This window comes from Tsukamurella ocularis (genome assembly GCF_024807615.1).
Lineage (GTDB): Bacteria > Actinomycetota > Actinomycetes > Mycobacteriales > Mycobacteriaceae > Tsukamurella > Tsukamurella ocularis.
Genome location: NZ_JANUCJ010000001.1, coordinates 275,398 through 330,801 on the forward strand (window position 1 = coordinate 275,398; position 55,404 = coordinate 330,801).

The 55,404-nt window shown below is 70.6% G+C and carries 53 protein-coding genes and 1 tRNA gene (2 of these 54 cut by a window edge); 21 read left to right on the forward strand and 33 right to left on the reverse strand.

The features are described from left to right. The 3 genes from HNP44_RS01455 to HNP44_RS01465 all read left to right on the forward strand — a co-directional run. Positions 1–548, forward strand: partial view of a lipocalin family protein gene (locus HNP44_RS01455; protein WP_259144093.1) — the 3' portion only. Its footprint begins 49 nt before the window's first position; 548 of the gene's 597 nt are visible here — the last part of the coding sequence; the start codon falls outside the window, past its left edge; it ends in the stop codon at positions 546–548. Positions 549–634: 86 nt separating this feature from the next. Further along, the gene (sigK, locus tag HNP44_RS01460) at positions 635–1,201 is read left to right on the forward strand and encodes an ECF RNA polymerase sigma factor SigK (protein WP_259144095.1); all 567 of its coding nucleotides are present in this window, start codon (positions 635–637) and stop codon (positions 1,199–1,201) included. Continuing rightward, positions 1,198–1,953, forward strand: coding sequence for an anti-sigma factor (locus tag HNP44_RS01465; RefSeq protein WP_259144096.1), 756 nt, complete (start codon positions 1,198–1,200; stop codon positions 1,951–1,953). Before sigK ends, HNP44_RS01465 begins: the two co-directional genes overlap by 4 nt. Positions 1,954–1,963: 10 nt before the next feature. Here the strand turns inward: HNP44_RS01465 and HNP44_RS01470 are convergent, their stop codons facing one another. Continuing rightward, on the reverse strand, positions 1,964–2,791 hold the full coding sequence (locus HNP44_RS01470) for an SAM-dependent methyltransferase (RefSeq protein ID WP_259172157.1): 828 nt from the start codon (positions 2,789–2,791) through the stop codon (positions 1,964–1,966). 66 nt (positions 2,792–2,857) lie between these two features. On the opposite strand from HNP44_RS01470, the gene HNP44_RS01475 reads away from it, so the two are divergent. After that, positions 2,858–4,177, forward strand: a complete 1,320-nt coding sequence (locus tag HNP44_RS01475; RefSeq protein WP_259144098.1) for a sensor domain-containing diguanylate cyclase — start codon at positions 2,858–2,860, stop codon at positions 4,175–4,177. Here HNP44_RS01475 and HNP44_RS01480 read toward each other — a convergent pair. From HNP44_RS01480 to HNP44_RS01500, 5 genes are all read right to left on the reverse strand, one after another. After that, positions 4,147–5,544, reverse strand: a complete 1,398-nt coding sequence (locus tag HNP44_RS01480) for an amino acid permease (RefSeq protein WP_259144099.1) — start codon at positions 5,542–5,544, stop codon at positions 4,147–4,149. The genes HNP44_RS01475 and HNP44_RS01480 overlap by 31 nt on opposite strands. Then, positions 5,544–7,811 carry a phosphoribosylformylglycinamidine synthase subunit PurL gene (purL, locus tag HNP44_RS01485; RefSeq protein WP_259144100.1) on the reverse strand — a complete coding sequence of 756 codons (2,268 nt, stop codon included), beginning with the start codon at positions 7,809–7,811 and terminating at the stop codon, positions 5,544–5,546. The genes HNP44_RS01480 and purL overlap by 1 nt, the downstream gene beginning before the upstream one ends. Before the next feature lie 22 nt (positions 7,812–7,833). Beyond that, the gene (gene cysC, locus HNP44_RS01490; protein ID WP_259144101.1) at positions 7,834–9,666 is read right to left on the reverse strand and encodes an adenylyl-sulfate kinase; all 1,833 of its coding nucleotides are present in this window, start codon (positions 9,664–9,666) and stop codon (positions 7,834–7,836) included. Beyond that, positions 9,666–10,580 (reverse strand): sulfate adenylyltransferase subunit CysD, encoded by a 915-nt coding sequence (gene cysD, locus HNP44_RS01495; protein WP_374758715.1) that lies wholly within the window; start codon positions 10,578–10,580, stop codon positions 9,666–9,668. Before cysD ends, cysC begins: the two co-directional genes overlap by 1 nt. Positions 10,581–10,663: 83 nt before the next feature. Continuing rightward, positions 10,664–11,581, reverse strand: a complete 918-nt coding sequence (locus HNP44_RS01500) for an IclR family transcriptional regulator (protein WP_259144103.1) — start codon at positions 11,579–11,581, stop codon at positions 10,664–10,666. Between the two features lie 93 nt (positions 11,582–11,674). Between HNP44_RS01500 and HNP44_RS01505 the strand changes: the two genes are divergently transcribed. Genes HNP44_RS01505 through HNP44_RS01515 form a run of 3 tightly spaced genes read left to right on the forward strand, consistent with a single transcriptional unit; the run spans position 11,675 to position 14,770 of the window. Next, positions 11,675–12,841, forward strand: a complete 1,167-nt coding sequence (locus tag HNP44_RS01505) for a hypothetical protein (RefSeq protein ID WP_259144104.1) — start codon at positions 11,675–11,677, stop codon at positions 12,839–12,841. After that, entirely contained in the window at positions 12,841–13,620 is a 780-nt protein-coding gene (locus tag HNP44_RS01510) for an SDR family oxidoreductase (protein ID WP_259144105.1), read from the forward strand. The genes HNP44_RS01505 and HNP44_RS01510 overlap by 1 nt, the downstream gene beginning before the upstream one ends. Further along, complete coding sequence (locus tag HNP44_RS01515) at positions 13,613–14,770, forward strand: sulfotransferase family protein (RefSeq protein ID WP_259144106.1); 1,158 nt, start codon at positions 13,613–13,615, stop codon at positions 14,768–14,770. Before HNP44_RS01510 ends, HNP44_RS01515 begins: the two co-directional genes overlap by 8 nt. Positions 14,771–14,849: 79 nt before the next feature. On the opposite strand, the gene HNP44_RS01520 is transcribed toward HNP44_RS01515, so the two are convergent. Further along, positions 14,850–16,196 carry a cation:dicarboxylate symporter family transporter gene (locus tag HNP44_RS01520; RefSeq protein ID WP_259144107.1) on the reverse strand — a complete coding sequence of 449 codons (1,347 nt, stop codon included), beginning with the start codon at positions 16,194–16,196 and terminating at the stop codon, positions 14,850–14,852. 97 nt (positions 16,197–16,293) lie between these two features. On the opposite strand from HNP44_RS01520, the gene HNP44_RS01525 reads away from it, so the two are divergent. After that, positions 16,294–17,850 (forward strand): sensor histidine kinase, encoded by a 1,557-nt coding sequence (locus HNP44_RS01525; protein ID WP_374758738.1) that lies wholly within the window; start codon positions 16,294–16,296, stop codon positions 17,848–17,850. Beyond that, a complete protein-coding gene (locus tag HNP44_RS01530) occupies positions 17,847–18,533 on the forward strand; it encodes a response regulator (RefSeq protein ID WP_259144111.1) in 687 nt (228 codons plus the stop codon). The genes HNP44_RS01525 and HNP44_RS01530 overlap by 4 nt, the downstream gene beginning before the upstream one ends. On the opposite strand, the gene HNP44_RS01535 is transcribed toward HNP44_RS01530, so the two are convergent. The 5 genes from HNP44_RS01535 to HNP44_RS01555 form a co-directional block, all read right to left on the reverse strand. Continuing rightward, the gene (locus HNP44_RS01535) at positions 18,534–20,075 is read right to left on the reverse strand and encodes an ABC transporter substrate-binding protein (protein WP_259144113.1); all 1,542 of its coding nucleotides are present in this window, start codon (positions 20,073–20,075) and stop codon (positions 18,534–18,536) included. It abuts the gene before it with no gap. Then, positions 20,072–21,625: an ATP-binding cassette domain-containing protein gene (locus HNP44_RS01540; RefSeq protein WP_259144115.1), complete on the reverse strand. Its 1,554-nt coding sequence runs from the start codon at positions 21,623–21,625 to the stop codon at positions 20,072–20,074. Before HNP44_RS01540 ends, HNP44_RS01535 begins: the two co-directional genes overlap by 4 nt. Then, entirely contained in the window at positions 21,622–22,413 is a 792-nt protein-coding gene (locus tag HNP44_RS01545; protein ID WP_259144117.1) for an ABC transporter permease, read from the reverse strand. The genes HNP44_RS01540 and HNP44_RS01545 overlap by 4 nt, the downstream gene beginning before the upstream one ends. Continuing rightward, the gene (locus HNP44_RS01550; protein ID WP_259144119.1) at positions 22,410–23,363 is read right to left on the reverse strand and encodes an ABC transporter permease; all 954 of its coding nucleotides are present in this window, start codon (positions 23,361–23,363) and stop codon (positions 22,410–22,412) included. Before HNP44_RS01550 ends, HNP44_RS01545 begins: the two co-directional genes overlap by 4 nt. Before the next feature lie 73 nt (positions 23,364–23,436). Next, positions 23,437–25,314 (reverse strand): SDR family oxidoreductase, encoded by a 1,878-nt coding sequence (locus tag HNP44_RS01555; protein ID WP_259144120.1) that lies wholly within the window; start codon positions 25,312–25,314, stop codon positions 23,437–23,439. Positions 25,315–25,430: 116 nt separating this feature from the next. On the opposite strand from HNP44_RS01555, the gene dinB reads away from it, so the two are divergent. After that, entirely contained in the window at positions 25,431–26,642 is a 1,212-nt protein-coding gene (dinB, locus tag HNP44_RS01560; RefSeq protein WP_259144122.1) for a DNA polymerase IV, read from the forward strand. An 18-nt stretch (positions 26,643–26,660) separates the two neighbouring features. Here the strand turns inward: dinB and HNP44_RS01565 are convergent, their stop codons facing one another. From HNP44_RS01565 to purS, 4 genes are all read right to left on the reverse strand, one after another. Then, positions 26,661–28,133 carry an amino acid permease gene (locus tag HNP44_RS01565; protein WP_259144124.1) on the reverse strand — a complete coding sequence of 491 codons (1,473 nt, stop codon included), beginning with the start codon at positions 28,131–28,133 and terminating at the stop codon, positions 26,661–26,663. A gap of 162 nt (positions 28,134–28,295) precedes the next feature. Beyond that, positions 28,296–29,573 carry a M18 family aminopeptidase gene (locus HNP44_RS01570; protein ID WP_374758739.1) on the reverse strand — a complete coding sequence of 426 codons (1,278 nt, stop codon included), beginning with the start codon at positions 29,571–29,573 and terminating at the stop codon, positions 28,296–28,298. Then, positions 29,570–30,244: a phosphoribosylformylglycinamidine synthase subunit PurQ gene (purQ, locus tag HNP44_RS01575; RefSeq protein ID WP_259144126.1), complete on the reverse strand. Its 675-nt coding sequence runs from the start codon at positions 30,242–30,244 to the stop codon at positions 29,570–29,572. The genes HNP44_RS01570 and purQ overlap by 4 nt, the downstream gene beginning before the upstream one ends. Beyond that, positions 30,241–30,480 (reverse strand): phosphoribosylformylglycinamidine synthase subunit PurS, encoded by a 240-nt coding sequence (purS, locus tag HNP44_RS01580; RefSeq protein ID WP_259144127.1) that lies wholly within the window; start codon positions 30,478–30,480, stop codon positions 30,241–30,243. Before purS ends, purQ begins: the two co-directional genes overlap by 4 nt. Before the next feature lie 82 nt (positions 30,481–30,562). On the opposite strand from purS, the gene HNP44_RS01585 reads away from it, so the two are divergent. Continuing rightward, on the forward strand, positions 30,563–31,207 hold the full coding sequence (locus HNP44_RS01585) for an MBL fold metallo-hydrolase (protein WP_259144128.1): 645 nt from the start codon (positions 30,563–30,565) through the stop codon (positions 31,205–31,207). 13 nt (positions 31,208–31,220) lie between these two features. On the opposite strand, the gene HNP44_RS01590 is transcribed toward HNP44_RS01585, so the two are convergent. From HNP44_RS01590 to HNP44_RS01600, 3 genes are all read right to left on the reverse strand, one after another. After that, the gene (locus HNP44_RS01590) at positions 31,221–32,024 is read right to left on the reverse strand and encodes a class I SAM-dependent methyltransferase (protein ID WP_259144129.1); all 804 of its coding nucleotides are present in this window, start codon (positions 32,022–32,024) and stop codon (positions 31,221–31,223) included. A 41-nt stretch (positions 32,025–32,065) separates the two neighbouring features. Then, positions 32,066–32,764 (reverse strand): DUF2334 domain-containing protein, encoded by a 699-nt coding sequence (locus tag HNP44_RS01595; RefSeq protein WP_259144130.1) that lies wholly within the window; start codon positions 32,762–32,764, stop codon positions 32,066–32,068. 68 nt (positions 32,765–32,832) lie between these two features. Then, on the reverse strand, positions 32,833–33,324 hold the full coding sequence (locus HNP44_RS01600; protein ID WP_259144131.1) for a glutathione peroxidase: 492 nt from the start codon (positions 33,322–33,324) through the stop codon (positions 32,833–32,835). Positions 33,325–33,406: 82 nt separating this feature from the next. On the opposite strand from HNP44_RS01600, the gene HNP44_RS01605 reads away from it, so the two are divergent. Next, positions 33,407–33,901, forward strand: a complete 495-nt coding sequence (locus HNP44_RS01605) for a MarR family winged helix-turn-helix transcriptional regulator (RefSeq protein WP_259144133.1) — start codon at positions 33,407–33,409, stop codon at positions 33,899–33,901. Further along, a complete protein-coding gene (locus HNP44_RS01610; RefSeq protein WP_259144135.1) occupies positions 33,898–35,505 on the forward strand; it encodes a DHA2 family efflux MFS transporter permease subunit in 1,608 nt (535 codons plus the stop codon). The genes HNP44_RS01605 and HNP44_RS01610 overlap by 4 nt, the downstream gene beginning before the upstream one ends. A gap of 74 nt (positions 35,506–35,579) precedes the next feature. On the opposite strand, the gene HNP44_RS01615 is transcribed toward HNP44_RS01610, so the two are convergent. From HNP44_RS01615 to HNP44_RS01625, 3 genes are all read right to left on the reverse strand, one after another. Beyond that, positions 35,580–36,194, reverse strand: coding sequence for a class I SAM-dependent methyltransferase (locus tag HNP44_RS01615; RefSeq protein WP_259144137.1), 615 nt, complete (start codon positions 36,192–36,194; stop codon positions 35,580–35,582). A gap of 246 nt (positions 36,195–36,440) precedes the next feature. Beyond that, positions 36,441–38,528: a S9 family peptidase gene (locus tag HNP44_RS01620; RefSeq protein ID WP_259144138.1), complete on the reverse strand. Its 2,088-nt coding sequence runs from the start codon at positions 38,526–38,528 to the stop codon at positions 36,441–36,443. Beyond that, positions 38,525–39,415, reverse strand: coding sequence for a phosphoribosylaminoimidazolesuccinocarboxamide synthase (locus tag HNP44_RS01625; protein ID WP_259144140.1), 891 nt, complete (start codon positions 39,413–39,415; stop codon positions 38,525–38,527). The genes HNP44_RS01620 and HNP44_RS01625 overlap by 4 nt, the downstream gene beginning before the upstream one ends. 244 nt (positions 39,416–39,659) lie before the next feature. On the opposite strand from HNP44_RS01625, the gene HNP44_RS01630 reads away from it, so the two are divergent. Continuing rightward, positions 39,660–40,448, forward strand: a complete 789-nt coding sequence (locus HNP44_RS01630) for a DUF559 domain-containing protein (protein ID WP_259144141.1) — start codon at positions 39,660–39,662, stop codon at positions 40,446–40,448. A 56-nt stretch (positions 40,449–40,504) separates the two neighbouring features. Here the strand turns inward: HNP44_RS01630 and purB are convergent, their stop codons facing one another. From purB to purD, 3 genes are all read right to left on the reverse strand, one after another. Further along, positions 40,505–41,932 carry an adenylosuccinate lyase gene (purB, locus tag HNP44_RS01635; protein WP_259144142.1) on the reverse strand — a complete coding sequence of 476 codons (1,428 nt, stop codon included), beginning with the start codon at positions 41,930–41,932 and terminating at the stop codon, positions 40,505–40,507. A gap of 34 nt (positions 41,933–41,966) precedes the next feature. After that, positions 41,967–42,569: a TetR/AcrR family transcriptional regulator gene (locus tag HNP44_RS01640; RefSeq protein ID WP_259144143.1), complete on the reverse strand. Its 603-nt coding sequence runs from the start codon at positions 42,567–42,569 to the stop codon at positions 41,967–41,969. 87 nt (positions 42,570–42,656) lie between these two features. Continuing rightward, positions 42,657–43,895 (reverse strand): phosphoribosylamine--glycine ligase, encoded by a 1,239-nt coding sequence (gene purD, locus HNP44_RS01645; protein ID WP_259172159.1) that lies wholly within the window; start codon positions 43,893–43,895, stop codon positions 42,657–42,659. Positions 43,896–43,934: 39 nt separating this feature from the next. On the opposite strand from purD, the gene HNP44_RS01650 reads away from it, so the two are divergent. Continuing rightward, positions 43,935–44,336 carry an HIT family protein gene (locus HNP44_RS01650; RefSeq protein WP_259144145.1) on the forward strand — a complete coding sequence of 134 codons (402 nt, stop codon included), beginning with the start codon at positions 43,935–43,937 and terminating at the stop codon, positions 44,334–44,336. A gap of 13 nt (positions 44,337–44,349) precedes the next feature. On the opposite strand, the gene HNP44_RS01655 is transcribed toward HNP44_RS01650, so the two are convergent. From HNP44_RS01655 to HNP44_RS01670, 4 genes are all read right to left on the reverse strand, one after another. Continuing rightward, positions 44,350–45,765 carry a sensor histidine kinase gene (locus HNP44_RS01655; protein ID WP_259144146.1) on the reverse strand — a complete coding sequence of 472 codons (1,416 nt, stop codon included), beginning with the start codon at positions 45,763–45,765 and terminating at the stop codon, positions 44,350–44,352. Positions 45,766–45,771: 6 nt separating this feature from the next. Further along, a complete protein-coding gene (locus tag HNP44_RS01660; protein WP_259144272.1) occupies positions 45,772–46,455 on the reverse strand; it encodes a response regulator transcription factor in 684 nt (227 codons plus the stop codon). A 108-nt stretch (positions 46,456–46,563) separates the two neighbouring features. Beyond that, positions 46,564–46,887 carry a GNAT family N-acetyltransferase gene (locus HNP44_RS01665; RefSeq protein WP_259144147.1) on the reverse strand — a complete coding sequence of 108 codons (324 nt, stop codon included), beginning with the start codon at positions 46,885–46,887 and terminating at the stop codon, positions 46,564–46,566. Beyond that, positions 46,884–47,888, reverse strand: coding sequence for a pirin family protein (locus tag HNP44_RS01670; protein WP_259144148.1), 1,005 nt, complete (start codon positions 47,886–47,888; stop codon positions 46,884–46,886). The genes HNP44_RS01665 and HNP44_RS01670 overlap by 4 nt, the downstream gene beginning before the upstream one ends. A gap of 18 nt (positions 47,889–47,906) precedes the next feature. Here HNP44_RS01670 and HNP44_RS01675 point away from each other — a divergent pair, with 18 nt between their 5' ends. From HNP44_RS01675 to HNP44_RS01685, 3 genes are all read left to right on the forward strand, one after another. After that, positions 47,907–48,371, forward strand: a complete 465-nt coding sequence (locus HNP44_RS01675; protein WP_259144150.1) for a carboxymuconolactone decarboxylase family protein — start codon at positions 47,907–47,909, stop codon at positions 48,369–48,371. Positions 48,372–48,645: 274 nt separating this feature from the next. Further along, on the forward strand, positions 48,646–49,458 hold the full coding sequence (locus HNP44_RS01680; protein WP_259144151.1) for a hypothetical protein: 813 nt from the start codon (positions 48,646–48,648) through the stop codon (positions 49,456–49,458). A 55-nt stretch (positions 49,459–49,513) separates the two neighbouring features. Beyond that, complete coding sequence (locus HNP44_RS01685; RefSeq protein WP_259144153.1) at positions 49,514–50,353, forward strand: alpha/beta fold hydrolase; 840 nt, start codon at positions 49,514–49,516, stop codon at positions 50,351–50,353. Between the two features lie 39 nt (positions 50,354–50,392). On the opposite strand, the gene HNP44_RS01690 is transcribed toward HNP44_RS01685, so the two are convergent. Together HNP44_RS01690 and HNP44_RS01695 are read right to left on the reverse strand one after the other, a co-directional pair. Next, on the reverse strand, positions 50,393–50,881 hold the full coding sequence (locus HNP44_RS01690; RefSeq protein ID WP_259144155.1) for a GNAT family N-acetyltransferase: 489 nt from the start codon (positions 50,879–50,881) through the stop codon (positions 50,393–50,395). Between the two features lie 9 nt (positions 50,882–50,890). After that, positions 50,891–51,139 carry a VOC family protein gene (locus HNP44_RS01695; RefSeq protein ID WP_259144157.1) on the reverse strand — a complete coding sequence of 83 codons (249 nt, stop codon included), beginning with the start codon at positions 51,137–51,139 and terminating at the stop codon, positions 50,891–50,893. A 177-nt stretch (positions 51,140–51,316) separates the two neighbouring features. On the opposite strand from HNP44_RS01695, the gene HNP44_RS01700 reads away from it, so the two are divergent. After that, entirely contained in the window at positions 51,317–52,576 is a 1,260-nt protein-coding gene (locus tag HNP44_RS01700) for an SLC13 family permease (protein ID WP_259144159.1), read from the forward strand. A 36-nt stretch (positions 52,577–52,612) separates the two neighbouring features. Here the strand turns inward: HNP44_RS01700 and HNP44_RS01705 are convergent, their stop codons facing one another. Continuing rightward, positions 52,613–53,491, reverse strand: a complete 879-nt coding sequence (locus HNP44_RS01705; protein ID WP_259144160.1) for a crotonase/enoyl-CoA hydratase family protein — start codon at positions 53,489–53,491, stop codon at positions 52,613–52,615. A 41-nt stretch (positions 53,492–53,532) separates the two neighbouring features. Here HNP44_RS01705 and HNP44_RS01710 point away from each other — a divergent pair. Together HNP44_RS01710 and HNP44_RS01715 are read left to right on the forward strand one after the other, a co-directional pair. Beyond that, positions 53,533–53,604 (forward strand) — tRNA-Thr (locus HNP44_RS01710). 17 nt (positions 53,605–53,621) lie between these two features. Then, the gene (locus tag HNP44_RS01715) at positions 53,622–53,789 is read left to right on the forward strand and encodes a hypothetical protein (RefSeq protein ID WP_259144161.1); all 168 of its coding nucleotides are present in this window, start codon (positions 53,622–53,624) and stop codon (positions 53,787–53,789) included. An 86-nt stretch (positions 53,790–53,875) separates the two neighbouring features. Here the strand turns inward: HNP44_RS01715 and HNP44_RS01720 are convergent, their stop codons facing one another. Beyond that, positions 53,876–55,404 carry the 3' portion of an aldehyde dehydrogenase family protein gene (locus HNP44_RS01720; RefSeq protein WP_259144162.1) on the reverse strand. 178 nt of this gene lie beyond the right edge of the window, so the window shows 1,529 of its 1,707 coding nt (coding positions 179–1,707); its start codon lies beyond the right edge, outside the window — the gene reads right to left on this strand; its stop codon occupies positions 53,876–53,878.

A 55,404-nucleotide genomic window follows, 5' to 3' on the forward strand; every position in this document is an offset into this window, starting at 1 on the left:
CCGTCGCGACAGCCGTCGCAAGTCCCGCCGCCGCGGCGCCCCTCGGCCCCGTGGCGAAGGTCGACGTGGCCCGCTACGTCGGGACCTGGCACCAGCTGGCCGCGATCCCCGCGCCGTTCAGCGCGCAGTGCGCGCGCGACACCACGGCGACGTACCGGATCGTCGATGCGACCAACATTTCAGTCCACAACACGTGCACCACGTGGACCGGGTCGACCTCCTCCATCCGAGGCAACGCCCGCGTCACCGATACCCGGACCACGGCGCAGCTCCACGTCTCCTTCCCCGGCGTGCCGACCCAGGACGCCCTCGACGGCCCGCCCAACTACGTGGTCGCGGCGCTGGCTCCGGACTACTCCTGGGCCTTCGTCGGCGATCCGGCGCGCCGCAGCGCCTTCGTCCTGTCGCGGACGGCGGCCGTGCCGCCGGCCCGGTGGGCACAGGTGCGCGCCACCGCGGAGCGGCTCGGGTACAACGCGTGCACGATCCTGAGCACGCCGACCACCGGGGGACTCGGGCGGATAGCGCCGCTGTGTGCGCTCCCCTGACGATGTCCCGTCCCGCGGTCGGGGGCGGCATCCGGTCCGGTGTGCCGGGACCCGGTAACGTACCGCGGGACGAAGGAGACTCCCGCATGACTCGCGCGCGAACCGAGGCCGACCACCTGCTCGAACGCACCGCCGCCGGCGACGTCGGGGCCTTCCGCGAACTGTACGAGCGTACCGGTCGCCTGGTCTTCGGCACGGCGCTGCGGGTGATCGGGGACCGCGGTTACGGCGAGGAGGTCGCGCAGGAGGTGTACCTCGAGGCGTGGCGCAAGGCCGCCGATTTCGACGCCGCCCGCGGCTCGGCCGAGTCCTGGCTCGTGACCATCGCGCACCGGCGGTCCGTCGACCGGGTCCGCGCCGAACGCGCCCGCGGGGAACGCGAGAACAGCTTCGCCCATTCCAGTTTCCAGCGCCCGCACGACGTGGTGGCGGAGACCAGCGAGCAGCGGGAGGACTCCGGCGCCGTGGTCGACTGCCTCGACACGCTGAGCGAACCGCAGCGCGACGCCCTCACCATGGCCTACTACGGCGGCCATACCTATCGCGAGGTCTCGGAGCGGCTGGACGCCCCGCTCGCCACGGTGAAGAGCCGCATCCGCGACGGCATCGCGCGCCTGCGCCGGTGCCTCGAGCCCTTCGGAGTGCTGTCATGAGCGACGTGTCGACAGGCAACGGGAGCGGGGACGCGCTCCTCGACGATGCAGAGGTATACGCCCTGCACGCCCTCGACGCCGACGAGCGGTCGGGCGTCGAGGCAGCGCGCGAGGCGGCGGCCGCCGACGTGCGCGAAGAGTTCGACGCTCGGGTCGACGCTGTGCGCGAGACCATGGCGGCGCAGGCCGCCCAACACGGTATCGAGCCGCCCGCGGAGGTCTTCGAGCGCGTCCTGGCCCATGTGGTCGACGATCCGGGGGTCACGCCGATCCGCCGGAACCGCCGACCCTCGCGGACCGCGCTGCGGGCGGTCGCCGCGGCGGCCGTCGTCGTGGTCGCCGTCACGGCCGGCGTCGTCCTCGGTCGGTCCGTCCTCGCCGGGCAGGACGGGCGGGCACCGTCGGAAACCGAGATCGTGCTCGCCGCCCCCGATGCACGGACCACGCAGGCGCGCGTCGGCGACGCGACGATCTCGTTCATCTACTCGCGGGAGCGCAACGCGGGCGTCGTCCTGATGAACGACGTGCCTCCGCCGGAGGACGGCACCGTCTACCAGATGTGGCTGATGGATCCGGGCGGCGGCGCCCGCTCCCGCGGCACGATGACGCAGGCCGACGTGCGGCCGACGACGACGGCCGCGGTCACGTCGATCGACGGCGCCACCACGTTCGGGATCTCGATCGAGGGGCCGGGCGGGGCGGCCACCCCGTCGGACCGGATCGTGACGACCCTGCCGATCACGCCACGCTGAGCACGATCACTCAGACGACCCGTCCGACACCGACGTAGCCGTAGTCGCAGCGCATCTGCGCCTCGGTGAGCGGGAACTCGGGGCGCCAACGGCCGGTGCGCACGAATCCCGGCTCGAGGATCTCCGTGCCGACGAGCCAGGAGAGCAACTCCTCACGCGAGCGCGCGTGCAGCGGCGAGCCGGTCCGCTCGTAACTGCGGCGCACCCAGTTCAGCTCTGCCCTGATCTCCGGATGCGAGGAATCGTCGGAGAAGTGCGCGAGAGCGATCATGCTGCCCGGTACCAGCAGCTCGAGGTACCGGCGGACGATGCTGCCGGGATCCTCGTCGTCGGCGACGAAGACGAGCCCACCGGCGAGGAGCAGGCCGACGGGTCGGTCGAAGTCGATGAGTCCCCGTGTCACCGGGTGATCCAGCACCGCGTCGACGTCTCGGAAGTCGAGCTTGATCACCGCAGCACCCGGATCGTCATCGATCAGTTGCCGTCCCAGCTCATAACTGATCGGCTCGCTATCGACGAAGACCATTCGCGCTGCGGGGCGGTTGATCCGCGCGAGGAGGTGCATCCCACCGCCCGCGGTGGTGCCCGATCCCAGGTCGAGGAACTGGTCGACGCCCGCACTCGCCATTGTCTGCACCGCACGACGCCCGAACGTCCTCGTCATCCGCGCGCTCAGAGCCCAGTGCGGGGCGTCGACCGCCATCGCCTCGCCCACTTCCCGGTCGACGGGAAGATAGCTGGCACCGCCGAGGAAATAGTCATACAGCCGCGCCACGTTCGGCCGTTCCATGTCGAACGAGGGGGTAGCGGGCGTACTCGCGGGTGTGGTGTTCATCATCGCAAGTCGAACCTATCGAATCGCCCTTCCCGCGTACACTCGAATCGACGAAGAGCAAGGAGGAACATGACGGAATCCTTGTCACCGCTGGGCTTCCTAGCGCGAGGCGAGTCCGTCGTCGCTCTGCTCGTCGACAAGTTCCTCGTATCGATCGTGGACGAGGTCTACCTGCCGATTCCCGCGGCGCTGGTCCGCGCCGAGTTGCTGACGGTGTTCCAATCCATGATCGCCGCCCTCAATGCGGACGACTTCGATCCGACGGTCGGATCCGAATTCGGCAGGCTACTGGTCTCGCTGCAGATCACCGTCCCTGCGGGAGCTGCGGCGGGCGGACGTGCCATCGCGGACCTACCGGATGCGTTGGTCCGCGCCCCGACGGCAGAGATCCGCCGCCGGTCCGCACTGATCCTCGCGGAATACACCGGAGGCTACGCCGGGGCCCTCACCCACCGGATCATCGACAGGCAGGCCGTGGTCCACCGGGCGGCGCAGCTCGCCCGGCAGTCGGCCGAGGAGGGCGAGCGGCAGGCGCAGGCGCGGCTGCGCGTGATGTTCGAGCACGCCCGCTCCCCCATCTTCGTCGCCGACGAGCAGGGCCGCATCCTCGAGGCGAGCTCGGCGATGACCCGGATGATGGAGGCCAATCCGACGCTCCTCGGCACGTCGGGCGACGACGTGCGGCCGCTCCTCGCCGACGACCCCGACGACGTGCAGCAGGCCCTGCAGGAGCTGACCGAGGCGAACGACGAGAGCGTCACGCGGTTCCTCGAGCACCGGCGGCTGCGCTTCTCGGGCGACACGAGCGTCGGCCGCTGGGCATTGAGCCGTGTTCCGGCGGCGGGAGACCGGCCCGCGTTTCTCGTGGGCGTCGGGCACGACGTCACCGAGCTGCGGGCCACCCACGCTGAACTCAGCCATCTGGCCCACCACGACGCGCTGACGGGGCTGCCGAACCGGCGTCGGCTGCGTGAGGATCTCACGGAAGCGCCTGCCGGCAGCGTCGGCTTCTGCCTGGTCGACCTCGACGGCTTCAAGGCGATCAACGACCGACTCGGGCATGCCGTGGGCGACCAACTGCTCGGGGCGATCGCGGCGCGGATCCGCACCGCACTGACGGGCGTCGGCACCCTCTACCGTGTGGGCGGCGATGAGTTCGCTGTCCTCGTCTCCCCACCCTTCAAGCCCGGCGACGCGGCGCAGCTCATACACCGGTCACTATCGACGCCCGTCGAACTGCCCGCCGCCGACGGCGCCGACGCGCACGTGGTGCGGATCGGCGCGAGCATCGGCACCACCACGACCGCGGAAGCAGGCACCTCGGTGGAGGCGCTCATCGTCGCGGCGGACGCGGGCCTCTACCGCTCCAAGGACGCTCGACGGGCCTGACCGCGCGCGTGCGCCGTCCCGGCGATCCAGAGCAGCGCGACGATCGCGGACGTCGAGAGCACCTGGTATCGGACGTCGTCGTTGGCGATCGCGAGGACCACGATGCCCAACAGCACCAGCAGGACGGCCCACGAGAGGTACGGATAGCCCCACATCTTCAGCGGCAGGCGGGTCCTGTCGCGCTCGGCGCGGCGGCGCAGAACGATCTGCGAGGCGATGGTGGCGAGCCAGGTGACGATGAGCGTCGACCCGACGACGGCGAGCAGCCGGTCCAGCACCTCGGAGCCCCAGATGTACGTCGCCGGAACGGAGAGGAAGCCGATGACCGAGCTCGCGAGCACCGCGAGGACGGGCACCCCCGAGGGGTTCGCGCGCCCGAAGGCGGCCGGCGCCATACTCCGCTCGGCGAGGGAGTAGAGCATCCGCGAGCTGCCGTACAGGTTCGCGTTGAGCGAGCTGAGCAGGGCGACCACGATGACCACGCCGAGCGTGGTCCCCACCGCGGGCAGTCCCGCGGCTTTGAGCACGGCGACGAAGGGTTCCTTCGCGACGGCCGGGTCGTCCCAGGGCAGCGCGAGCAGGATCACGGCGACGCTGCCGACGTAGAAGACGAGGATCCGCCAGACCGTGGCGCGGATGGCCCGCCCGACGGTGCGCTCGGGGTCCCGGGTCTCGGCCGCGGCGACGGCGACGATCTCGATGCCGCCGAAGGCGAAGGCCACCACGAGCAGGGCGGCGACGACACCGCTGATGCCGTGCGGCGCGAAGTCGGTGAGGTTGCCCAGCCCGGGCGACGGCGCCGACGTCCAGCCGAGCAAGTAGCCGACGCCGATGACCAGGAAGAGCGCCACGAAGACGACCTTGATCAGCGAGAACCAGAACTCGAACTCGCCGAAGCCGCGGACCCCTGCCAGGTTCAACGCGGTCAGCGCGACCATGAAGACGAGCGCCCACGCCCACACCGGCGGCCCGCCGGGCAGAAGCCCGTTGAGGATCGCGGCGGCGGCAACGGCCTCCGCGGCCACTACCAGGCACAGCTGCACCCACCAGAGCCAGCCGACGGCGAAGCCGGCGCCCGGCCCCAGCGCGCGGCCGGCGTAGTAGGAGAAGGCGCCCGGGTTCGGGTCGGCGGCGACCATCTCGCCGAGCATCCGCATGACGGCGATGACGACGAGCCCCGCCACCGCGTAGGCGATGAGCACCGCCGGACCGGCCAGGGCGATCCCCTTGCCGGCGCCGACGAACAGCCCGGCGCCGATCGCGGAGCCGAGGCTCATCATGATCAGGTGCCGGGCGCGGAGCCCGGCGTGCAGGCCGGGATCAGTCGACGCGGCCGCTGCGGTGTTCTCGCCCGACGGTGCCGCCATCAGGCGAACAGTGCGGGCAGCGTGCCCTCGTGCGCGGCGCGCAGGTCGGCCAGCGTCACGCTGAACCGGCCCTGGACCTCGACGGAGTCGCTGCCCTGGTCGACCACGCCGATGCGGACGGCCGGGAGCTCGCGGGCGGCGCACATGGCGGCGAACCGGGTCTCCTCGGTGCGCGGCACGGCGACGAGGACGCGGCCCGTCGACTCGGAGAACAGCTGCACGAAGGCGTCGGAGCCCTCGGGCAGCAGCAGGCGGCAGCCCGTCTCGCCGGCCAGAGCGGCCTCGGCGACGGCCTGCCACAGGCCGCCCTCGGAGAGGTCGTGCGCGGCGGAGACGAGTCCGTCGCGCGAGGCGGCGGTGAGCACGTCGGCGAGCAGCTTCTCGCGGCCCAGGTCCACGCGGGGCGGCACGCCGCCGAGGTGGTCGTGCTCGACCTGTGCCCAGATGGAGCCGTCGAACTCGTCGTGGGTGTCGCCCAGCAGGTACAGCGTCTCGCCGGGCTCGGTGCCGAGCCCCGTCGGGATGCGGCGCCGCACGTCGTCGATCACGCCCAGCACGCCGATCACCGGAGTCGGGAGGATCGCGGTGCTGCCGGTCTGGTTGTAGAAGCTGACGTTGCCGCCGGTCACGGGGATGCCGAGCTCGACGCAGCCGTCGGCGATGCCGTGCACCGCCTGCTGGAACTGCCACATCACGCCCGGGTCCTCCGGCGAGCCGAAGTTCAGGCAGTCGGTGACGGCCTTCGGGGTGGCGCCGGTGACCGCGACGTTGCGGTAGGCCTCGGCGAGCGCGAGCCGGCCGCCCTCGTACGGGTCGAGGTAGGTGTAGCGGCCCGAGGCGTCGGTCGACAGCGCGATACCGCGTTGGGTGCTCTCGTCGATCCGGATGACGCCGCCGTCGGCGTGCTCGGCGAGCACGGTGTTGCCGCGGACGTACCGGTCGTACTGCTCGGTGATGAACTTGCGCGAGCACAGCGCGGGCGAGGCGAGCAGCGTGAGCGCGGTGGCGCGCAGCTCGTCGTCGGAGGCGGGGCGGCGCAGGCCCGACGTGGTGTCGGCGATGAGCGCGTCCATGAACGCGGGCCGCTCGACGGGCCGGGTGTAGACGGGCCCGTCGTGGGCGATCGTCCGCGCGGGGGCGTCGACGACGGTCTCGCCGTGCCAGTCGATGACCAGATGCTCGCCGTCGGTGACCTCGCCGATCACGGTGGCGAGTACGTCCCACTTGGCGCAGACCGCCATGAAGGCGTCGACGTTCTCCGGGGTCACCACGGCGCACATGCGCTCCTGGGACTCGGAGGAGAGGATCTCCGCGGCGCTCATGCCCTGGGCGCGGCAGGCCACCTGATCGAGGTCGACGTACATGCCGCCGTCGCCCGCTGCCGCCAGCTCGGAGGTGGCACAGGACAGGCCGGCGCCGCCGAGGTCCTGGATGCCCACCACGAGCTTCTCGCGGTACAGGTCCAGGCAGCACTCGATGAGCACCTTCTCCATGAACGGGTCGCCCACCTGCACCGACGGCAGCTTCTTGGGCTTCTCGTCCGCGTCGAAGCTCTCGGAGGCGAGCACGGAGACGCCGCCGATGCCGTCGAGGCCGGTGCGGGCGCCGAACAGGATGATCTTGTTGCCCTTGCCGGAGGCGAAGGCCAGGTGCAGGTCCTCGGTGCGCAGCACGCCGGCGCACAGCGCGTTGACCAGCGGGTTACCCGCGTAGGAGGCGTCGAAGACGGTCTCGCCGCCCACGTTCGGCAGGCCCAGGGAGTTGCCGTAGCCGCCGACGCCCCGCACGACGCCGTCGAGCACGCGCCGGGTGTCGGGGGCGTCGGCCGGGCCGAAGCGCAGCTGGTCCATCACGGCGATCGGGCGGGCGCCCATGGCCATGATGTCGCGCACGATGCCGCCCACGCCGGTGGCCGCGCCCTGGTAGGGCTCCACGTAGGACGGGTGGTTGTGCGACTCGACCTTGAAGGTCACCGCCCAGCCGTCGCCGATGTCCACGACGCCCGCGTTCTCGCCGATGCCCGCGAGCATCGTGGAGCGCATCTCGTCGGTGGTGGTCTCGCCGAAGTACCGCAGGTGCACCTTGGAGCTCTTGTAGGAGCAGTGCTCGGACCACATCACCGAGTACATGGCGAGCTCGGCGTCGGTGGGTCGGCGGCCCAGGATCTCGCGGATGCGCTGGTACTCGTCGTCCTTGAGTCCGAGCTCGCGGTACGGCTGGTCGACATCGGGCGTGGAGGCGGCGTGGGAGACCGTGTCTACGTGCACCAGCCCAGTTTAGACGGGTGATTCACGGCCGAAGTTTCAGCCAGCGGTCCAGCACCACCAGCGCCTGTTCCGCGGGCTCCCCGTCCTCGGGCCGCAGCACCAACTCCGGCCGTTCCGGCGCCTCGTAGGGCGCGCTGATCCCGGTGAACTCGGGGATCTCGCCGGCCCTCGCCTTCGCGTACATGCCCTTGGGGTCGCGCTGTTCGCACAGCTCGACGGGGGTGTCCACGAACACCTCCACGAAGGGCAGGCCCGCCTGAACGTGCTGCGCGCGGATCCGGTCGCGGTCCTCGCGGTACGGGCTGATCAGCGAGGCGATCGCCACCGTCCCGGCGTCGGCGAGCAGCTGCGCGACGGCGCCCACGCGCCGCACGTTCTCGGCCCGGTCGGCCGCGGAGAAGCCCAGGTCGGCGTTGAGGCCGTGCCGCAGGTTGTCGCCGTCGAGCCGGTACGCGGGCACGCCGCGCGCCACCAGTAGTCGCTCGAGCTCGCACGCCACCGTCGACTTGCCGGACGCGGAGAGCCCCGTCAGCCAGACGGTGCCGCCCCGCGTGGCGCGGTCCTCCCGCCGCACGGCCGCGCCGTGCCAGACGACAGCGGTCGACTTGAGGGTCGGACCGGTGATCATCCCCGCGGCGACGGTCTCGTTGGTCTGCGGGTGCACCAGCACGAAACTGCCGGTGGTGCGGTTGCGCCGGTACGGGTCGAACAGGACGGGGCGACGGGCCGTGAGCTGCACCCGGCCGATGTCGTTGAGCCCGAGCTCGGCGGCGTCCTGGTCGCGGTGCAGGGTGCTGGTGTCCAGCCGGTAGTCCAGTGCCTCCACCCGCACGGGCTCGGCGGTGTGTGCGTGCAGCATCCGGTACTCAGCGCCGACGGTGAGCTTCGCGGTGTCGGAGAACCAGCACAGCGTCGTGTCGAGGTCCGTCGCGGACTGCGGGCGATTCGCGGGCCGGCACAGCACGTCGCCGCGGCCCACGTCGAGGTGGTCGGCGAGCCGGACGCACGCGGCCTCCCCCGCCTCCAGTCGGTCAGCCTTCGCGCCGCCGGGCCGGTAGAGCTCGGCGACCGTCGTGGTGAAGCCCGACGGGAGCGCGACCACCTCGTCGCCGACCGCGAACGCCCCGGAGGCGACGGTGCCGGCGACGCCCCGGAAGTCGCTGTCGCGGGGCCGGATCACGTACTGGACCGGCAGGCGCGCGTCGATGAGGTTCCGATCGCTCACCACGTGCACGTTCTCCAGGTGGTAGAGCAGCGACGGGCCGTCGTACCAGGGGGTGTTCGCCGAGCGCTCGGTGATGTTGTCGCCGAGGAGCGCGGAGACCGGGATGGCCTCCACGTCGTGCACCTCGAGCTTGGCGGCGAATTCGGCGAACTCGGCGCGGATGGCGTCGAACCGCGTGCGGTCGAAGTCGACCAGGTCCATCTTGTTGACGCACAGCACGATGTGCTCGACGCCGAGGAGCGAGGTGAGGAAGGTGTGCCGGCGGGACTGCCGGGTGAGGCCGTGCCGGGCGTCGACGAGGATCAGCGCGACGTTGGCCGTCGACGCCCCGGTGACCATGTTCCGGGTGTACTGCTCGTGCCCGGGGGTGTCGGCGAGGATGAACTTCCTCGTGGCGGTGGCGAAGTAGCGGTGGGCGACGTCGATCGTGATGCCCTGTTCCCGTTCGGCCCGCAGGCCGTCGGTGAGCAGCGCCAGGTCGACGCCCTCCTCGCCGCGGGCGGCGGTGGTGGCGGCGACCGCGCTCAGCTGGTCCTCCAGCACGGATTTGGATTCGAAGAGCAGCCGTCCGATGAGCGTCGATTTGCCGTCGTCCACGCTGCCGGCCGTCGCGATGCGCAGGATCTCCATCAGAAGTAGCCCTCCTTCTTGCGGTCTTCCATTCCGGCCTCCGAGATCCGGTCGTCGGCGCGGGTCGCGCCGCGCTCGGTGACCCGGGTGGTGGCGACCTCGGCCACGACGGCATCGGGGGTGGCGGCGTCCGATTCCACTGCGCCGGTGCACGTCGCGTCGCCGACGGTGCGGAACCGCACGGTCCGGCGCTCGGGTGTCTCGCCGGGCAGGGGTACGACGAGCGGCCCCGTGGACAGCAGCATCCCGTCGCGCTCGATCACCTCTCGCTCGTGCGCGTAGTACAGCGAGGGCAGGGCGATCGATTCGGCGGCGATGTACTGCCAGATGTCGAGCTCCGTCCAGTTCGAGAGCGGGAAGACGCGGATGTGCTCACCCTTGCTGTGCAGGCCGTTGAAGATGTTCCACAGCTCGGGCCGCTGCGCGCGGGGGTCCCACTGGCCGAAGCGGTCGCGGAAGCTGAAGATCCGCTCCTTGGCGCGCGCCTTGTCCTCGTCGCGACGCGCCCCGCCGAAGGCGGCGTCGAAGCGGTGCTCGCCGAGGGTGCGGAGCAGCGTCGCGGTCTGCAGCCGGTTGCGGGTGGCGCCGGGCCCGGTGGGCTCGACCACGGCGCCGGAGTCGATGTCGTCCTGCACACTGCCGACGACGAGCCGGAGGCCGCGGTCGGCGGCGAGTTCGTCGCGGAAGGCGAGCACCTCGTCGAAGTTGTGCCCGGTATCGATGTGCAACACCGGGAACGGGATCGCCGCGGGCCAGGAGGCCTTGGCGGCGAGGTGCACCATGACCACCGAGTCCTTGCCGCCCGAGAACAGCAGCACGGGTCGCTCGAAGGTGGCCGCCACCTCGCGGAAGACGTACACCGCCTCCGCCTCGAGGAGCCGCAGATGATCCGCGGCGACCGTCGTCTCCACCACTCCAACCTCCGGTTCATATTTGGACCGCTTTGGTCCATTTCTGTTCCGGAGATTAGGACCTGTTCTCACATGCTGTCAACACGTCAGCGGCGGGGCTTGCGGCCCCCGATGCGGACGGTGATCCGGTCGGCGGCGGCGATCAGCGCGGATGCCCGCTCCGCGATGCCGCGCTCGTCGAGCTCGGCGCTGACGTACAGGCTCGCGACCATGGCCTGCGTGCCGTCGCCGTCGTAGACCGGCGCCGAGATGACGCTGACGTTCCGCGCCGCGCCCGCCTCCCCCGCGTCGCCCCGCAGGTGGACGCGGTCGCCGATACCGGCGACCACCTCACCGAGCAGCGCCCGCAGCTCCGCCGGGATGTCGCCGGGCACGCCCGCCATGAGCCGGTACAGCTGCTGCCCCGCGGGGGTGAGCAGCTCCACGAGGTAGCCGTCCGCGCGACACGCCTCGATGACCCGGGCCAGCCGGTCGCCGTCGCCCCGGAGCCGGTCGCGGGCCAGCCACCGCTCCAGCCGCCCGGTGCGGTCCCAGAGCACGTACATCAAGCCGATCGGCGGAGTGAACGGGTAGCTGTCGCCCACTCTCACCATCGCCGGGCGGCCGGGATCGACGGCCACGTCGAGCACCGTCACCCGGTCACCGACGACGCCGGACAGCGACACCGGATGCCCGAACGCCTCCCACAGGCCGGCCAGAATGTCGCCGCCCGCGGGATCGGCCCGCAGGGACGTCCGGGCCGCCCTACCGAGCGGGATCAGGGCGGGCCCCAGGCGGTAGGTCTTGTCCCGGACGTCGCGGATCAGGTACCCCGATTCGACCAGGGTGGCGGCGATGCCGAGGCAGGTGGGCTTGCTCAGCCCCACGCGCCGGGCGAGGTCGGAGATCCCGAATCGCTCGCGCTCGTGCCGGGACAGGAACTCCAGCACCGCCACCACCCGCTCGGTCGGGGGCGAGGTCCGGCCCGCCGCGCCCCGCTCCGCGGATTCCACCGGTTCCGTCATCGCCACTCCCTTGACACTCCTCGACACCTGCGCCTACGGTCTGGAACAGGTTCTACCACACTGGTCCACATTTGTACCACTATCGGAGGTGGGATGTACAGCGATTCGCTCGTCGCGGCGATCACTGAGGCCGAGGGCCTCGTCGCCGCGGCACCGCACATCGAGACCGAGGCCGACCTGCTCGAAGGTCTGCAATACCTCGCGCAGGGCGTGGCGGCCTGCGTGCACGGCGCCTTCCATTTCGACAAGGATCACCCGTTCCTGCTCAGTGGCACCGGGCCGTTCACCAAGATGGGCCTCGACAACCCGGACACGCTGTACTTCGGCGCGCGGGTCGATGGCGCACACGAGTACGTCGTGACCGGGCGCCGCGGCACCACCGCTGACATCAGCTTCCAGGTACTGGGCGGCGGCGAGTACACCGACGACAACGTGCCGGCCAGTACCGTCGCCTTCGACGACCGCGAGCTGACCGTGGACGCCGACGGCCGGTTCGAGGTCCGCTTCGGCCCGGGCGAGGCCGTCCCCGGCTCCTACTACCGGCTCCCGCCCGGCAAGGCGCAGTTGGTGATCCGCGAGGTCTTCGACGACTGGTCGGCGGAGCGCAGCACCTTCGCGATCGCGCGCGCCGACACCGCGGGCACTGCCCCGCCCCCGATCACCCCCGAGCTCATGGCCAAGCGCTACGCCGCCGCGGGCAAGCAGCTGGTGAACCGCGTGAAGACCTGGCTGCAGTTCCCCAAGTGGTTCTACGACCCACTCCCCGTGAACACGCTGACGGCCCCGCGGCTCACGCCCGGCGGCCTCGCCACCCAGTTCTCCTCGGTCGGGCACTACGACCTCGCCGACGACCAGGCGCTCATCATCACGGTCCCGCGCGGTGACGCGCCGTACCTGGGCTTCCAGCTCGGCAGCCGCTGGTACATCTCGCTCGACTACATCCACCACCAGACCTCGCTCAACGGTGCCCAGGCGCAGGTGGATCCGGACGGCATGATCCGCATCGTGGTGTCGGAGAACGATCCCGGTGTCACCAACTGGGTCGAAACGCTCGGGCACCGTCGGGGCTACCTCCAGTTCCGCTGGCAGCGCATCGACTCCCCGCTCACTCCCGCCGATGGCCCCATCGCGCAGGTGGTTCCACTCACGGACGTCGCGCAGCACCTCCCCCACTACGCCTCCAACCGCATCGACGGCGCCGCGTGGCACGCCCGGATCGCGGAGCGGGCGCGGCTCGTCGGCGAAAGGATGGTCGGCTGATGGCAGGACTGGGACTGGACGGCAGGGTCGTCGTCATCGCGGGGGCGGGGCCGGCCCTGGGCGCCACCCTCGCCCGACGGTTCGCCGACGAGGCCGCGCAGGTGGTCCTCGTCGCGCGGACCGCGGAGCGGCTCGAGGCGATGGCCGCCGAGATCGACGGTGCCGTCGCGATCCCCGCGGACATCACCGACGAGGGGTCGCTCGCCGCGCTGGCGACGCAGGTGCAGGAGCGGTTCGGCCGGGTCGACGCGGTGGTCAACAACGCGTTCACGTACCCGTCGATGCAGCGGCTCGTGAAGACCGACCCGGCGCACATCCTGCAGAGCGTCGACCTCATGGCACTCGGCGCGCTGCGCACCGTGCTCGCCTTCCGCGAGGCCCTGGCAGCCGCGGACGGCGGCGGCGCGGTGGTCAACGTGAACTCGATGGTGATCCGCCACTCGGACCTGCGCTACGGCGGTTACAAGGCCGGAAAGACGGCGCAGCTCGCGCTCGCGCAGTCCCTCGCCACCGAACTCGGCCCCGAGGGCATCCGGATCAATTCCGTGGTGCCGGGGTGGATCTGGGGCGACACGCTCAAGGCCTACTTCGAGTACCGCGCGAGCACCAAGGGTGTCACGGTCGAGGAGGACTACGCCGATGCGGCGAAGAACTCCGACCTGCGACGCCTACCCACCGAGGACGAGGTGGCCTCCGCCGTCCTGTTCCTCGCCTCCCCTCGCGCGTCCGGCATCACCGGCCAGACGCTCGACGTCAACTGCGGAGAATTCCATGTCTGAGATCACCACCTCCGTCGGCACCGTCGACGACCTGCACGAGTCCGCGATGCGCCGCACCGGGCTGAGCGACTTCGGCGACCCGTCGGACGGCTACCGCGAGGCCCTGCAGGTACTGCTGGACTCCTACCGCGACGAGGCGGCGCTCACCGAGCTCGGCTCCAAGCTCTCCCGCGTCTTCCTGCGCGGCGCGCTCTCCGCGCGCCTCATCAGCGAGGCGGCGTTCGCGGCGAACCCGGGCCACGCCGCCGTCGCCGTCGAGCGGCCGATGTTCGTCACCGGCCTCCCTCGCTCGGGGACGACGGCCCTGCACCGCCTCCTCGACGCCGATCCCGGCAATCAGGGTCTGCAGATGTGGCTCGCGGAGGTGCCGCAGCCCCGGCCCCCGCGCGAGACCTGGGCCGAGAACCCCGTCTACCAGCTCCTCGACGAGCAGTACGCGCAGCACCACACCGAGCATCCCGAATTCATGGGGCTGCACTACATGTCGGCCTCGGAGGTCGAGGAGTGCTGGCAGTTGCTGCGCCAGTCGGTGCACTCGGTCTCCTACGAATGCCTGGCGCACGTCCCGTCGTACGCGGGCTGGCTGGCGGAGCAGGACTGGACGCCCGCGTACCGTCGGCACAAGCGGAACCTGCAGCTGATCGGCATGAACGATCCAGGCAAGCGGTGGGTGCTCAAGAACCCGAGCCACCTGTTCGCGCTCGACGCGGTACTCGAGGTGTACCCGGACGCGCTGATCGTGCAATGCCACCGCCCGGCCGAGACGATCATCGCCTCCGTCTGCTCGCTGGCGCAGCACGCGACCGACGGCTGGTCGACGACCTTCACCGGCGCGACGATCGGGGCGGACCAGTTGGACACCTGGGCCCGCGGGCTCGATGCCTACGACGAGGCCCGCGCCCGGCACACCTCCGCCGGCCGCGGAGCCCAGTTCGTGGACGTGGACTACCGCGACCTCGTCGCCGACCCGCTCGGCACCGTCGGAACCATCTACGACTCCTTCGGCCTGGACCTGACCGATGATGCGCGGCAGGCGATGTCGGCGATGCACGACGCCAGCCGCTCCGGCGCCCGCCGCCCCAACCACACGTACGCACTGGAGGACTACGGCCTCGCGAAGGAATCGGTGCGCGCGCGTTTCACCCGCTGACAGAATTGAACACCGTTTCCGTTCGACGAAACCACAGGTCACGCTGAACAGAAACGGTGTTCAAATTCGGGAGGTGGGGTCAGTGCGCGGCGGCCACCTTCGCGTCCGGAGCGGGCGGGGCTTCCGTTCCGTGGTCGTCGACCATCGTCGCCTCGTCGAACGGGTCCTGCTTGTCGAGCACGCGCTGCGTCTGCGCCAGGTCGACGGTGGAGGTCCACTTGCCGATGAGCAGAGTGGCGATCGCGTTGCCGGAGAAGTTGGTGAGCGCGCGCGCCTCCGACATGAACCGGTCGATGCCGACGATCACGCTGACGCCGCCCAGCAGCTCGGGGCGATGGCTCTGCAGGCCGCCGGCCAACGTCGCGAGGCCGGCGCCGGTGACACCGGCGGCGCCCTTGGAGGCGATCATCATGAACAGCAGCAACGAGAACTGCTCCGCGTAGCTCAGCGGCGAGCCCATCGCGTCGGCGATGAACAGCGACGCCATCGTGAGGTAGATCGCGGTGCCGTCGAGGTTGAAGGAGTAGCCGGTGGGGACCACGATGCCGACCGTCGTCTTCTCGACGCCCGCATGCTCCATCTTGGCGATCAGCCGCGGCAACGCCGACTCGCTGGAACTGGTCGCGACGATCAGCAGGTACTCGCGCCCGAGGTAGCGGGCCAGCTTGAACACCGACAGGCCGGTGACGAAGCGGAGCAGCGAGCCGAGGACCACGAAGACGAACAGCGCGCAGGTGATGTAGAAGGCGAGCATCAGCCAGCCGAGCTGGATGACGGCGTCGAAGCCCGTCGCCCCGACCACGGCCGCCATCGCACCGAAGGCGCCCACGGGGGCCAGCCACAGCACCATCACCAGCACGCGGAAGACCAGCTTCTGCAGCACTCCGATCGCGCGCACCACGGGCTCGCCCGCCGGGCCCATGGCCTGCAGCGCGAAGCCCACGAGCAGCGCCACAAAGAGCGCCTGCAAGACGCTCCCGGCGGTGAGCGCCGAGAACAGCGTCTCGGGCACGATCCCCTGGACGAAGCCCCACGTGCCACCAGCGGCGTGCGCCTGGTCCGCGTACTTCGCGCCGACCGTCGGGTCGGCGTGGATGCCGAGGCCGGTACCGGGCTTGAGCAGGTTGCCCACCACGATGCCGATGCCCAGCGCGAAGGTCGACATCCCGATGAAGTAGCCGAGCGCCAGCCCGCCGATTTTGCCGACGCTGGCCGCGGCCCGCACGGAACCGATGCCGAGCACGATGGTGCAGAAGATCACCGGGCTGATCATCATCTTGATCAGGCTGACGAAAAGGTCGCCGAGGGGTTTGAGTCCCTTGCCGAACTCGGGGGCCACCAGGCCCACGATCACGCCGGCCACCACGGCGATGATCACCGCGATGTAGAGCCAGTGCGTCCGGTCGCGTTTTCCTTGAGCCGCCACGGCGTCCTCCTTGGTCGATGGGCCTGAATCGGCCTGGATCGATAGTGCGAGAACTGTGACCTGCAGCACAGCTTGTGTTCATTGTGTAAACGTCTTCATCGTGAGGAACAAAACGCGCAGCGTCGCCGCCCAGTCCTTCTTGGCTCAGGTGGCGATCCTGCTGACGATCGCCGTGGGCGCGTCGTGGCTGGTCGTGACCCAGGCGCGGGACGACGGTGACCGCACCGCCCGCGCCCAGACTCGGGCCGCAGCGGTGGCGCTGGCGGCCTCCCCGTCGACGGTGGCGGCACTCGCCGCACCCGACGGGTCGGCGGTGATGCAGCCGGTGGCGCAGCGCATCGGCGCCCTGGGCGGGCTCGACTTCGTCGTGGTGATGCGGCCGGACCGCACGCGGCTGAGCCACGCCGATCCGGAGCTCATCGGCGGCAAGTTCACGGGCACGATCGACCGCGCCCTCGCCGGGGAGACCTTCACCGAGACCTACGCCGGCAGCCTCGGCCCGTCGATCCGCACCGTCACGCCAGTCCACGACGCCTCCGGCACGCTGGTGGGGCTGGTCTCCGCCGGGGTGACCCGGGCCCGGCTCGGCGACCAGGTGCGCGACGCGCTGCCCCGGATCCTCGCGGTCGTCGTCGGCGCGCTGCTCGTGCTGGTGGCCTTGTCCGCTGCCGCGCAGCGGCGGCTGCGCCGCCAGACCCTCGGGCTCTCCGCACACGACCTGCGGGGCCTGTACGAGCACCACGACGCGGTGCTGCACACCCTCTCCGAGGGCCTTCTCGTCTTCGACGCCGACGCCCCCGAAGGCCCGGCCCGGGTCGTCAACGACGAGGCCCGCCGACTGCTGGAGCTGCCGGACGGCGACGTCGCGCAGGCGGACCTACCGCCCTCGCTCCGCGGCGCGGCCGACCTCGACGACGAGTTGCACGTGACCGGCAACCGCGTGCTCCTGGTGAACCGCCGCCCGGTCACCGGCCCGACGGGCCCGATCGGCACCGTCCTCACGGTCCGTGACCGCACCGAGTTGCAGACCGTCCTCGGCGAACTCGACACCGCACGGTCGCTCGCGGACGCCCTGAGCGCGCAGGCCCACGAGCACGCCAATCGGCTGCACTCAGTAGTGACGATGATCGAGCTCGGCGAGGACGAGGCCGCGGCGGATCTCGCCGTCGCAGAACGCTCCGCCTCTCAGGAACTCGTCGACCGGCTCGCAGGCGACCCCGCGCCGTCCGCGGTCGCGCTGCTCGTGGCGAAGACCTCCGCGGCGGCCGCGCTCGACGTCGAGCTCACCGTCGCTGAGGGCACCGACCTGGCTCGCGCGCCGCTCCCGGATGCGCAGTTGCTCACTCTGCTCGGCAACCTGGTCGACAACGCGGTCGACGCCGCGGGACCGGGCGGCTGGGTGGAGCTCTCGGCGTCGAGCCCGGGCACCGACTGGGAACTGCGAGTCACCGACAGCGGGCCGGGCATGTCCGCCGACGAGTTCACCCGTGCCCGGACGCGGGGCTACTCGACGAAGGACCGCAGCGGCCGACTGTACGGTGGCGGGCTCGGCCTCGCCCTGGTCGATCAGGTGGTGCGGCAGACGGGTGGCACGATCGAGGCGGAACGCGCGCCGTCGACGGTGACGGTGCGCCTGCCGGGAGGAGAGCGATGACGATCCGGGTGCTGGTGGTCGACGACGAGCCGCAGATCGCTCGCGCGCACGCCGAATACGTCCGGCGCATGGACGGTTTCGAGGTCGCCGGGGTCGCCGGTACGGCGGGCGCCGCCCTCCAGGAGGTCCGACGGTCTGCCGTCGCCGGCCCGCCCGTCGACCTGGTGCTCGCCGACGTGGGCCTGCCGGACCGCAGCGGCCTCGACCTCGCGGCCGACCTCGCCGGTGTGCGGCCGCGGCCGGACGTCATGGTGATCACCTCGGCCCGCGACATCGAGACGGTCCGCGGCGCCATGGCGAGCGGCGCGATCCTCTATCTCATCAAGCCCTTCACCTTCGCGGCCTTCGCGGACCGGCTGCGCCGCTACCTCTCCTTCCGCGACGCACTCGGCGGCGGCGACGTGGGCCAGCGGGAGGTCGACGCCGCGTTCGCCGCGCTGCGCGAGGCTCCCGCGGAGACGACGGCGCCGAAGGGGCTGGCACCGTCGACCCTGGAGGCCGTGACCGGCGCGCTGCGCCACGCGGGCACGCCCCTCGGCGCCGCGGAAGTCGCGTCCCGGACGGGGATGTCGCGGGTGACGGCGTGGCGCTACCTCGAGCGCCTGGCGGACGACCGGCTGTGCGAGCGGGTCACGGAGTACGGCGGCCGCGGGCGGCCGGAGGTGCGCTACCGCTGGCTGTAATCAGCGGACCGTGACGCCGTGCAGATCGACGTACTTGTAGAGGTTCCAGTCCAGACCCTTGACCCGCGCGGGCGAAACGTAGGTGGCGGGCGAGATCGCGAGGTCGATGACGAACTGCTGGTCCAGCAGGTAGTCCGTGTACTCGCGCAGCACCTCCGGGCGCCCCGGTCCCTCCTGTCCGAGTCGAGCGACCAGCGCGGTGTATTCGGGCGCGGCGAAGCCCGAGAGATTGCCCTTGGGCTTGAACGGCGCGGCGCCGCCCGCCAGGGTCAGGGGATCCGACTGGCCGAAACCGTGCGGCCCGACCCACAGTTCGTGCTTCCCCGACTTGAGGAACGGGGAGAACGCCGCCTGCTCACGGGGATCGAGTTCGACGGTGATCCCGACCTCCGCCAGGTCGTTCTGCACGATCGCGGCGATCGCCGGAGCGGCGGCCAGCCCGGTCGGGTAGCTCAGTGTGAGCCGCCGGGGACCGCCGGCCTCCGCGAGGAGCGCACGGGCGCGGTCGCGGTCCGTGCGGTAGTGCGACGCCGCGGTACCGTCGTACGCCGGGGAGCTCGCGGCCCACGGCGCCGAACTCGGCACGGCCGCGCCCGCGAAGACCTCCGCCGCGATCCGGTCCCGGTCGACGGCGTACGAGATCGCCTGCCGCACCCGCTTGTCCGCCAAGCCCTGCGCCGCCACGTTGGCGCCCACGTAGTACGCGGCGTCGTGGACGTCGCCCGTCGTGATCCGGTACAGCGACTGGTCCCGGAACTGTCGCAGCGCGCGCGGCGCGGCGTCGAGAACGAGATCGGACTGTCCCGCCCGGATCGACGTGAGGAGCGCACCGGCATCGCGAACCACGCGCAGCGTCACGCCGTCGAGGCGAGCAGGCCCTCGCCAGTACCCGTCGAAGCGACGGAAATCAGCGCTCGCCGCAACCTCGCGGCCGTCGAACCGGAATGGTCCGGTACCCACGAAGCTCGTCCCCGCCCGTAGCTCCGCGGCCGATTCGGAATCGACGAGCAGCATGAACTCCAGCAGGTCGAAGACGTTCGGCACAGGGGCGGCGAACCGCAGGACGGCGGTGCGCGGATCCGGGGTGTCCACCGCCGTCACCGCCTTCGCCGCCGCCTGCAGTTGGGAGCCCGCAGCGTCGGATGCGTAGACCGACACGGCGTACGCGACGTCCTTCGACGTGAGAGGGCGACCGGTGTGGAACCGGACGTCGTCCCGCAGATGCAGGGTCAGACTCCGACCGTCGGGTGCGACGTCCCACGACCGGGCCACCGCGGGCCGCGGGGTACGCGTGCTCCGGTCGTACCGGATCAGGGTGTCCCACACCAGGAGGCCGATCGCCATCGTCGTGACCGATTGACTGTAGATCGACTTCGGGTCGATGTCGGCCAACGAGCCGAGCACCAGTGTGCCGCCGGCGCCGCCGGGCGCGGCGTTCGCGTCCCGCGCCTGTCGGACGGCGGACGTGCACCCCGACAGCGCGCCCGCCGCGCCGATACCCAACGCCCCCAGCAGAACCGATCGCCGCGTGACGCCGTTCATCGCCGCTCCTCCCGCCGCGCCCGTTGGACCTCCGGGTCAGGCACCGGCACCGCGGCCACGAGCTCCTGCGCGTACTCCGATCGAGGCGCCGCCAGCAGGGACCTCGCCGGTCCCTCCTCGACGACGCGGCCGTGCCGCAGCACCACCGCCCGATCCGCGACCTCGCCCACCACAGCGAGATCGTGGGTGATGAACACCGCCGCGAAACCGAACTCCGCGTGCAATTCCCGGAACAGGTCCAGGACGCCCGCCTGCACGGACACGTCCAGTGCACTGGTCGGCTCGTCCGCCACGACGAGCTCGGGCGAGCCCGCCAGGGCGCGCGCGAGGGCCACGCGCTGCCGCTGCCCTCCGCTCAGTTCGGCGGGCCGCCGACGCAGCACGTCCGCCGGGAGCCGGACGGCGTCGATCAGTTCGGCGGCGCGTTCCCGCAGGATCCGGTTGTCGCGCTGACCGGCGATGTGCAGTGGCTCCACCACGATCCGGCCGACGTCCCAGCGCGGGTCGAGCGCAGCGTACGGGTCCTGGTGGACGAGTCCGAGTGTCGTCGCGCGCACGTCGACGAGGCCCGCATCGGCCTCCTGAAGGCCGACGAGGACACGCCCCAGCGTCGTCTTCCCCGAGCCCGATTCGCCGACGAGGCCCACCACCTCACCGCGGCCCACCGTGAGATCGACGCCGTCGAGGGCGGCCGCACCGTCGAACACCACACGAAGTCCCTCGACGCGCGCGACCGGTTCCAGCGTCGGGGTGTCCCGCGCCGGCCCGGCCCCTGTGGGGAGACGAGGAACGGCGGCGAGCAACTCTCTGGTGTACACGGCCCGTGGGTGCGCGAAGATCTCGTCGACCGGCGCGGTCTCGACAGTCTCGCCGGCGCGGACGACGGTGACAGTGTCGGCGAGGTCGGCGACGACTCCCAGGTTGTGCGAGATCAGCAGGACCGCAAGGCCCTTCCGGTCGCGTAGGTCGCGGAGCAGCGCGAGGATCTGCGCCTGCACGGTGACGTCGAGCGCGGTCGTCGGCTCGTCGGCGATGAGGAGCGCGGGCTCGGCGGCGAGGGCGAGCGCGATGACCACGCGCTGCTTCTGCCCGCCGGAGAGCTGGTGGGGGTACCAGTCCGCACGGACTTCGGGTTCGGGAATCCCGACGTCGGCCAGGAGTTCGATCGCCCGGCGCCGACCGTCGGCGCGCCCCACCCGCCGGTGGGCGCGCAGGACCTGGAGAATCTGCCGCCAGATCCGCTGCGACGGATTGAGCGCCGACTGCGGTTCCTGGAAGACCAGGGCTGCGCGCGTCCCACGCAGCGGTCGCAGTGCGCGCTCGCTCCGCCCGATCACCTGCTCCCCACCGAGGTCGATGCCGCCCCCGGCGGAGAGCCCCGCGGGCAGGAGGCCGAGGATCGCGAGGCCGGTGAGTGTCTTCCCCGAGCCGGATTCGCCGACGAGGGCCGTGACGGAGCCCGCGGCGACGGTCAGGTCGAGGCCGTCGACGAGGACCCGACCGTCGGGTCCGGTGATGGTCAGGCCGGTGATGGTCAGCGGCGCGGTCATCGGCGGGCCCCCGCGAATCCTCGGGCGATGAGCAACAGAGCGAGCGACAGGGCGACGATCGCGACCAGCGGCCCCCAGGCATACGCGGCGTTGGCGTCCCAGTTGTTCACCGCTCCCGCCAGCACCGAGCCCAGGGACGGCGTCGGCGGGCGCACTCCGACCCCCACGAAGCTCAGCCCGGACTCGACGAAGACGCCGAGGGAGAGGGCGAGCGCCACCTGGACGGCGAGCGGCTCGAGCGCGTTGGGCAGAACGTGTTTGGCGAGGACGGTGCCCGGCGACGCGCCGGCGACCTGGGCCGCCTCGACGTAGGCGGTTCCCCGCAGACGCAGGATCTCGGCCCGGGTCAGCCGGAGGAAGACGGGGGCCTCGGCGACGGCGATCGCGAGCACGACGGTCACGATGCCCGGGCCCCGCAGCGCCGTGAGCAGGATCGCGAGGATCAGCGCGGGGAAGGCCAGGACGACATCGGAGGCGCGGGCGAGGACGGTGTCGACCGCCCGATGGGCGGTGCTCGCGACGCCCAGCCCGACGCCGATCAGCGCGGCGATCGGAACCGCGCTGAAGATCACGAGCAGACTGGTCCGGATCCCGTACAGCACGCGACTGAGGACGTCCCGGTTCAGGTCGTCGGTGCCCAGCGGGTGGCCGGCTCCGGGCGGCAGCAGGTTCGCTCCGGGGATCTGCCGGAGGGGGTCCTCGGGCGCCAGCAGCGGTGCGGCGACGCCGAGAACCACGAGGAGAAGCAGCAGTACGGCCCCGGCGAGCAGTGTGCGCGAGCGCGTCATGCCGGCCTCCGGGTGGGGTCGAGGAGGCGGTACGCGGCGTCGGTGAGCAGCGCGATGACGATGAAGACGGTGACTGCGAGCAGGAGGACCGCCTGCACCACCGGATAGTCGCGTGCCGCGATGCCCTGCCCGAGGAGCTGCCCCAGACCGGGCCACGCGAAGATCGCCTCGACCAGCACCGCCGAACCGAGCAGCTGGCCTGCCTGGATGCCGAACACCGTGACGACCGACGGCAGGGCGTTGCGCGCGGCGCCCCGCACCAGGATCCGTACCGCCGGGACGCCTGCGGCGCGCGCGGTCAGGACGTAGGGCCGCGCCCACTCCGTGCGGAGCGCCTCGGAGAAGAACCTGGTGAGGGTCGAAGCCACCGGGATCGCGAGGCAGACGGCGGGCAGCAGCAGGTACTGGAGCGTGATCCCCACGTCGTCGGTGTAGCCGCGCGGCGGGGTGCCGCCCGCCGGCAGCACCGGCCACGCGACGGCGAAGAACTCGACGAGTAGGACGCCGGTCACGAAGGGCGGTACCGCGATCCCGATCACCTCGAACCCGGCGATCGCCGAACGCACCCACGTCGTGCGGGAGGCGACGGCGATGAACGACAGCGCCGCGGCGGCCACGACCGCGATCGCCAGGGCCGTGAGCCCCAGGGCAGCGGTATTGCGCAGGCCGTCGGCGAGGAGCGCGTCGATCCTGCCCCCGATGACGTAGGACCGACCGAGGTCACCCGTGAGCGCCCCGCCGAGCCACTGCAGGTACTGCACGACCAGCGGCCGGTCGAGACCCAGCTCGTGCCGGAGCGCCTCCAGCGTCGCGGGCGACGCGTCCGCACCGGCGAGTGCCACCGCGGGATCCCCCGGAACGGCGTGCAGCACCGAGAAGATGACGATGGACGCCAACAGCAGGGTCAGTACCGCGATACCGACACGCCGCACCACCGCCACCCATCCCACCGCACCAGTGAACACCGGAGCCGGGTCGCGCGCGAGCGTTCGAGTCGAGCTGAGCGCAACGCCCGCTCCGCGCCTACGCCGACGCGCCCTTCGCTGCGGCCGAGTCGCGGGTCGTGAGGTAGTCCTGGTGGAGCATCCGCCGGGTTATCCGCGGAGTGAAGGTGCGGCCGAGCGCGCCGACGACGCCGAGCGGCGTGTTCACCCGGGTGGGCCGGTCGCGCATGGCGCGGATGATGATCCGGGCCGCCTTCTCCGGGCTGATCACGTGCGCATCGTCGTAGGCCTCGGTCGGGGCGATCATCTCGGTCCGGACCAGCGGCATGTGGACGTTGGTGAACGTGACGTGATCCGAGAGGGTCTCGGTGGCGGCGATGTCGGTGAACGCGTCGAGGGCCGCCTTGCTCGCGACGTACGCCGAGAACCGCGGCCCCCGCGCGAGGACGCCGATGCTGGAGATGTTCACGACGTGGCCGAAGCCCCGCTCCCGCATGTGCGGGAGCAGCGCGAGGATCATCCGCACGGCGCCGAAGTAGTTCACGTCCATGGTGCGCTCGAAGTCGTGCATCCGGCCGGTGGAGGCCTTGACGGACCGCCGGATCGACCGGCCCGCGTTGTTGATCAAGTAGTCGACGTGGCCGTGGTCCGCGAGGACCCGCGCCACGGTCTCGTCGACGACGTCACCGTCGGTCACGTCGCACACGTAGGCGGACGCCTCGCCGCCGCTCGCCCGGACCTGCTCCGCCGTGGCCTCGAGTTCGGCAGCGTTGCGCGCCAACAGGATCACGCGCGCGCCCCGCTCGCCGAGCTCGATCGCCGTCTGCCGGCCGATGCCCGACGAGGCGCCGGTGATGACCACATGGCGCCCGGCGATCGGATCGCGGCGGCGGAGCCGCGCGGGGTCGAGCTGTTCGCGCCAGTACTGGAAGAGCCGGGGCCCGTAGTCCTTCAGCGGCGGGACCTCGATCCCGGTGCCCTGCAGCGCCCGCTGCGTGGGCTGCGAGGTGTACGTCGCCGTGAAGCCGAGGTTCTCAAAGGCCTTCGGCGGAATGCCGGCCTGCTTGAGGGCAGTGTTGCGCAGGACGCCCACCTTGCCCGCACCGCTGGCGCGCAGGGCGGGGTCCACCACACGCCGCGGCACCCTGCCCACCGCACGGGGCGCGCCCGCGGGGCGCGCGATGGCCCGGTAGAGCTCCAGCACGCTCTGCGGTTCGGGGTTCACGAGGTGGTACGTCCGACCCGTTCCGTCCGGCCGGAGCAGGAGCTCGACCAGCGCCGCGGCGACGTAGTCGACCGGAACGACGTTCGTATCACCGGTGTCCGGCAACACCATCGGGAGCATCGACGGTACGCGCCGCAGGGCGTCGAAAGCCGGGAAGAAGTAGTACGGCCCGTCGATCTTGTCCATCTCGCCGGTGCGCGAGTCACCGACCACGATGGCGGGCCGGTAGACGCGCCAGCGCAGGCCCTCGGCCTCGCGCACCAGCTTCTCCGACTCGAACTTGGTTCGGTGATACGGCGAGGGGAATCCCTGGCCGAGGTCGAAGTCGTTCTCGCCGAAACTCCCCCGGTAGTCCCCCGCGACGGCGACGGAGGAGACGTGGTGCAGCTCGGCGCCGACCCGCCGCGCCAGGTCGACGACCGCGCTCGTTCCGGCGACGTTGACGCGGTCGTTCGCCTCCGCGCTCGCGCCCATGTCGTAGACGGCGCCCAGATGCAGGACGGCGTCGACATCCCCGGGCTCCGCGGCCAGGCCCAGACCGGGAGCGGCGAGGTCGCCGAGCAGCGGGCGGACGCGATCCTCGCTCCAGCGGGCGCGCCATTCATCCAGCTTCGACACGGAGGACGGGCGCACGAGCAGGTGCACCACCGCCTCGGGTTCGCGCTCCAGCAGCAGGGGGACGATCCGGCGGCCCAGGAATCCGGTGGCGCCCGTGATCAGATAGGTACTCATGTGTGCGACTCCTCGGGGAGGCTCTCAGCAACTGACTGTGAAGTAACCTTACTCAATAGTCAGTTCTTGGCAACAGGTGTGACGTACTTGTCGGACCTCGGCGCGATACTGCCGCTATGAGCATGGACGCGCGGGCCGAGGCGTCGATCCTGCACGCCGATCTCGACTCCTTCTACGCCTCGGTCGAACAGCGGGATCACCCCTGGCTGCGGGGCCGCCCCGTACTCGTGGGCTCCGGCGTCGTGCTGGCCGCCAGCTACGAGGCGAAGGCGAAGGGCGTCCGCTCCCCCATGCCGCACCGCGAGGCCCTCGCGCTCGCGCCGTTCGCGATCACCCAGCCGCCCCGGTTCGACGCCTACATGGAGGCCAGCCGCCGGGTCTTCGAGATCTTCCGGGACACCACGCCGCTGGTGGAGGGACTGTCGGTCGACGAGGCCTTCCTGGACGTGGGCGGCCTCCGCGCCATCCGCGGCACCCCGGTGCAGATCGCCGCCCGCCTCCGGGATCGGGTGGCGAAGGAGGTCGGGCTGCCGATCACCGTCGGCGTCGCACGCAGCAAGTTCCTCGCCAAGGTGGCGAGCGCCGTCGGCAAGCCCGACGGTCTGCTCGAGGTCCCGCCCGGCACGGAGCTGCAGTTCCTGCACCCGCTCCCGGTTCGGCGGTTGTGGGGCGTGGGCCCGAAGACCGAGGCCCGGCTGCGCGAGGTGGGGATCGCCACCGTCGGGCAGATCGCCGAGCTGGGCGAGCACCGCCTCGCGGCCTTCCTCGGGCGGGGCACCGCGCGACACCTGTACGCCCTCTCGATGGCGCACGACCCGCGCCGCGTCGACACCGGGCGGCGCCGCAAATCCATCGGCGCGCAGCGCGCCCTCGGCCGCAGGACGAAGTCGGAGGCTGAGATCGAGGGTACGGCGCTGGCGATCGTGGATCGTCTCGGCGAGCGGCTGCGGGCCGCCGGGCGCGTCACCCGCACCGTCGAACTACGACTACGGTTCGACGACTTCTCCTCCGTCACCCGATCCCGATCGCTGCGCGAGCCCACGGATGCGACCGTGGTGGTGCTCACCACCGCGCGCGCCCTGCTCGACGAGGCGATGCCCCTGGTGCGTGAGCGCGGGTGCACGCTGATCGGGCTCTCGTTGGCGAACCTGGAGAGTCACGGCTCGGTGCAGCTCGCGCTGCCCTTCGACGGCGGCGAGCACGACGCCGACCTGGACGTGGCCATGGACTCGCTGCGCAGCCGGTTCGGCCGAGCGGCGGTGACCCGCGGCTCGCTCCTGCATCGCCCCCTCGGGCCGGACGCGCCGATGCTCACCGAGCAGGACTAGACGGCACCGTCGGGATGGTCAGCGCCGGGCTGCCCGCCAGTCGGCGGCGGCCTTCTTCTCCTCCTCGACGCGGGCGGCGAAGGCCCGCCGCGCCGCGAGGTGCTCCGGGTTACGGCGCAGCACGAGGTAGGCGGCACCGACGACGAGGAACCAGAGCGGCGTCACGAGCATCGCCTGCAGCGTGTCGGTCTCGCGGGTGAAGGCCCACAGCAGGAACAGGAAGAACGCGAAGATCACCCACGGCATGACGGTGCCGAGCGGCATCTTGAAGGCGCTGTCCGCGTGCGCCTGCGGACGCCGCGAGCGGTACACCAGGTAGCTGACCAGGATGATCGTCCAGACGAACATGAAGCACAGCGATGAGACCGTGGTGACCACGGTGAAGCCCGCGGACTTGTCCAGGCCGAAGCCGAGCAGCACCACCGACGACAGCATCATCACGCCCGTGAGGAACAGAGCGTTCTGCGGCACCTTGCGGCCCGACAGCTTGGCGAAGACTTTCGGGGCATCCCCCTCGGTGGCGAGGCCGTAGACCATGCGCGAGGTGGAGTAGATACCCGAGTTCGCCGACGACATGGCGGAGGTGAGCACGACGGCGTTCACCAGGTGCGCGGCGGCGCCCAGCCCGGCGAGGGTGAAGAGCATGACGAACGGCGACTCGTCCTTGCTGAACCGGTCCCACGGCACGACCGACATGAGGATCACCAGCGAGCCGACGTAGAAGAGCAGGATGCGGATCGGGATGGCGTTGATCGCGCGGGGCAGGTTCTTCTCGGGGTTCTTCGTCTCGGCGGCCGCGGTGCCCACGAGTTCGATGCCGACGAAGGCGAAGACGGCGATCTGGAAGCCTGCCACGAAGCCCATGAAGCCCTGGGGGAAGACGCCGCCGTGCTCCCACAGGTTGGTGAGCGAGGCACGCGCGCCGTCGTGCTCGAAGCCGGTGATGATGAGCACGGCGCCGACGATGATGAGCGCAACGATCGCGACGATCTTGATCATGGCGAACCAGAACTCGGTCTCGCCGAAGGCGCGGACCGTCGGCAGGTTGAGGCCGATGAGAAGCACGATCACCGCGACCGCGGGAATCCACGGCGGAATGTCCTTCGCCCAGAAGGTGATGTAGACCGAGGCGATCACGACCACGTCCGCGACGGCGGTGACCACCCAGCAGAACCAGTAGGTCCAGCCGGTGAAGTGCGCAGCCCACGGGCCGAGGATGTCGCCGGCGAAATCGGAGAAGTTGCGGTACCCGGTCCGGCTGAGCAGCAGCTCACCCATCGCGCGCATGACGAAGTACAGCATGAAGCCGATCACCATGTAGACGACGATCACCGACGGCCCGGCCACCGAGATGGTCTTGCCGGACCCCATGAACAGGCCCGTGCCGATGGCGCCGCCGATCGCGATGAGCTGGATGTGGCGATTGCTCAGGGCTCGGGTGAGCTGCTCACCCTCCTCCGGATTCGACGGTGCCGCGGGTGAGGTGGTCATGCTGCGGGACACTAATCGATCCCGGTGAGTCGCAGTTCACTCGGGAGGCGCAACGGGGCCCTCGGACCGCGGCGTGCCGACCCACGTACTGCTGGACTTCGGGGGCCGAGCCCGTCGGATCAGCCCGGCCTGATCAGAACGAGCGAGGAAGGCCGGGGCGGATCAGGCCGGGGCGAGGAAGGCGGCGAGGGCGGCGGAGTAGTAGCCGATGTCGGCGGAGCCCATGAGCTCGCGCGCGCTGTGCATCGCAAGCTGCGGCGCGCCCACGTCGACCGTGGTCAGGCCGGTGCGGGCCGCGGTGATCGGACCGATCGTCGAGCCGCAGGGCAGGTCGGCGCGGTGCACGTAGCGCTGCAGCGGAACGCCCGCCTGCTCGGCGGCGAGGGCGAACAGCGCCTCGCCGTCGGAGTCCGACGCGTAGCGCAGGTTCTGGTTCACCTTGAGCACAGGCCCGCCGTTCACCGCGATGTGGTGCGCGGGCTCGTGCCGGTCCGGGTAGTTCGGGTGCGTCGCGTGCGCCATGTCGCCGGACGCCACCGCGGACAGGCTCAGCGTGCGCAGGAAGTCCTCGCGGCTCAGGCTGTGCGACAGGCCGATCCGCTCCAGCACCGTGATGAGGAAGTCGGACGCGGCGCCGCGATCGGAGCCCGAGCCCACCTCCTCGTGATCGAAGAGCGCCAGCACGGGCACGATCCCGTCGACCGGGGTGACCGCCAGGAGCGCCTCGGTGCCCGCGTAGCAGGTGCCCTGATTGTCGAGCCGGGGCGCGGAGACGAGGTCATCGTCGGCCCCGACGGGGCGCGACGGCGCCAGATCGTGCGTCATCAGCTCGAAGCCGAGCACGTCGTCGGCGGCGTAGCCCTCCGAAGCGGCGACCCGCGCGAGGAAGCCGCCGGCGCCGGCGGTGCCCCAGATCGCGCGCAGGTGCCGCTGAGGATCGAGCTCGACGCCCTTGCGGTTCTCCGAGAGGTGGATGGCGAGCTGCGGCACGCGCAGGAGCGGTTCATCGATGCGCACCAGCGTGTGCACCACCTTGCCGCCCTCGCGGACCGCGATCCGACCGGAGACGCCGAGGTCGCGGTCGAGCCAGGAGTTGAGCCACGCCCCGCCGTAGGGCTCGAGGAGCACTTGCGCGAGCCCCGCGGACTCAGCGTCGTGATGCTGCTTGACGCGCAGGTTCGGGCTGTCGGTGTGGCCGCCGACGATGCGGAACGCCGGGAGCTCGCCGTGCTCGCAGTGCGAGGAGTCGAAGGCGATGATCGAGCCGCCGCGCACCACGAAGTACTTGCCGGGCCCCGGCCAGACGTCGTGCTCGACGAGCTCCGTGTACCCGGCCTCACCGAGGCGGCGGGCCACCGTCTGGCACACGTGGAAGGGCGAAGGGGAGGCGTCGACGAAGGCGCACAACCCTCCGGCGGAGGCTCGGCCGGTAGCCATCAGGCCGACAGCACCGCGTCCAGCGCGGAGTAGAAGATACCCAGCCCGTCGTCCGACGGTCCGGTGAGCGCCTCGGTGGCGTGCTCCGGGTGCGGCATGAGACCGACGACGCGGCCGTTCGCCGAGGCGATGCCCGCGATGCCGCGCATGGCGCCGTTGGGGTTGTCGCCCGCATAACGGAAAGCGACGCGGCCCTCACCCTCCAGCTCGTCGAGCACGTGCTCGTCGGCCACGTAGCGGCCCTCTCCGGACTTGAGCGGCACCAGGATCTCGGCGCCCGGCTCGTAGCGGGAGGTCCACGCGGTGTTCGTGGCCTCGACGCGCAGCCACTCGTCGCGGCAGATGAAGTGCAGGCCCGCATTGCGCACCAGCGCGCCGGGCAGCAGGCCCGCCTCGCACAGGATCTGGAAGCCGTTGCAGATGCCGAGCACCGGCATGCCCTTGCCCGCGGCCTCGACGACCTCGGTCATCACGGGGGCGAGGGAGGCGATGGCGCCCGCGCGCAGGTAGTCGCCGTAGGAGAAGCCTCCGGGCACGACGACGGCGTCGACGCCCTGCAGGTCGTGGTCCTTATGCCAGAGGGCGACGGCCTCGCCGCCGGCTCGCTCGACCGCGCGCGCCGCGTCGACGTCGTCGAGCGTGCCGGGGAAGGTGATGACGCCGACGCGGGTCACGCGTCGACCCGCGTCACGGTGAAGTCCTCGATCACGGTGTTGGTGAGCACCTCGGCCGCGATCCTCTCGAGCTGATCGTCGCTCAGGTCGGCGTCGACCTCGAGCTCGAACCGCTTGCCCTGCCGCACATCCGCGACACCGGCGAAGCCGAGGCGGTCGAGTGCGCCCACGATCGCCTTCCCCTGCGGGTCCAGGATCTCGGCCTTCGGCATCACGTCCACCACAATCCGTGCCACGTTGCGGCTCCCTCTCGATTCGACCGCGCGCTCGGGTGTCGATCGCGCTGTACGGGTCAGTTTACCGGCGCATACTGGCGACATGCGACTCACCCACTTCCACCATTCGTGCGTCCTCGTGGAGATGTCGGAGACGCGCGTGCTCTTCGACCCGGGCACCTTCTCCCACGGCTTCGAAGGCCTGACCGGGCTCGACGCCATCGTCGTCACCCACCAGCATCCCGATCACATCGACCCCGCCCGGATCGACGCCCTCGTCGACGCCAATCCCGACGCGCAGCTGTTCGCCGATCCCACGACCGCGGCCGCGCGCGGCGGACGCTGGATCGCAGCGCTCCCCGGTCACGACTACGGCATCGGCAACCTCATCGCGCGGGCCGTGGGCGGCACGCACGCGGTGATCCACCCGGACCTGCCGACGATCGACAACACGTCGATCCTGCTGGGCGACGAGGAACGCATCGGCCGCTTCTACCACCCCGGGGACGCGCTCTTCGTGCCCGACGTCTCCGTCGACGTACTCGGCCTGCCCGTGAACGCGCCGTGGTGCCGGATCAGCGAGACCGTCGACTTCTTCCGAGCCGTGAATCCCGCCGTCGGGGTGCCCATCCACGACGCTCTGCTCTCCGCGGAGGGGTCGGGGATCTACCTCGGCCGGCTCGCGGACATGCGTCCGGACGGTGCCGACTTCGTCCCGTGGGGCACGGAGGAATCCCGCGAGTTCTGACGGTGCTCGGCGCTCAGGCCCGGAAGAGGTTCATCCGGTACGCCGAGACCATCGGCGTGAAGCTCGCGATCCGGAGCAACAGCCGGTATTTCCAGGGCCACCGCGCGGCGACGGCGGCCTGGGGCTGCCCGAACGACCGACTTTCGAGGAGTCGCACGCCCACGGACTCGAGTGACCGCGGGTCGTCGCAGGTCCACTGCATCCGTGCGGGGATGGATCTGAAGACGGGGTTCTTGTCCTGGTTGTTCATCATGAACGCGCCACCGGTGTCGATCGCGATCCGGTCGCCCGGGAACCGTCGGGCGATGCGTCCGAGCACGTCGCGTACCCGATCCTCGGGGAAATACAGCAGGACCGCCTCGGAGAGCAGGAAAACTGGGCCGCCACGCTCGACGACGCTCGCGTGCCAGTCCTCGTCGAAGATCGAACCGGCGATCATCGTGTATCTGTCCCCGTCCGCGAAGAACCTTCTACGCAGCGCCATCGTGTCGGGGACGTCGAGGTCGAACCACCGGACGGTGCCGTTGTCGAGCCGGTCGAAGCGCGTGGAGAGTCCGCAGCCGAGATCGACGACGGTGCCCTCGGGGTGCTCGGTGAGGAAGTCGCGCACGTACTGGTCGAAGATCGACGCGCGCAGCACCGCGCCGGGCAGCGACGGACCGTTGAATCTCCTGAAGTCGTAGTCGATGGACTCGACGAGATCGATCGCCGTGGTGTCACCGAGCACGCTCCGCCGCGCGGCGGCGTCGCGCGCTCGCCCGTACAGCGGGATGAGGAGTGTCTCCTGGACGTCGCCGAGCTCGACCTTCACCTTCATAAGGTCACCCTAACCAGATCGTCAAGGGGCTCGCGTCGGCGTCACGCCGCGAGGAGCACCTTCACCCGGTGCTCGTAGACGGCCGGCACCGCGCCGTGGTGCAGGGTGAGGTCGACGGCGTCGAGCATCGTGCGCGAAACCGTCGACGAGGCGAGCCGGCGGGCGTCGACAGCGAGACGGAGAGTGCCGCCCCGTCGGGCGATGCGGTTGGCCTGGGCGAGCAGAGCCCGGCACCACCAGGGCTCGCTGAGGAAGCCGTCGCCGATGCCGAGGACGCGGGCCTTCTCCTCCTCGCCGGTGACGAGGTCGGTGATCGCGGTGTAGCCGAGGTTGAGCCGGAATCCGGCGTTCGGCAGGGCGAGCACCGCGCCGGTGGAGGCGTTCCAGCGGGGCGCGGCGAAGACGCGGGTGCGCAGGCCGACGGTCTCGAGGACGCGATCGGCTGCGGCGAGCCGCAGCCCCGCCTCGTGCGCGCCGAGGGTCGAGGACTCGGCGCGACGCCGTTTCGTCGCGGCCTGGTCGTAGCCGTTGAGCACGATCGCATCGCCTCCGGCGCGGCGCTCCCGCAGGAAGGACTGGGTCGACGGGTCGTCGAGCAGCTTGTACTTGCCCTTCAGGCGTGGCGCCACGAGCAGCGAGACGGGCACTCCACGCTCGTCCATCTGCGCCGCGAACCGTTCCACGTCCGCGCGAGTGGTGTCGGAGAGGGCGGAGACGGAGACGTACAACGGCGAACTCATATCCGCAGTGTGCGCGCCCCAGGTGTCCCGTTCGGGGACGACAGGTTACGTGTCGCCCAACTGGCCGGTCAGGCCGGCAGCACGGCCTCGATCGCGGAGACGACGGCGTCCGACTCCGGTTCGGTGCGAGGCCGGAAGCGCTGCACGCTCGTGTGATCCGGCGCGATGAGGAATTTCTCGAAGTTCCACTGGATGTCGCCGGCCTCACCCTCGGCGTCGACGGTCTTCGTCAGCTCCGCGTACAGCGGATTCCGATTCTCGCCGTTGACCTCTGCCTTCTCCAGGAGCGGGAAGGTGACACCGTAGCTCGTGGAGCAGAACGTCGCGATCTCCTCTGCGGTGCCGGGCTCCTGGCCGGCGAACTGATTGCAGGGCACGCCGAGCACCGTCAGGCCGCGATCGGCGTAGCGGGTCGCGAGGGCCTCCAGGCCGGCGTACTGCGGGGTCAGCCCACACTTGCTGGCGACGTTGACGACGAGCACGGCGCGGCCGACGTAGTCGGCGAGGGAGGTGGCGGCACCGTCGAGCGTGGTGAGGGCGATGGAGTCGAGAGCGGTCATGCGCCCGAGCCTACGCGGAGGTGTAACGCAGGACACATCTATCTCAATTGCGCAATGGTTGCGCGAGAGTTATCGTTTTTGGGTGCAAGCAACCTCCACGAACGTCACCCCTGAGGACCTCACCACGGTCTTTTCAGAGTTCATGGGCCGACTCATGTGCAACGTCACGCAGGAGAGTCTGGGCACCATGTTGTCGTCGGACATCACGGCGCACCAGTTCCACATCCTGCTGCAGCTCGCGGCGGCTGAGACCCCGCTCCCGATCAACCGGCTCGCCGATGATCTGGGGCTGTCCGTCGCCGCCACGGGACGCAACGTGGAGAAGCTTGTCCAGCTCGAGATGGTGGATCGGCGTGAGGACGCCTCGGACCGCCGGATCAAGAACCTGACCATCACCGACCTCGGGCGAAAAACAGTTGCGTCCGCGATCAGCGACAAGCACCGTGAGGTACTGAGCTTCGCGGAGCGACTCCCGCTCGCGCTGCGCGTCCGGCTGTACGACGTGATGGTCGAGATCCTCGACGAGGGCCTGATCCCTCCGAACCCCTTCTTCACCGCAATGAAAGAGAACGCATGAGTACCGAGAACACGCTCGAGAAGAGCGAGATCCCGCACGCGGGTGAGGGCCTCGACCGTCGCGTCCTGATGGTGGCCGGCGTGGTCGTCCTCGGGTCGATCATGGCCATCTTGGACATGACGATCGTGGCCGTCGCGCAGAACACCTTCCAGTCGCAGTGGGGCGCCTCGCCCGCCACCGTCGCCTGGACGATGACCGGCTACACCCTGGCGCTCGCCGCCGTCATCCCCGTGACCGGCTGGGCCGCCGACCGATTCGGCACCAAGCGGCTCTACATGGCCGCGACCGCGATGTTCGTCGCCGGTTCGGCGTTGTGCGCCACCGCGACGTCGATCGACCTGCTGATCCTGTACCGGGTCCTCCAGGGCCTCGGCGGCGGCATGCTCATGCCGCTCGGCATGATGATCCTGACCCGGGCCGCCGGCCCGGAGCGCATCGGCCGCGTGATGGCCGTGCTCGGCATCCCGATGCTGCTCGGCCCCATCGGCGGCCCGATCCTCGGTGGCTGGCTGATCGAGTCCTTCTCGTGGCACTGGATCTTCCTGATCAACGTCCCGATCGGTGCGATCGCGATCACCTACGCCTGGTTCGTGCTGGACAAGGACGAGCCCGTGAAGGGCCAGAAGTTCGACCTCATCGGCTTCGTGCTGCTCTCGCCCGGCCTCGCGCTGTTCCTGTTCGGCGTCTCCTCGATCCCCGAGGCGCAGGCGGACACCTCGATGTACGGCGAGCGGGTCATCCCGGCCACCGTCGTCGGCCTGGTCCTGATCATCGGGTTCGTGTTCTGGGCGCTGCGTGCCAAGCTGCCGCTGCTCGACCTGCGGCTGTTCAAGAACCGGAACATGACCGTCGCCATGATCACCTTCGCGATGTTCGCGATGGCCTTCTTCGGCAGCTCGATCCTGTACGCGCAGTACTTCATCGGCATCCGCGGCGAGTCGACTCTCATGGCCGGCCTGTTGCTCGCCCCGCAGGGTCTCGGCGCCATGCTGACCATGCCGATCGCCGGCGTGCTCACCGACAAGATGGGCCCGGGCAAGTTCGTCATGACCGGCCTCGCGCTCATCACCGGCGGCATGATCGCGTTCACGCAGCTCACCCCGGAAACCCCGTACTGGATCCTGCTGGGCTCGCTGTTCATCCAGGGCCTCGGCATGGGTATGACGATGATGCCGACCATGTCGGCCGCGATCCGCACGCTGGCACCGGAATCCATCTCCCGCGGTTCCACGCTGACGAACATCGTCCAGCAGATCGCCGCATCGATGGGTACCGCGATCTTCTCGGTGCTGTTCACCAACTGGCTGACCAACGCGGGCCCGGCGATGCAGACCCCGCAGGGGGAGAAGCACACCGGTGCGCTGGCCTTCGGCCTGAACTCGAGCCCCGATGCCCGCGAGGGCGGCATCGCGATGTTCCAGGGCGAGAGCGGTTTCTCGAAGTTCCTGCACGACAACCTGCCGTTCGCGGCGGAGGCTTTCGGCAACACCTACTTCGTGGCCGCGATCCTGGTGGCGCTGTGCATCATCCCGGCGTTCTTCCTGCCCCGTTCGCACGAGGCGGATACCGAGGCCGCCGAGCGACAGATGGTCATGCCGCACTGATCATCGCCTGATACGACGAGTGCCCGGTCCCCGTTGGGGGACCGGGCACTTCTCGTCGGTCGACGGTTCGCGGATCACCGCCCTCGGTAGTAGACGACAGGCCCCACCATCGCGATCGTTGCCGACCCCACGACCTCCACGTCGATACCTGCCTCGCGGAGGACGGCCGGAACCGCGTGCTCGTCAGCAGCGAAGGTCGCCTGTGGAGCCGAGCGCGCGTGCCGGTGCCCCACGACATCGACGAGGTGAATCGTGCCGCCGGGCCGCAGGACGCGACGAACCTCTGCCGCCGTCTCCCGCTGCACGTCGGCATCGAGGTGGTGGAACATGTACGCCGAGAATACCCGGTCGAAAGTGCCGTCCTCGTAGGCGAGTCGCTGCGCGTAGCCGAGATCGATCCGAGCGCCCCGCACTCGGCGCCGTGCTCGCTCGAGCGCGAGCGGGTCCGGATCCACTCCGACGGCCGCGATGCCCGGTTCTGCGCGGATCGCTGCGCGGAGCAGGTTGCCGGTACCGCAGCCGATCTCCAGCACGTCCAGCCCCGGACGCAGCTCGGCTTGGGCGACCAGCGCCCGGTGCGTCCGGCCCACGCGGAAAGCCCGGGACATCAGGTCGTAGAACGGTAGCCGCCGGTCGGTGCCGGCAGCAGGGATGTAGTCGTGCTCGGGACCAGGATGATTTGTCGTCATGGAGCCAACGATCCACCGTTTTACCTGCTCCGAGTTGATGGATACGGCGCAATAGTTGGACTATTGTCGGAGCATGCCCCTGCCGTCAGCGCGTGCACTCCGGCACGGCGTCCCGGTCTTCAGGTTCCCTCCGCGACCGGACGCGGTACCGATCAGCGTGCTGCGCCTCGGCGGTGGACACCCGCCGCACGGCGCGCCTCACATCCACGACTTTCCCATGCTCCAGTTGTGCGCCGGTGACCGACCTCAGGCGCAGCCCAGGCGGTCGAGGACCCAGGCGTACTCGAAGGCGGTCTCGCGCCACTTCGCGTACCGCCCGCTGACGCCGGCGTGGCCGGCGACCATCTCCGTCTTGAGCAAGATCTGCTCGCCGGACGTGCTGTGGTCGAGGAGCTTCGCCACCCACTTCGCGGGCTCCGTGGGGAGCACGCGGGTGTCGTTGAGCGAGGTGGTCGCGAGGATCGCCGGATAGGGCTTCGCGGCGACGTTCTCGTACGGCGAGTAGTCCCGCATGTACCGGTACACCTCGGCGCTCGCCAGCGGGTTGCCCCACTCGTCCCACTCCCCCACGGTCAGTGGCAGGCTCGGGTCGAGGATCGAGGTGAGCGGGTCCACGAAGGGCACGTCGGCGACGATGCCGGAGAACAGCTCCGGCGCCAGGTTCGCGACGGCGCCCACGAGCAGGCCGCCGGCGCTGCCGCCCATCGCCACCAGCCGCCGCGGCTCCGCGCGGCCGGTGTCGACGAGATGTCGTGCAACGTCGACGAAGTCGGTGAAGGTGTTGCGCTTCTCCAGCTGCTTGCCGTGGTCGTACCAGGCACGACCCATCTCGCCGCCACCGCGCACGTGCGCCACCACGAAGGCCACGCCGCGGTCCATGAGCGAGAGCCTGGCGACGGAGAACCATGGGTCGAGGGTGGCCTCGTAGGAGCCGTAGCCGTACAACAGGGTCGGTGCCACGCCGTCGCCGACGTCCTTGCGCCGCACCACGGACACGGGGATCCGCGCGCCGTCGGACGCGGCCACCCAGAGCCGCTCGGCGGCGTACAGCGACGCCTCGTACCCGGGGACGTTGGCCCGCTTGAGCACCGTCTGCTCCCCCGTCGCCGGATCGAGCTCGAGGACGGTGCCCGGGGTCACGAAGGACTCGTACGCGAGGCGCAGCCGCGGCGCGTCCCACTCGGGGTTCGCTCCGGGTCCGAGGTTCACCAGTTCCTCGCCCGGGTCCCACTCGGTGAACTCCGGTGCCAACGTCGCCGCGGCGAGCGCGAGGCGGGGCAGGCCGCCCCGTCGGTACCCGAGGGCGAGCCGTCGGGCGTAGGCGTCCACGTACTCGAGCCGCACGTCGTCGCGGTGCGGAACGAGCACCGTCCACTCCTCGGGGGCATCCACGGAGGCCGAGGCGAGCTCGAAGTTGATCCCGGCGCGGTTGTGCAGGAACAGGAACCGGTCCTCGCCGCCGAGCACCGCATGCTCGACCGAGTACTCGACGTCCTCCTCGCGGGGCCGCAGAACGCGGAACTCGCCCGTCGGGTCCGCGGCGTCGAGGACGTGCGTCTCGGAGCTCAGCGTCGACGAGGCGGCGATCATGAGGTACTTCTCGCTGCGGGTCAGCCCGATGCCGACGCCGAAGCGCTGGTCGGTCTCGTGGAAGACCTTCACATCATCTGCGGTCGAGCCGATCTCGTGCCGCCAGATCGTGTCGGCGCGCCAGGCGTCGTCGACGGTGGTGTAGAACAGGTGTCGCCCGTCGAGGGCCCAGGTGGCGCCGTAGAAGACACCCTCGACGGTATCGGACAACGCCTCGCCGGTGTCGATGTTCCTGATACGCAGCGTGAACCGCTCGTCGCCCGAGGTGTCCAGCGAGTAGGCCAGCAGCGCACCGTCGGGCGAGACCGAGGCGGCGCCGACGGCGATGTACTCGTGCCCCTCCGCCTCGACGTTGAGGTCGAGGAGCACCTGCTCGCCGGGCAGCGGCTCGTCGGAGAGGACCGGCGGGATCCAGTCCTCGGGGCCGGCGATCGGTGCGCGGCAATGGATCCCGTACTGCTTGCCCTCGACGGTGCGCGCGTAGTACCAGTGATCCTTGCGGCGCTGCGGGACCGACATGTCGGTCTCCTGGGTGTGCGCCTTGATCTCGCCGAAGATCGCCTCGCGTAGCGGCTCGTGGTCCGCGGTGGCCGCGTCGGTGAAGGCGTTGTGGGCGCGGAGGTAGTCGAGCACCTCGTCGTCGGAGGTGTCGGCGAGCCAGGCGTAATCGTCGATCACGGTGTCGCCGTGGAAGGTCCGCGGCGCCGGGACCTTCTTCGCGACGGGCTGGGCCGGGGCGCTCATGCCGCTCCGCCCGGCCAGTCGGCGAAGCTCAGGCCCGAGATGCGCTCGTAGGCCTCGATGTAGCGGGCGCGGGTCCGTTCGACCACGTCGGCGGGGAGGGGCGGCGGCGGACTGCCGGCGTCGGTCGACCAGCCGGATTCCTTGGTGAGCCAGTCACGCACGATCTGCTTGTCGAAGCTCGGAAGCGCGGACCCGGGAGAATACAGATCGCCGTCCCAGTAGCGCGAGGAGTCGGGCGTGAGCACCTCGTCGGCGAGGAGGAGGTCACCGTCGGAGCTGCGCCCGAATTCGAACTTGGTGTCCGCGAGAATGATCCCGCGCTCGCGGGCGATGTCGGCGCCGCGCGCGTAGACGTCCAAGGTGAGCTCGCGCAGCCGCGTCGCCAGCTCGAGGCCGACGTCCTCGGCGACGCGCTCGAAGGAGACGTTCTCGTCGTGGTCGCCCACGGCGGCCTTGGTCGCGGGGGTGAAGATCGGCGGGTCGATGCGGCTGCCGTCGACCAGGCCCGCCGGGAGTGGCACGCCGCACACCTCGCCGTTCGCGCGGTACTCCTTGAGGCCGGAGCCCGTGAGGTAGCCGCGGGCTACGCATTCCACCGGCACCATGTCGAGCCGGCGCGTGACGAGCGCGCGGCCGAGCACCGACTCGGGGATGCGCGGATCGTCGGCAGGCCCGGCGAGGTGGTTCGCCACCCCGAGGGCGTCGAAGAAGAAGACCGACATCGCCGTGAGCACGCGCCCCTTGTCGGGGATCGCGGTGTCCAGGATGTAATCGTAGGCGCTGATCCGGTCGCTCGCGACGAGCAGCAGGTGCTCGTCGTCGATCTCGTACAGCTCGCGGACCTTGCCCGAGTAGATCGGCGTGTATTCGCTCAGTTCAGGACGCACTCCGCCACCTTATCGCCTGACGGTTCCCTGCGGTTTCGGCGGGCGAATCGCAGGTCGCGGCCGCCGAAACAGCAGGGAACGCGTCGGAGGGGAACCGTGCGTGCGGGTGGTGCGTCCAATTCATATGATCCGCCGAACGCGCGACCTACTGCGGACGGGGAGCCCGCACGCGATGCGGCACGACTCGATATCCGTCATTCAGGGCGTCCGGCGCGATGGCGCAGCCGCAGCTACCGCCCGCGACGTGCGCAACGCGCTGGCCATCGCGTACCCAGATGCCGTGTTCACCGGTTGGACCGCCGCGGCCCCCCACGGCGCCCTCTACACCGAGGGCCATGCACCGGAGATCCGCCTACCGCAACAGCGCACCCGGAAGGGAGTGATCATCCGCGTGGGCCGGCTGAACGACGAGGACGTCGAGATCGTCCTGCGCCGACGGGCCACGAGCGGGGCCCTCACGGCCGCGGACATCGCTCGGCACACCACCGACGACGAGGCAATCGCGGGCTTCGACCAGTGCCTTCGCGTCGATCGCTACGGCAGGTCGGTGACCACGAAGAGGGCTGTCCAGGCGTACCTCGACGCACACCCCCGGTTCTACGGCGCACGTCGGGTGCTGGCCGTGCTCGCCGAATCGAGCACCGGCACCGACTCGCATTGGGAGACGTACACGCGTCTCGCCGTCCATCGCTCAGGACTGACCTTCTTCACGCCCCAGTCACCGGTCCCCGGCACCCAGTACCACGTGGACCTCGGAGACCAGGAGCACCGGATCGCGATCGAGTACGACGGCGGATATCACCGCTCAGTCGCCCAGCAGCGAAAGGACATTCGCCGCTGGAACGCGATCACCGATCAGAAGTGGGTGATCATCAGAGTCACGTCGGAGACGCTCACCGGTGACCTCACGTCGTTCGTCGCTCGGATCGTGTCCGAGTTGCGACGACGCGGGTGGTCCGGCCCCGCACCGGCGGTCCCCCGTCTCCACCTCGCGGCGAGCACGACAGCGAAACCGGGATCATTCAGTTCCTAGCGGTTTCGGCGGGCGAATCGCAGGTCGCGACCGCCGAAACAGCAGGGAACCGGGGGTCAGAGGATGGGCGCGGGGGTGTAGCCGGCGGCGGAAGGGTACTTCGCGACGAGTTCCTCGACGGACGCGACGACCTGGGCCACCTGGGCCTCGGCGGCGCCGGTGAAGGCGGCGCGGTCGGCCAGCGCCGCATCGAGATCCGCGCGCGACAGTCCGAGGCGGGAGTCGCCGGCGAGGCGGTCCAGCAGGTCGGGCTCCTTGCCCTCCTCGCGCATGGCCAGTGCCACGGCGACGGCGTGCTCCTTGATCGCCTCGTGTGCGACCTCGCGGCCGACGCCCGCGCGCACGGCCGCCATGAGGACTCGGGTGGTGGCGAGGAAGGGCAGGTAGCGGTTCAGCTCGTTCTCGATCACGGCGGGGTAAGCGCCGAACTCGTCGAGGACGGTCAGGAAGGTCTCGAAGAGGCCGTCGATCGCGAAGAACGAATCCGGCAGGGCCACGCGGCGGATCACGGAGCAGAAGACGTCGCCCTCGTTCCACTGCGAGCCCGCCATCTCGGCCGCCATCGAGCCGAAGCCGCGCAGGATCACGGTCAGGCCGTTGACGCGCTCGCACGAGCGGGTGTTCATCTTGTGCGGCATCGCGGAGCTGCCCACCTGGCCGGGCTGGAAGCCTTCGGTGACCAGCTCGTGCCCGGCCATGAGCCGGATCGTCGTGGCCATCGACGACGGTCCCGCCGCCACCTGGACCAGGGCACTCACGACATCGTGATCGAGCGAGCGCGGATACACCTGGCCGACGGAGACGAAGGACTGCGAGAAGCCCAAATGCTCGGCGACGCGCGACTCCAGCTCAGCCAGCTTGGCGGCGTCGCCGCCGAGGAGGTCGAGCATGTCCTGCGAGGTGCCCATCGGGCCCTTGATGCCGCGCAGCGGGTAGCGGCCGATGAGGTCCTCGAGTCGGGCGATCGCCACCAACATCTCGTTGGCCGCCGAAGCGAAGCGCTTCCCCAGCGTCGTGGCCTGCGCCGCGACGTTGTGCGAGCGGCCCGCCATGACGACCGACGAGTACTGCGCGGCCCGCTCGGCGAGCCGGGCCGCCACAGCCACGGCGTGGTCGCGGACGTACTCCAGCGAGCGCAGCACCTGCAGCTGCTCGACGTTCTCCGTCAGGTCGCGCGAGGTCATGCCCTTGTGGATCTGCTCGAAGCCGGCGAGGTCGCTGAACTCCTCGATCCGAGCCTTCACGTCGTGCCGGGTGATCCGCTCGCGCTCCGCGATCGACGCGAGGTCCACCTGGTCGACGACCTTCTCGTACGCCTCGACGGCACCGTCGGGAACATCGATCCCGAGGTCGCGCTGCGCCCTCAGCACCGCGATCCACAGCTGGCGCTCCAGCACGATCTTGTACTCCGGCGACCACAGCTCGCGCATGCGCGGGCTGGCGTACCGGTTGGCGAGGACGTCGGGGATGCGGGGAGTGCTCACGCCGTGATTCTCTCATGTGCGGTCAGGGGGCAAGTCACGGAAGGGCGGGCGCCAGATCGTCGACGACGGTGCCGAGCGCCTCGCGCACAGCGCGAGGCACGTCCGCACCGTGGGTGGTCAGCGCCGCGAGCACGGCACCGTCCTCGGCGGCCATCAGCCGGTCGACGCCCGGTCCCGTCGCCCGGCGACCCGAGCGAGTGAGCACCTCGACGTGTAGCTCCGCCAGCACGTTCCGCACCTGCGCCTGCAGGCGGGTGAGCTCGGGATCGCGCGTGCACAACACCATCCGCTCGTACCGCGAGACGAGGGCGCCGTGCTCGGCGGCGGAGTCGCAGGCGAAGAAGACCGAGGTGAGAAGCTTCGCTACCGCCGAATCGCCACGCTTGCGCCGGCTCACCGCATCCACACGGCCACGGACCGCTGCGATGTCCAGCTCGCCCGCGTAGGCGACGGCATTCGAGAGCAGGTCGCCCAGTGACTCGAAGTAGTAGGTCGTCGCCGCCAGGGGGATGTGCGCGCGGTGCGCGACCGCCCGGTGCCGCACCGATTCGAAGCCGCCCTCGACGAGGAGTTCTCCGGCCGCCGCCACGAGGGCCGCGCGCCGGCGCTCACCCTTGGGCGTGGTCGCGGCTGTCATCTGGGACATGCTGCCAGCAGGTCCCGCCCGGCCTGAGGGTTTCGACCAAATCGTCGACACCCATCGGTTCCGACATCGGAAAATGCGCTACTGCAACGCTTGGTGGCCGATGTCCGTGCGGAAATGACTGCCCGGCAGCTTGATACGCCCGAGTTTGGAGTAGGCGTCCGCGCGGGCCGCCCCCAGGTCATCGCCGACGCCGACCACATTGAGCACGCGGCCCCCGTTCGAAACCAGGCGTCCATCGGCGTCGACAGCCGTCCCGGCGTGGTAGATCCCCGCGCCGTCGGCCCCCGTGATGACATCGCCCTTGCGCGGCGCGGCCGGGTAGTTCTCAGCGGCGAGCACCACGGTGATGGCGGCCCCGTCGCGCCACCGGAGCGGAGGCAGCGCGCCGAGCGTGCCCGTCGCGGTGGCGCCCAGCGCCTCGCCGAGCGGCGATTCCAGGAGGCTCAGGACCGCCTGCGTCTCGGGGTCGCCGAAGCGGCAGTTGAACTCGACGACGGCCGGGCCCTCGGCCCCCATGGCGAGGCCCGCGTACAGCAGGCCGGAGAACGGGGTTCCGCGGCGCGCCATCTCGCGCGCGACGGGCCGCACAACGGTCTCGACGATCTCGTCGACCGCGCCCTCCGCGAGCCACGGCAGCGGCGCATAGGCACCCATGCCGCCGGTGTTGGGCCCGGTGTCGCCGTCGCCGACGCGCTTGTGATCCTGCGCGGGCAGCAGCGGTACGACGTCCTCGCCGTCGACGAGGCAGAACAGCGAGACCTCGGGCCCGTCGAGGAAGGACTCGAGCAGCGCGGGCCGGCCGGACTCGATCAGGTCGGCGGCATGCGCCCGGGCAGCGGCGCGGTCGGCGGTGACGACGACACCCTTACCCGCGGCCAGGCCGTCGTCCTTGACGACCCAGGTGGGGCCGAAGCGGTCGAGTGCGGCGTCGATCTCCGCCGGGCTGTCGATGATCTCGCTGCGCGCGGTACGCACGCCGGCGACGTCCATGACGTCCTTGGCGAAGGCCTTCGATCCCTCGATCTGCGCCGCCGCGGCGGACGGGCCGAAGACGGCGATACCGCGCGCGCGGACCGCGTCGGCGACGCCGAGAACCAGCGGGACCTCGGGGCCGATCACCACGAGGTCGGCGCCCAGGCTCGCAGCGAGGGCCGCCACCTCGTCGCCGGAGGAGGCGTCGATGTCGTGGTTCGTCGCGATCGCCGCGGTGCCCGGGTTGCCCGGGGCCGCATGGAGCTCGGTGACCTGTGGGTCACGGGTGAGCGCGTCGAGGAGGGCGTGTTCGCGGCCGCCTGTGCCGATGACGAGTACTCGCACGGTCATGACACTACCGGGCACCTCCACTAGCCTGGCCCCATGGCATCCGTCTTCTCCAAGATCATCGCCGGTGAGCTCCCCGGCCGGTTCGTGTACCAGGACGATTCGGTGGTGGCGTTCCTGACCATCGCCCCGCTCACACAGGGCCACGTGTTGGTGGTGCCGCGTGACGAGGTGGACCACTGGGAGTCCGTCGACGACGAACTGTGGGCCCACCTCAACGGCGTCGCGCGCAAGCTGGGACGCGCCGTCAAGCGCGCCTTCGACGCGCCGCGCGCGGGCCTGATCGTCGCCGGCTTCGAGATCCCGCACCTGCACCTGCACGTCTTCCCCGCGTACGGGCTCACCGATTTCGACTTCACAAGCGTCGACCCGAATCCGACGCCGGAGTCGCTCGACGACGCACAGACGAAGATCGTCGAGGCGCTCGCCGCAGAGTGACCCTCCCGGCGCGCTAGCCGGGCAGGCGCACCGTGAAGGTGGCTCCCTCCCCCGGCGCGGTGTCGACGGTGACGGTGCCCCCGTGCCGCTCGACGATGCCCTGGACGATCGACAGGCCCAGGCCCGCGCCGCCGCTGCCGCGGCTGCGTGAGGAATCGGTGCGGTAGAACCGTTCGAAGACGCGCTCGGCCTCGTCGGGCTCCATGCCCGGACCGGTGTCGGCGACGGACAGCACCACTGCGCCCGGCTCCTCGGCGAGCCGGACGCGCACCGTCGCCTCGTCGGGCGTGTGCCGCAGCGCGTTCGACACCAGGTTGGTCACCACCTGATGCAGCCGGTCGCGGTCGCCGGACATGGTGACCGCCCCGTCGAGGTCGGCACCGTCGACCTCGAGCGCGATGTCCCGACCCGGCTCGCGGGCCTGCGCGGCGTGCACCACGTCGTCGGCGACCGACACCAGATCGACGGCGTCGGAGGCCAGCGGGCGGCGGGCGTCCAGGCGCGCAAGCAGCAGGAGGTCCTCGACGAGCAGACCCATTCGCTCCGCCTCGGACTCGATGCGGGACATGACGAATCCGGTGTCGTCGGTGGCGCCCTGCCGATACAGCTCGGCGAAGCCGCGAATCGACGTGAGCGGGGTCCGCAGCTCGTGCGAGGCGTCACCGACGAAGCGACGCATCCGTTCCTCGTCGGCACGGGCCCGCTCCTCCGACGACGCGACCCGGTCGAACGAGTCCTGGACCTGATGCAGCATCGTGTTGATCGACGTCGAGAGCCTGCCGACCTCGGTGTGCGGCGGAGCCTCGGGAACGCGGCGCGTGAGGTCGCCCGCCGCGATGGCCTCGGCGGTGGCCTCCACCTCCTCCAATGGCCGCAGCGACCGGCGCACGACGAGGTAGCCGAGGCCGCCCGCGATGACAAGGACGCCGCCGCCGATGAGCAGTTCCAGCACGATCATGGCGCGCAGAGTGGAGTCGACGTCCGAGAGCGTGACCGCGACGAAAGCGACGCCGTACTGCGAACTCGACTGCACGACCCGCCACTGCGGCCCCTTATCGCCGACGGAGCTCACGGTGACGGCGTCGCCGTGCAAGTCGCCGAGGCCGGACAGGTCCGGCTGCTCGGTGAAGTCGGGGTTGCTGATCCGCAGCTGGGTGCCGTCCGGCAGAAAAACGGCCTGGTAGAAGCGGGTGGGCGGAGGCTTGCCACCGCGCACCGGCTCGGGCAGGCTCGGCTTCGGACGGGCCCAGGTGTCGGCGGCCTGCCGCAGCGTCTGATCCTCGCGGGAGAGGAGCTGATCCTTCATCGCCGCGGTCAGTGCGGTGCCGGAGGCCAGGAGGCCCAGGAAGACGAGGCCGACGACCAGCGCGACCAGGGACAGGCGCAGCGGCACGCGGGAGGCGAACGAGGTGCGGGACGTCGAACCCATGCGGGCCTACCGGGGTTCGCGGAGCACGTACCCCACGCCGCGGAGAGTGTGGATGAGCCGCTTCTCGCCCGTGTCGACCTTGCGGCGTAGATAGGAGACGTAGGACTCGACGACGTTGACGTCGCCGCCGAAGTCGTAGTGCCAGACGTGGTCGAGGATCCGCGGCTTCGACAGGACCACCCCAGCATTGACCATGAAGTAGCGCAGCAGCGTGAACTCCGTGGGCGAGAGCGAGACCAGCTCGCCCGCCTTCCACACCTCGTGCGTCTCGTCGTCCAGCTCCAGGTCCGCGAAGGCCAGGCGGGTCGAGGCCTCGTCCTCGCCGAAGCCGTGGCGCCGCAGCAGCACGTTGATCCGGGCCACGACCTCCTCGAGGCTGAAGGGCTTGGTGACGTAGTCATCGCCGCCCAGTGTGAGGCCGGCGACCTTGTCTTCGACCGAATCGCGCGCAGTGAGGAACAGCGCGGGCGCCTCGATCCCGTCCTGGCGCAGCCGCTTGAGCAGGCCGAGGCCGTCCATACCCGGCATCATGATGTCCAGCACCATCACGTCGGGCCGGAAGGTGCGCACACGGTCGAGCGCAGCGGGGCCGTCCGAGGCCACGGCCACGTCGAAGCCCTGAAACTTCAGGCTCACCTGCAGCAGTTCCCGGATGCTCTGCTCGTCGTCGACCACGAGCACGCGGGGCATCGATTCGTCTTTAGCACTGGACACACCGTCATAGTGCACGCTCGGGCGTCCGGGACTCTGACGACTCGCTGTCAGTTCCCTGTGAACGTCGCGTCGAGGTTCGGTTCGCTACAGGGAGGCGAGGATCTCCGGAGTCACGGGGTCGACGATGTCCTGCACCTCGGGGTGCTTGGAGACGTACCGCTTGACCAGCGGGCACACCGGGACCACGCGCTTGCCGGCGGCGCGGGTGTCCTCCAGCGCATCGTGCACGAGAATGCCGCTCAGGCCTCGGCCGGAGAACTTCTCGTCGAGCTCGGTGTGCGGGAAGATGCGCTGCTCACCGCGGTCGATGAAGACGGTGAAGCCGGCGAGCTCCCCGTCGACGGTGATGTCGTAGCGCCCCTCGGCGTCGTTGCGGGAGACGGCGACGGTCTCGGTGGTCTCGGTCATTGCGGGTTCCTCCTGCGGGGCTTGAGCCGGGTGGTCGGAAGCGGGGGCGCCGGCAGGTACTGATCGTCGCGCCATCCACTCACACTGCCGAAACGCGCGGCGCGCGCCTGCCATTCCTCGCGGTACCCGACGATCTCCTCGTGGGTGCGGCCCACGAAGTTCCACCACATAATGATGTCCTCGTCGAAGGGGATGCCGCCCAGCAGGACCACCCGCGCGTCCTCCTCGGTGGGGTTGTGCAGGCGGAGGCCGCCGAGCCCCGGCCCGGCGTAGCCGAGGTCGCCCCAGGCGAGGGCGACACCGTCGAACAGGAGCTTCTGCGTGTCGAGCAGGACGCCGTGCTCGAAAGCGGTGTCGACGGCGAGGCTGACCCGCGCGCCGGGACGCAGGATCAGCTCCGCGCCGAGGAGCGGGGTGGCGGTGACGATCGGCGAGGTGCTGCCCGCGAGCTCGCCGATGAAGACGCGGGCGGTGCCGCCCGGGCCGCCCGACCGCACGTCGGGCAGGTCGACGGCGAGCGGCGCGTAGTGCTGGAAGCCGTTGGGCGCGTTCCGCGCCCGTTCCGGCAGCGCCAGCCACAGCTGGACGCCGTGCAGGCGGCGGGTCTCCGGGGTGGAGACCTCGGAGTGGCTGATGCCGTAGCCGGCGGACATGAGGTTGATCTCGCCCGGCAGGACCGGCGCCTCGACGCCTGCGCTGTCGCGGTGCTCGATCTCACCCTCGAACAGCCAGCTGACGGTCTGTAGGCCGGTGTGCGGGTGGGGCGGGACGTTCATGCCGCCGGAGCGGTCCACCTCGTCGGGGCCGTAGTGGTCGGCGAAGCACCACGCCCCGATCATCGAGCGCTCGTGCGTGGGGAGGGTGCGACGCACCGTCATCGCGCGGGGGCCGCCGAGCGGGACCTCTCGGGCCTCGATCACCTCCACGCCGGCACCGGAGGCCGGCGCATCCACCGTGGCCCCGCACTCGACCTCTTCGGGCTGTCGGTCGACGTTGCTCATGACCGCTAGCCTAGTGCCATGCCAGCCCAGCGCGTGCGGATCGACAAGGCCTCCCCCCGGATCTACAAGCAGTTGATCGCGGTCTCGACAGAGGTGGCCGAGGCGGCCGCCGCCGTCGGAATCGGCCGTGACGTGGTCGAATTGGTGAACCTTCGGTGCTCACAGCTCAACGGCTGCGCCTACTGCCTCGACCTGCACGCGCGAGCCGGGCGCGCAGCCGGTCTCGCCGACCAGCAGCTCGACGTGGTGGCCGCCTGGCGCGAGGCGCCCGGGTTGTTCGACGACGTGCAGCGCGCCGCGCTCGAGATCGCCGAGCTCGTGACGCAGCTACCCCCGCACCACGCGGCGGACATCGCCTACGACCGCGCCACCGACGTGCTCGACGAGGCCCAGGCCTCCGTACTCATCTGGGCCGCCGTGACGATCAACGCCTTCAACCGGGTATCCGTGATCAGCGGGTACGAGGTGCGGCACCGCATGTGAGTGCGGCGCCGCCGCGCGGTATCAGAGGGCCGGCTCGTACGAGACCTGGTCGCCGTTCGGAACGGCGGCGGCGATCCCGGCGGCCGCCGCCAGGGCGGCGGTGGCGGCGACGATCTTCCTCTGCGTGGTCATGACTGCTCTTCTCCGTGGCCGCCCTGCTGCCCCGCAGCAACACGCCGGAATCTTGAGCTGCGCACAAGAGCCACTTAACGCGCAGGTCAGGGCGGGCTGTTGCGCCTCGCCACAGGGCGACATCACGGCGATGATGGCGTGCATGAGAATCGACCTCGCCCTGCGGATCACCGGGCTCGTCGCCGTGGCGGCGGTCGCAGCAGCGGCGTGCGACACCCCGGCACCGTCGGGCGCCCCCGATTCCCCGTCGTCGAGCGCTGCACCGGCTCCGCCCGCGTGCGGTGCGGACTCGGTCACGCGGCGCTCCGACTACGACGCTCCGCTGCGGTGCGTGCTGCACGACGCCCGGTTCCCGCGCTTGACGTTCGACTACTCCGATCCCGGATTCGCCGGCCCCGCCGGGCGCGACCAGGTCATCGTCGTCCGCGAGGGCGAGCGGGTGGTGCAGACGATCACCGAACGCACGATCTCCTACGCGCCGGGGACGCCGCTGGTCCCCCGATGGGCGAACGACGGCAACGGCCAGCTGGCCGTCGTCACCAACTCGGGCGGGACCGGCGGGGTCGGCCTCGCGGTGTGGCGTGCCCGTGGTCCCGAAGGGCCGTTCGTCAGGGGCGGCGAGCTGTTCGGGTTCCCGTGGCGAACCGCGACGACCGACGAGGGCTTCACCGCGCTCTACGCGCACGGCTCGGCGGCGAGCGGCGGCTACACGATCTTCCGGCTGGTCGGCGATCGGGTCGTCGGCCTGTTCTCGTTGCCGGTGGCGGTGGCGGGCTCGCGCGGCGTCAGCCTCGACGGGGCCGGCCCCATCGTGACCAACCGCAACACCGCATGCCGCGCAGAGACGCCGACGCCCGCGCAGGCCCGGGCACTCGGCGACGCGGGCGTGACCGCCGCCGGATACGGGGAGCGGCTCTGTCGCCAGGCCTGGGTGGGCAGAACCTACGCGGGGTGACGGTCTCCGCCCTCGGGTGGATGCCGCGCACCGTCGGGCGTGGTTGGGTGGGAGCATGACGGAACGGATCACGGAGTTCACGCGCTCGGGACTCACCTTCCCGGTGGTCGACAGCGGCCCGATCGACGGCGAGATCGTCGTTCTGCTGCACGGTTTCCCGCAGACGCCCACCTCCTGGGCGGCGACGGCCGAGCACCTGCACGCTCAGGGGTACCGCACCGTCGTGCCGTGGCAGCGGGGGTACGCGCGGACGGCGAGCCCGGCGCGGCGCTGGCAGTACCGAAGCTCCGAACTGGCCGCCGACGCCGCGGCGCTGCTGGAGCGGACCGGGCCGGCGCATCTCGTCGGGCACGACTGGGGTTCGTCGACGGCGTGGCTCACCGCCGCCACGTACCCCCACCTGGTGCGCACACTGACCGCCGTCTCGGTGCCGCACCCCTTCGCCTTCCTGCGAGCCTTCCTCCGCTCCGACCAGGCGCTGAAGTCGTACTACATGTACTTGTTCCAGATCCCCGCCGTGCCGGAGCTGTTGGCCCGACGGTTCCCGGGGCGCTTCGAGGCCTTCCTCCGCGCGAGCGGCATGCCCGACGATGCGATCCGCACCGTCGTGCACGAGGTACTGACGCCCGGACTGCTGGGCGGCGGCCTGAACTACTACCGCGGCATGCCCTTCACCACGGTCAAGCCGGGGCAGAACACGCGGATCGCGTGCCCGGTGACGTACATCTGGAGCACCGACGACGTCGCGCTGACCAGGGCCGGGGCGGAGCTCGCGGGCGAGTACGTCGACGGGCCGTACCGGTTCGTGGTGCTCGACGGGGTGAGCCACTGGATCCCCGACGAGCGGCCAGAGGAGCTCGCGGCGGAGATCGTGGGCACGGCGGCGCTGGCCTGAGCGACCGCCCGTCGCGGGGCAGCCGGGCGGTCGATCGCGCTAGAGGATGCGCTGCATCAGGACCAGGTCCAGCCAGCGACCGAACTTGATACCCACCTGCGGCATCTGGCCGGTCACCCGGAAGCCGAGCTTGCGATGCAGGGCGACCGAGGCGTGGTTGGACTCCTCGATCGCCGCGACGACGACGTGCACGTCGGACTGCTGCGCGCGCTCGATGAGCGCGTTCATCAACGCCTCGGCAATGCCGCGGCGGTAGAAGCCGTCGGCCACGTACACCGAGTTCTCGACGGTGTGCCGGTACCCCGACTTGGCGCGGAAGGGCCCGTACGAGGCGTACCCGCCCAGCTCACCGTCGACGATGGCGACGAGGACCGGGAACCCACCCGCACGGCGCTCGGCCAGCCAGGCCTCGCGCTCGGCGAGGTCGGCCTTCTCCTCGGACCAGATTGCGGTCGAGTGCTCCACGGCATCGTTGTGGATGACGAGGATCGCCGGCAGGTCGGCAGGCTGGGCGTCGCGGATCTCCATGCGGCCAGCTTATTGCTCGGCCACGAAGATGCAGAACGGGTGCCCGTCGAGGTCGGCGTAGACGCGCAGCGGGTCCTCCGGGTCGTGGAGGCCGTCGTCGACGAGGGTGCCGCCGAGTTCGAGGACGCGGCGGTGATGCTCCGCGAGTTCGTCGTCGCCGGGGAGGTACTCAAGATCGAGGAGAGCGCGGTAGAACTCCGCGGACCGTCGGGCGTCCGCGGCGTCCACGACCAATTGCCGGAAGCGGGGAGGTGCCATGCGTCCACGATGTCATCACCGACACTGGCGCGCCGGGCATTTCACCCGAAGCGGGATGAACCCTCCGCAGTTCCCGATCCCCCGGCGTGCCGCACTGGTCGTGCGAGTAGTTTCGCACCGCAATGTTCTGCTCCGCGCGCCCCCCGGCGGCCGCGACGGACCGCCGGAGGGAGTCGCTTGACCGCACCGCAGATCCTCTCGCTCGCCCTCCTCGTGGCGGTCCTGGTCATCGCGATCTGGCGCCGGATGAACATCGGCGTACTGGCCCTCGCCGCAGCACTACCCGTGCTCGCGTTCTCCGGGTTCGACCCGAAGGTCATGTACACGACCTTTCCCGGCGACATCTTCGTGCTGATCGCCGGTGTCTCGCTTCTGTTCGCGCACCTCGAACGCAGCGGCGCACTGGAGCTGCTCGTGGACCGGGTCTACGCGGCGATCGGTGACCGGCACGGCCTGATCCCCTGGGCCGGCTTCGTGATCGGCGCAGCACTGTCGACCGCGGGAGCGTTCTCGACGGCGCCGATCGCCTTCCTCGTCCCGATGGTCGCGCACGTCGGGGTCCGGTCGAAACGGACCTTCCTGATCAGCGAGCTGGCCGTGATCATCGGCGCCAACTCGGCGGGCCTGTCGCCGTTGAACCCCACCGGGGCGGTGGTGCGCGCCGCCGCGAACAAGGTGGGCGTGGGCTACTCGGGGTGGGGCCTATGGGCGGTGTCGGTGACGGTCGCGGTGATCGTCGTCGCGGTCCTGCAGGGCCTCACCGCCGTCGCCCGCAGGCGGGGCAACCCGGTCGAGGCGACCCCGGCACCGGCGGCAGCGGAGCGGCACGACGCACCGTCGAACCCGTGGTACATGGCCGCCTCCGGTACCGCATTGCTCGCCTTCGTGCTGCTGGTGGTGCTCGCGAAGACCGACGTGGGCGTGACCGCGATGTGCCTGGCGGCACTGCTGCAGATCGTCTTCCACTCCCACGCGGACGAGCGAGCGCTGCTCGCGCGGATCCCGTGGAACTCGATCCTGCTGCTCTGCGGCCTGCTGACCTACCTGGGGCTGATGCAGAAGATCGGCACGATGGACTCGATCGCGTACATCCTGCGGCATCTCGGGACAGGGGCGCTGTTGATCCTCGTGATCGCCTATCTGACGGCGCTGCTGTGCAACATCGAGAGTTCGACCCTCGGAGTCCTCGGGCTGACGATGCCGATAGCGTTCGGTTCCTTCGGTCACACCGGAGTCGTGTTCTGGGTGACGGCGGCGAGCTGCGTGCCCGCCGCCCTGATGGTCATGAACCCGATCCACGTCGCGGGAACCCTGATCATCGGCAATACCGTGCACGAGGAACAGGATCTGCTGTTCCGGCGACTGTTGACGCTGGCAGCTGCGCTCGCCGTCATCACCCCGGGCCTACTGAGCCTGATCCCGATCGCGCTGCTCTGACCCATCGGTCTCGCAGCCCGGGACATCGCCCGGCGGTCACTCCGCGACGATGCGGGGCGTCTCCGAGGCCTTCGCGGTGAACTCCGGCGCGCGCTTGTCGAGGAAGGCGGCGACGCCCTCCTTGCCGTCGCCGATCGACGAGTAGTACATCGCCAGAGAATCGGCCAGGTGCGCGTCGAGCGGCTTCGCGGAGCCGAGACCCCGGTAGATCAGCTGCTTGTTGAGCGCGACGCCTGCGGCGGAGCGGCCCACGGTCCAGGAGCGGGCGAGCTCCTGTGCGGCGGTCACCAGCTCGTCGGGCTCGTGCAGGCTGCGGACCAGGCGGCCCTCGCGCGCCTGCTCGGCGGTGAGGATGTCCGCGGAGTAGACCCACTCCAGGGCCTGCGCCGGGCCGACGATCCGAGGTAGGAACCAGCTGGAACACGCCTCCATGACGATGCCGAGCCGGCCGAAGACGAAGCCTATGCGCGCCTTGGTCGAGGCGAGGCGGGTGTCCATGGCGAGGGTCATCGTCGCGCCGATGCCCACCGCGGGGCCGTTGATAGCGGCGATCACCGGCTTCGGAAGCGAGTAGATCGCCAGCGTGAGCTTGCCGCCGGTGTCGCGCACGCCGTCCTGATACGGAGCCCGGTCGTACGCGGCGGCGAACTCCTCGGGGGTCGGCTGCACCGACTCGTCGAGACCGAAGACGTTGCCCTCGCCGGTGAGGTCCATGCCTGCGCAGAAGGCGCGGCCCGCACCGGTGACCACGACGGCCCGCACCTCGTCGCGCCGGGCCTGGACCTCGAAGAACTTCGTCAGCTCCCGTGCCATCGTGACGCTGAAGGCGTTGAGCTGATCCGGGCGATCGAGCACGAGGGTGGCGATGCCGTCGTCGTCGAGCGTCCAGCTGATGGTCTCGAAGGAATCAGTCATGCTGGTCACGATATGCTGACGCCGCGACCGTGAGGCCGCACGCCTCCCTAGCTCAGTGGTAGAGCACCGCTCTTGTAAAGCGAAGGTCGTCGGTTCAATCCCGACGGGGGGCTCCGCGAAAGGAGCGACGATGTCGACAACGGTCGAGGTCATCCTGATCGCCGCGCTGGTGCTCGGCCTGGTCGCCCTGGTCTTCGGCCTCGTACACCTGTGGAACTCCACGGTCGAGGGGACCTCCCGGGAGCAGAGGATCGACGGCTTCGTCGACCGGCTCAGCGATCGGTTCTTCGACCGCTGAGGTGGAAGATCGACGCCGCTGCGCCGTGTCGCGGACATGAGGTCGGCGTGTCGCGGCGGCGCGGCGTCGATCTTTCACTCGGATCGTCAGCCGCGCAGGGCGGAGGCGAAGATGCCGGGCAGTTTCAGCCACGAGGGCTTCGCGGCGAACTCGGTGAGCCGGCGGCCCGTCGTCGCGCCCGTGCGGTTGGTGACGAACCAGGGCGGCTTCGGCGACATCGACAGCTCGCCGCCCGCGAAGGAGCGGGGCGACGGACGGAAGGGCCCGCGCACGACGGTCCGCTCGACATCGTCGAGGAGCAGCGCATTGTGGACGATGCCGATCCCGCTCTGCACGTCGTCGATGGTGTGGCCGGGGAAGGCGCCCCAGGACGCCCGGGCGGTGAGGTAGCCGACGCCGGTCCAGGCGTTCACCGCGATGGTGCCGTACTGCAGTTCCCCGATCGCCCGGTCGAAGGCCGAGCCGAGGGCCTTGATGGTCGCGGGGTCGGCGACGATGTTCACGCCGAGGGTGCCCTCGAAGTCCTCGTTGGCGGCGCGGACAGCGGTCGCGAGGAAGCCGGCGGCGTCGCCGGGCAGCTCGAGCACGCCGTAGACCGGCGCGAAGTACTCCGTATGCAGCGCCTCCTCCGTCCGGTCGGCCTGCAGGCCGAAAACGAGGGTGCGAGCACCGTCGGGCCCGACGGCCTGCGCCCGCTCGCCGTACCCGGCCCGGGCCGCGGCGACGCGATCGGCCGAACCCGGGTAGTAGTCGCGGCGCGACGGGGCGCGGTCGAAGGCCTCGCGCAGCTCGTGGAGGAACTCCTCCTTCTGCGGCCAGTCGGCACCGATGACGGCCACCTGCGAGGCGACGCAGTTGTAGCCGTTGTTGTGCAGGCGCTGCGTGGCGAGGTGCTCGGCCTGGAACCGCAGGTCGGCGGCCGACCACTCGCCCGGTACGACGATGGTCGGCGAGACGCCGCCGAGCTCGCTGGTGATCGACTTGTCGAGCAGCGGACGGTTCTCGGCCTTGCGCTGCGCCCCTTCGGAACCCGTGCCGAAGACGATGGCGTCGTGAGTGCGCGCGCTGCCGGTCATGTGCACCGTCGTCACACCGGGGTGGTTGACGAGCGCGCCGCCCACATCGGCGCCGCCGGTCACGATGCGGACCACGCCGTGGTCGATGAGCGGGGCGAAGGCGGCGCGATAAGTGTCCAGCAGCGGGTCAGTGACCGGGTTGAGCTTGAGCAGCACCACGCGGTTGTCGGCGTAGAGCTGGTACAGCGTGTCGAGCGGCGGGATGGAGAAGATGTTGCCCGCGCCGAGCACGCCGGCGATGCCGTGGGTCACCGTCGGATCGAGGGATCCGAGCCCCGCGCGGTCACGGACCGCGGCGGCGTCGACGCCCGGGACGGTCCAGACCTGCGCACTGAAACCGCTGAGCAGGAGCTGGTCGAAGGCGCTGTGCGGCAACACCTCGACGGCCGACCGGCCGCCGGGTGCGGGGTTGATGGTGAAGCCGTCGACGGGGCTGCGCCCCTCCTCGAGCGCCGCCAGCGAGGTCGCGAGCGCCTCGCACGCGGTGATCACGGAGTACGGGCCGGAGAGCCATTCCTCACCGAGCAGCGTGGAGTCGG

What these genes read in the sequence shown, in the direction of transcription:
- sigK (WP_259144095.1), top strand. Translation starts at nt 635, where the DNA reads ATGACTCGCGCGCGAACCGAGGCCGACCACCTGCTCGAACGCACCGCC.
- HNP44_RS01465 (WP_259144096.1), top strand. Translation starts at nt 1,198, where the DNA reads ATGAGCGACGTGTCGACAGGCAACGGGAGCGGGGACGCGCTCCTCGAC.
- HNP44_RS01470 (WP_259172157.1), bottom strand. Translation starts at nt 2,791, where the DNA reads ATGATGAACACCACACCCGCGAGTACGCCCGCTACCCCCTCGTTCGAC.
- HNP44_RS01475 (WP_259144098.1), top strand. Translation starts at nt 2,858, where the DNA reads ATGACGGAATCCTTGTCACCGCTGGGCTTCCTAGCGCGAGGCGAGTCC.
- HNP44_RS01480 (WP_259144099.1), bottom strand. Translation starts at nt 5,544, where the DNA reads ATGGCGGCACCGTCGGGCGAGAACACCGCAGCGGCCGCGTCGACTGAT.
- cysC (WP_259144101.1), bottom strand. Translation starts at nt 9,666, where the DNA reads ATGGAGATCCTGCGCATCGCGACGGCCGGCAGCGTGGACGACGGCAAA.
- HNP44_RS01500 (WP_259144103.1), bottom strand. Translation starts at nt 11,581, where the DNA reads ATGACGGAACCGGTGGAATCCGCGGAGCGGGGCGCGGCGGGCCGGACC.
- HNP44_RS01505 (WP_259144104.1), top strand. Translation starts at nt 11,675, where the DNA reads ATGTACAGCGATTCGCTCGTCGCGGCGATCACTGAGGCCGAGGGCCTC.
- HNP44_RS01510 (WP_259144105.1), top strand. Translation starts at nt 12,841, where the DNA reads ATGGCAGGACTGGGACTGGACGGCAGGGTCGTCGTCATCGCGGGGGCG.
- HNP44_RS01515 (WP_259144106.1), top strand. Translation starts at nt 13,613, where the DNA reads ATGTCTGAGATCACCACCTCCGTCGGCACCGTCGACGACCTGCACGAG.
- HNP44_RS01530 (WP_259144111.1), top strand. Translation starts at nt 17,847, where the DNA reads ATGACGATCCGGGTGCTGGTGGTCGACGACGAGCCGCAGATCGCTCGC.
- HNP44_RS01535 (WP_259144113.1), bottom strand. Translation starts at nt 20,075, where the DNA reads ATGAACGGCGTCACGCGGCGATCGGTTCTGCTGGGGGCGTTGGGTATC.
- HNP44_RS01540 (WP_259144115.1), bottom strand. Translation starts at nt 21,625, where the DNA reads ATGACCGCGCCGCTGACCATCACCGGCCTGACCATCACCGGACCCGAC.
- HNP44_RS01545 (WP_259144117.1), bottom strand. Translation starts at nt 22,413, where the DNA reads ATGACGCGCTCGCGCACACTGCTCGCCGGGGCCGTACTGCTGCTTCTC.
- HNP44_RS01555 (WP_259144120.1), bottom strand. Translation starts at nt 25,314, where the DNA reads ATGAGTACCTATCTGATCACGGGCGCCACCGGATTCCTGGGCCGCCGG.
- dinB (WP_259144122.1), top strand. Translation starts at nt 25,431, where the DNA reads ATGAGCATGGACGCGCGGGCCGAGGCGTCGATCCTGCACGCCGATCTC.
- HNP44_RS01565 (WP_259144124.1), bottom strand. Translation starts at nt 28,133, where the DNA reads ATGACCACCTCACCCGCGGCACCGTCGAATCCGGAGGAGGGTGAGCAG.
- HNP44_RS01585 (WP_259144128.1), top strand. Translation starts at nt 30,563, where the DNA reads ATGCGACTCACCCACTTCCACCATTCGTGCGTCCTCGTGGAGATGTCG.
- HNP44_RS01590 (WP_259144129.1), bottom strand. Translation starts at nt 32,024, where the DNA reads ATGAAGGTGAAGGTCGAGCTCGGCGACGTCCAGGAGACACTCCTCATC.
- HNP44_RS01595 (WP_259144130.1), bottom strand. Translation starts at nt 32,764, where the DNA reads ATGAGTTCGCCGTTGTACGTCTCCGTCTCCGCCCTCTCCGACACCACT.
- HNP44_RS01600 (WP_259144131.1), bottom strand. Translation starts at nt 33,324, where the DNA reads ATGACCGCTCTCGACTCCATCGCCCTCACCACGCTCGACGGTGCCGCC.
- HNP44_RS01610 (WP_259144135.1), top strand. Translation starts at nt 33,898, where the DNA reads ATGAGTACCGAGAACACGCTCGAGAAGAGCGAGATCCCGCACGCGGGT.
- HNP44_RS01615 (WP_259144137.1), bottom strand. Translation starts at nt 36,194, where the DNA reads ATGACGACAAATCATCCTGGTCCCGAGCACGACTACATCCCTGCTGCC.
- HNP44_RS01620 (WP_259144138.1), bottom strand. Translation starts at nt 38,528, where the DNA reads ATGAGCGCCCCGGCCCAGCCCGTCGCGAAGAAGGTCCCGGCGCCGCGG.
- HNP44_RS01640 (WP_259144143.1), bottom strand. Translation starts at nt 42,569, where the DNA reads ATGACAGCCGCGACCACGCCCAAGGGTGAGCGCCGGCGCGCGGCCCTC.
- HNP44_RS01650 (WP_259144145.1), top strand. Translation starts at nt 43,935, where the DNA reads ATGGCATCCGTCTTCTCCAAGATCATCGCCGGTGAGCTCCCCGGCCGG.
- HNP44_RS01655 (WP_259144146.1), bottom strand. Translation starts at nt 45,765, where the DNA reads ATGGGTTCGACGTCCCGCACCTCGTTCGCCTCCCGCGTGCCGCTGCGC.
- HNP44_RS01660 (WP_259144272.1), bottom strand. Translation starts at nt 46,455, where the DNA reads ATGCCCCGCGTGCTCGTGGTCGACGACGAGCAGAGCATCCGGGAACTG.
- HNP44_RS01665 (WP_259144147.1), bottom strand. Translation starts at nt 46,887, where the DNA reads ATGACCGAGACCACCGAGACCGTCGCCGTCTCCCGCAACGACGCCGAG.
- HNP44_RS01670 (WP_259144148.1), bottom strand. Translation starts at nt 47,888, where the DNA reads ATGAGCAACGTCGACCGACAGCCCGAAGAGGTCGAGTGCGGGGCCACG.
- HNP44_RS01675 (WP_259144150.1), top strand. Translation starts at nt 47,907, where the DNA reads ATGCCAGCCCAGCGCGTGCGGATCGACAAGGCCTCCCCCCGGATCTAC.
- HNP44_RS01680 (WP_259144151.1), top strand. Translation starts at nt 48,646, where the DNA reads ATGAGAATCGACCTCGCCCTGCGGATCACCGGGCTCGTCGCCGTGGCG.
- HNP44_RS01685 (WP_259144153.1), top strand. Translation starts at nt 49,514, where the DNA reads ATGACGGAACGGATCACGGAGTTCACGCGCTCGGGACTCACCTTCCCG.
- HNP44_RS01690 (WP_259144155.1), bottom strand. Translation starts at nt 50,881, where the DNA reads ATGGAGATCCGCGACGCCCAGCCTGCCGACCTGCCGGCGATCCTCGTC.
- HNP44_RS01695 (WP_259144157.1), bottom strand. Translation starts at nt 51,139, where the DNA reads ATGGCACCTCCCCGCTTCCGGCAATTGGTCGTGGACGCCGCGGACGCC.
- HNP44_RS01705 (WP_259144160.1), bottom strand. Translation starts at nt 53,491, where the DNA reads ATGACTGATTCCTTCGAGACCATCAGCTGGACGCTCGACGACGACGGC.
- HNP44_RS01715 (WP_259144161.1), top strand. Translation starts at nt 53,622, where the DNA reads ATGTCGACAACGGTCGAGGTCATCCTGATCGCCGCGCTGGTGCTCGGC.